We start from the raw sequence: 57,671 nt of genomic DNA on the forward strand, positions 1-57,671 counted from the left end.
CGGAACAGCATTTCTGAAGTTGAACTGGAATGTTTTAGGTAGGTTTTCGTTCCGTTCGCTTCTCGGACAATTTTGTAGAGCATCGAACCCACTTCCTAACCTAGCATATTTATATTTCTAAATATATTGTCTCATAGGAAATAGTGAAAGTATATGAATTAAATCGAATATACCATTAAAATTTTGTGACAATTTAGTATAATCTGCATTTTATTAACTGACATCTAAGGAAAATTAGGTAAAAAGTAGTTGCTTTAAGAACTCATTAAAATGAATGTCATTTTTATAACCTAACTTCAATTTGTGTATAAATTGTAAATTATTTACGTTTAACTTAGCGATGTACTCGATAAACGTTGTTCTGATAGAGATTAAGCCTTCCGAAACAATTTTCTATCTTTTACAACAATTAAACATATCTTCACAATACTTTAAACACTAGCTTCACAATCAGCTTGTACAGTTAACAATATAGGCACAAATGAAAGGAGTAATGCTGTGAAAGATATTTATTTTTCGTTAATGCTTTCCTGGAATGAACCTTTTAAAAAGGTTGTGCATGATACAGCTGACAGTTATTTGGTTGGCTATGGGGAAGTAAAGGAGGGAGTCACATGAAAATAATGGTTACCAATGACGATGGTATTTTCTCTCCTGGTGTAGAGGCAATGGTTGAGACACTGCAGCATTTTGGTGAGGTGTATGTTGTTTGTCCGGATCAGGAGTTCAACACTGTCAGTCAATCTATTACCTTGCGTCAGCCTGTTCGAGTCAAAGAGATGTACCATTTTCCAGGAGTTGCTGGCGCCTGGAGCCTGAACGGGACACCAGCTGATTGTGTGAAGCTTGGTGTGGAAGTGCTGCTGCCTGAAAAACCGGATTTCCTTTTTTCGGGGATTAATATCGGTCCTAATTTAGGGCGCGACATCTATTATTCAGGCACGATGGCAGCAGCGATTGAAGCTTCCCTCTATGATATACCGTCCGCTTCTGTCAGCTTGAACAGTAGTTCGCCTCGTCTTGTAAACTATTCTAAGGTCAAGACACTGTTTTATCAGGTTGCCGAAGTACTGCTTCAGCATAGATCGAAATCCGTCGGTTTACTGAATGTCAATCTGCCAAATATTGATAAGCGGGAATTCAAAGGGATACAAGTTATCCCTATGGACATGAGTGTATCGAGGTATCGCTTTGTTGGCCTGCATGATCCACATGGAGAAGTATATTATTGGCTGAAGGATCAGCTGCTAGAGCTTACGGATTTCCATCCGGCAAGCGATTATCTTTTGCTGAAAGAAGGATACATAACCGTCTCACCAATTGAATTGCGTACGCACTATAAACGAAAACAAGAGCAAGTAGAACGCTGGTTCAAATCTATGGAGACAAATACATCAGAGTAAAGGGAGAGATTGGGATGAAAAGAAAATGGATGGCAGGTATCGTAGGTACTGCATTGTTTGCACTTACAGCATGCGGACAAGAGGACACTGAAACCAGTGCAAGTGCTTCAGACGGAGAAATCGCCGGTACGCTCAGCTTCTATACATCCCAGCCGGATGCTGATGCTCAGAAATTGGTAGAGGACTTTGAAAAGCGCTACCCGGAAGTGGAAGTGGAAACCTACCGTTCCGGTACTGAAGAAGTAATATCCAAGCTGAATGCGGAGAAAATGGCGGGTGATGTGCAAGCAGACGTCCTGCTCGTGGCGGACAGTGTTACATTTGAGGATCTGAAAGAACAGGATATGCTGCAGGCCTATGAGTCGGGGGAATTGGATGCCGTCCCGGATGAATTTCAAGATACGGATCATTATTATACAGGTACGAAAATCATGGCGACAGGAATCGTTGCCAATAGCGATTCAGGTGATGTACCAACTAGTTGGAGTGCATTGACAGAAGCTGATGCAAAGGCTCAGACAGTCATGCCTAGTCCGCTGTACTCTGGTGCTGCAGCATATAATCTTGGGGTATTGACCAGACAAGATGATTTTGGGTGGGAATTCTATGAAAAGCTCAAGAATCAGGAAACTGCAGTCGTAAAAGGAAATGGTGATGTACTGAAATCTGTTGCTTCAGGTGACAAGCAGTATGGTGTAATTGTCGACTATCTTGCTGCCAGGGCAAAAGCGGATGGGTCTCCAGTTGAACTCGTTTATCCAGAGGAAGGTGTACCAGTCATCACTGAGCCGATAGGCATCACGAAGGATACCGATAATACGGCAGCTGCAGAAGCATTCGTAGATTATGTTTTATCTGACGAGGGACAAAAGCTTGCAGCAGAGCTGGGATATACTCCAATCCGAGATGGAATAGATGCGCCAGAAGGGCTTAAGACATACGATGAGATGAAGGTATTACAGGCCGATACAGAAGCATTGTATACATCTCGTAATAAAGACAAACAGCAGTTCGAGGACTTGTTCGGTAAATAAACAAAAGGAGGGCAACCCATGCAACTAACCATGAAATCAAGGCAGCTGAATAAAGGCAGACATACCGCCCTCCGTAAGCTTCCTATTTTAATCGGGATGCTGATCCTTTTCTTCTTTTTCTTATTGCCGATTGTCAGACTGATAGTAATGAGTTTCACCTCTGGAGAGAACATCTCTTTTGGCGCTTATTCAGAGGTGCTCAAGGAGTCGGTTACGTGGAAAACACTTTGGAATACAATTTATATTGTCCTCGGCAGTACTGTCTTGTCCATGATTCTTGGCATAACGATGGCTGCCATTATGGCTTATACGGATGTTCGCGGTAAGGCTGTAATGCAGCTGTTCATTTATTTGCCTTTTATCATCCCATCGTATATTACGACACTCGCTTGGGTGCAGTTCTTCAGCAGTTCAGGGCCGCTGGGAGGGTTGCCTGATTGGCTCATTCCTAATTTATATAGTGTTGGCGGTATTATATTCGTACTCGGTATCTCGCATTACCCGCTTGTTTATTTGATGTCAGTACAAGTATTCCGCAGGATTCCTCGTGATGCAGAACTTGCTGCTTTCGTTTCGGGAGCATCACGGTTCACCTGCTGGAGAAAAGTTACTCTGCCGATGGCTTTGCCGGGTATATGCAGCGGTGGTCTGCTTGCGTTCTTATCTAATCTGGATAATTTCGGTGTTCCAGCTTTTCTAGGGATACCGGCAAATATCCGTGTACTGAGTACATACATCTACGAACAAGTTATTGGATATGGGCCGAGTGCTTTCAGTCGGGCAGCAGTTCTTTCTGTATTGCTTGGTATCGTTGCTGTAGCCGCTACGCTGGTACAAGTATGGCTTTTAAGAAGAAGCAAGGTTACAGAAACGACTGTCCCAGATAATGAGCCACGCATCCAACTGCCATCAAGCAAGCGGAGAATTCTGCAGACAGTTCTTTGGATTTTTCTGCTTGGTACAAGTCTTGTGCCTTTCTTGGCAATGGGTACAGTCAGTCTCGTTCAGGCATATGGCATCGATTTAACATGGGAGAATTTTTCCCTTGGAAATTATCGCTATCTATTATTTGAGGATGAAAAAGTGATTAGATCCTTAGGCAACAGCCTGTTATTAGGGCTTATCACTGCGATTGTATGTCTTATATTCGGCACTTTATTTGCTTATTACCGTTCTCATAAGCAAGGAAAATTGCCGAAGGTATTGGAAGCGATAATTACAATGCCTTACGCACTTCCGGGAACAGTACTGGCTCTTTGCATCATTTTGATGTGGATGCAGCCATTACCGGGCTGGTATCCAGGTGTATACGGCACACCAGCTATTCTTTTAATTGCTTATATCACGCGGTTCTTTGTTCTGCAATTTCGGGGCAGTTATACTGCCTTCTCGCAGCTGGACGTTCGAATGGAGGAGGCTGCACGGACAAATGGTGCTAATTTGTTTACAAGATGGAGACAAATTCTCCTGCCGCTTATTCTGCCGGGAGTTCTAAGTGGTGCGTTACTTGTTTTTCTAACTTCGCTGACAGAGCTGACTGTCTCCAGTATGCTTTGGTCCAGCGGTGCTGAGACAGTCGGTGTAATCATTTTCAGTTTCGAACAAGCTGGTTACAGCACGTACTCGACAGCTTTCTCATCACTAATTGTCCTGGCAATTCTTTTCGGAGGTATTGCATATCTCATTGTGCAGCGTAAATGGAGACGAAGGGGGAGAAAAGCATGATCACGCTGCAGGGATTGAAAAAACATTATGGGAAAACTGCTGCATTGAGTCAGGTAGATTTAACGATCCAAGAAGGGGAATTCCTTGCTATTCTTGGTCCGTCTGGCTGTGGAAAAACAACATTGCTGCGTTTGATGGCTGGTTTCATGAAGCCTACGGCTGGAACAATACGATTTGGTGATACGGAAGTAGCCAATTCTAAACATAGCAACAAGCCGGAAAATCGAAATATAGGCATGGTTTTTCAATCTTTCGCCCTTTGGCCTCACATGACGGTAGAGGAACATATCCGCTTTGCATTGAAAAATCATCGTTTTTCACAAAAACGAACGGCTGAAGAACAAGCAGCAAGAGTAACGGAGGTGCTACAGCTTGTCGGAATGGAACCTTTCCGGAAGAGGTATCCCGCAGCACTATCAGGCGGGCAGCAGCAGCGTGTTGCATTAGCTAGGGCAATAGCTCCTGAACCCGATATTCTACTCATGGATGAACCTCTAAGTGCTTTAGATGCAGAATTACGTATCAGTATGCGAAAGGAAATCAAGCAGATCCACAAGAAGCTTGGTGCTACTATCATTTATGTCACACATGATCAAGGAGAGGCGCTGGCAATGGCTGATCGAGTGCTGGTCATGCAGCATGGTCAGATTGAACAAGTAGATACTCCAGAAACAATCTATCAGAGTCCGGAAACCCCTTTTGTGGCGACATTTGTCGGGAAGGCAAATTTAGTAGAAGGCACGTGGAATGGCAGTCATTTTACTCCTGCAGGCACTCAGTTAAGCTGGCTGGATAATGGTGTATCAGAACAGCTGAAACAAAAGCAGCTCTTCCCTGTAAGACCGGAGGAATGGCAGCTGTTACCGGCAGAGGCTGATGGGTTGAAAGGAGAAGTCATCATAAGCCAGTTCCAGGGGACAGAAAGGCATTATGTGATTCGGACGGACGGTCAAGATTATCAAGTGTCTCTTCCAATTGCTGATCCGGCATGGCATGAAGGGGAGTTAGTAAGATTGCAGGTAAGGAGAAGAAAGACACAATATGCAACTGAAGAAGTACTTTTAGAGCTAAGGTAATAGTGAAACTGGACTCCCGCGTAAAGGGAGTCTTTTTTTCTTGAAGGAAAATGGACTTAAAGACAGAAATAATGGTTAGAGGTGATGCGGTTGAAACGGGATATGTCTCTTATAAGAAGTCTCTTATTGGATATTGAAGCTGAATTCACAGAAGGAGGTTTCGCGCTGGAAGTAACGGAGGAAGATGAGTATTCCGAGGAAGAAATGAATTATCACCTGCAGCTGATGAAAGAAGCAAAGTTAATCAAACTGGACATTGTTCTGGATGAGGAAGAGGAAGAAGAGGAACTGCTCATTTATGGCCTGACATGGGAAGGACATGAACTGCTGGACAGTATCAGGGAAGAAGAAGTATGGCAGCAGTTACTCGTAAAACTGAAGAGGGAGAAAGGCAGTATGCCGTTTTCTGTATTACGTAAACAGGCAGCGAAAGCAGCAGAAGCATTTTATGCCTCTGAATAATTTACTCAAACAAGTGGGAGCCAAAGATAAAGTGAAAGCTAGCAGCTCTTCTGGCACAACGTTGAATTTGTAATAGCTATCATTGCAACAAGGCTGGCAAATAAAAAAACAGTCTTTATAAGAAATTTTTGTAAAAAAGAAGTTTTAAAGTGCAGCCAACTTGGCAAAACAGAAGTATCAAGAATATGGGAGGGTTGGGTATGCTCTGCATCTTTTCCGCTGCAAGGGACAAGTTCCGGGAAGACTACCAAAAACAGCAGCAGACGGCTAAGCAAGGCGCTAAGACTGATACTGTCGCTAAGAAATAAGAAAGAACTGCGCACTTATAAAAAGCGGATGCTAAGTAAAGACTATTGGTAAAAAGCAAAAGAGGTGCAGGCAGGTGCGCAGTCGGTCTACATTTATCAAAGGGTTCATGCTAGGGATTGTCATTGCTCTGGCAGTATGGTTCGTCGTGACTTATATAGCTTCCAAATTTATCTGATATAGAAAAACACAGCTTTTAAAGCTGTGTTTTCTTTTGCTTGTGGGCGTTGTTTTCATATTCTGTTTCCGGATGACCGTAATCACCATTCATTACTTGCTCATCTTGATCCAAACCAATCGCTTCTGCTGATTCATCACGCTGATTCGATTTATTCTGTTTCTGCTGCATCTATCCCACCTCCTGCCGATAGTGTGGCACTCCTGGCGGTTATTATGTAAGGACAGTCAAGCTGTCCCTCTATTTCAACGCTGTTGAGTGGAATAGTAATAGTTGTTGTAAGGATAAGGTGTCGGATATGGATAAGGAACAGGATAAGGCACCGGGTAAGGAGCGTTATATCCATATTTATAACCATAACCTGGTCCGCTTATTAAAGCACTGCCAAGAAGGCCTCCGGCAAGCCCGCCGATGAATGGTATAAAAGCGAAACCGAAGCGCTGATCCTCTTGGTTCGTTCTATAGTCTGTCGTATACGTTGTTTGTCCATATGGATGTGAATAGTGTGTGTAGCTCATAAACATTCCTCCTGTCCCTTTACTGTATGCACAGCAGTCTAGGGTAGGGTGGGCAAGTATCTTGGCGAAAGAGAAAAGATTTCCAAGCTAGAAACTCATTGGCAGGACTAGTTTGCAGACAGGAACATACACTAGTAGAGACATCTTCATGTTTGTTAAACAAGATGACTGGGTAATAAGCGTTATGGACTGATTATGCACATACATAACGAAGAAAAGGACTTGATTATGCAGAAACTTCTTACGCTTTTTTTATTGACTTTCTTTTTTGTCAGTAACCTATGTCTGGTTTTATACCTGCCATTAAAGGATCTGAAACAGAATGTCTATCCTGCAAGAGTTTATGCGGATGAAAGAACCCAGCCTATGTTATCAGATAAGGATACGCATTCCGTAAACGGACCAGCCGCCATAGTTTTAACCGATAGAGATGACCAAACAATAGAGTTGGCAGAAACAACGATCGAACAAAAACAATATACAACAAAAGAAATAGAGCTGCTCCAAAGATTGGTACAAGCTGAGACGAGCGGAGAAGACTATCTAGGCAAGGTGGCAGTGGCTACTGTTGTACTTAACCGTATCGAAAGTGATGAGTTCCCTGATTCTATCCATGATGTAATCATGCAGAAGGGCCAGTTTCAGCCAGTAGGCTCAGGTGTCATCTGGAAAAGTGAACCAACAGATGAAACGGTACAAGCAGTGGCGGATGCATTGGTTCAAAAAGACAATATGCAGAATATCGTATGGTTTATGAATCCGGAAACAGCTACTACAAACTGGATAGCGGAAACACAAGAGCAAGTGGAGCAGATTGGCAATCATGTATTTTACCGTTAATAGGGACAAATAGATTAATTAATACTGATAAATTTAATCGTGATTTTAACTGTGCGTGACCCGTGACCTAGCGTCTTTAAGCAATAAGCACTAATAGAAAATTTGAACCTGAAGATTATCAAAACCTACAATGGTGGCACTAAAAGTATGTTTTATCTCTCCTATGACCGGTAAAACAGTAGGGAAGCATACTTGAAGGAGTTGTTAGCATTGGGGAAATTAGATAATCGTATTGCAGTCGTAACTGGAGGCGCTACTGGTATTGGACGAGCGACTGCTTCTTTATTTGCAGAAGAAGGAGCTACAGTACTAGTAGCAGATATCAAAAAAAATGAGATGACAGATTTGATAGAATCCATTCAATCAGCTGGAGGAAAAGCAGAAGCTTATGAGATAGATGTTTCTGATGAAAATAGTGTGAAGCTATTTGCTGATCAGGTGAAGGATTCATATGGAAAATTAGATGTACTCTTTAATAACGCCGGAATCGATCAGGAAGGCGGTAAAGTACATGAGTATCCAATTGAATTGTTCGATAGCATTCAAAAGACGGATCTGCGGGGAACCTTCTTGATGAGCAAATTCCTCATTCCGCTTATGCTGGAAAATGGGAAAGGCTCTATCGTGAATAATGCTTCTATGAGCGGCAGTTTCGCAGATCTTGATAGATCCGGTTATAATGCAGCTAAAGGCGGTATCATTAACTTTACAAAAGCAACTGCCATTGATTATGGCAGACAAGGAATCCGGGCAAACTCTGTTTCGCCAGGTACAATAGAAACTCCCCTAATTGATGAGTTGTCAGGTTCGAAAGAGGAAGAACAGGGGAAAGCATTCCGTGAATCAAATAAATGGCTTGCTCCGCTGGGCAGACTTGGAGAGCCAGATGAAATTGCCAAGGCTGTTTTATTCCTCGTGTCAGATGATAGCTCCTATATCACTGGCCAGGACTTGATTGTTGATGGAGGACTAACAGCTTATACATGGCCGGGTAAAATGGTAATGGACGACAGCTGGAAACAAACGACGCAATAAGAGTGGGGCAAGCACCCGCTCTTTTTTTATTTGAGCAATAGGATTGACATAGATATTAGTTAGCGATATGATTGACCTATCAACTATTGATGTATCAACTATTTGGAAAGAGGTTATGCCGATGACTGCTTGTTCCGTCCGCCTGCAGATTTTCTTGCAGCTGCAAGCTGTAAATAAGGAGCTATGCTCAAAGTATGAGGCTTGCTTAGGAGCCAGCCCTTCACGTGTGGAAATTCTTCATTATTTGCTGCAGCACGAGGAAGTAACCCAATCAGCATTGCAAAGAGAAGTCAATATCGATGCCGCCGCTGTTACCAGGCATTTGAAGCAGCTTGAGGCTGCCGGCACTATCGTACGCTTCAAGAAAGCCGATGACCAGCGTGCTACATGGGTGAAGCTGGAGGAGGAAGCGAAGCGTCATATCGAGCAATCCTATCAGGAAAAGAGCCAGTTCGTGAATGAGACTCTGGCTGGCTTTTCCGAAGCAGAGCTAGAACAATTCCTGCAAATGCTGAGTAAAGTCAGTGAAAATGTTTCCCGTGTCACGAAGGATCAGCTAGGAGGAGAAAATAAATGAACGAAACACCAATATACAATAAAGAAGCTTTCCTGCAAATCGTGCAGGAGCGCCGTTCCATCCGTACGTACGATGAAAAAGTGAAAATCAGCAAGGAAGAAATGTCCGAAATCCTTACTGTTGCAACGAAGGCACCATCTTCCGTTAACCTGCAGCCTTGGCGTTTTGTAGTCATTGAGAGTCCGGAAGCAAAAGCGAAGCTTGCACCGCTTGCTAGATTCAATCAGCAGCAAGTGAAAACTTCATCTGCAGTAATCGCCGTTTTTGCTGATATGAATAATCTTGACTACTTGGAAGAAATCTATGGAAAAGCAGTAGAGAATGGTCTGATGCCCCTAGAAGTTAAAGATCAGCAAGTTGTTTCGATCCGTAATCTGCTTTCTGGTATTACGGAACAGCAAAATAGGGAAACAATCCTTATCGATAGCGGTTTAGTATCTATGCAGCTAATGTTGACTGCAAAGGCATATGGATACGATACAAATCCAATTGGCGGGTTTGAGAAAGATCAAATCGCTGAAGCATTCGATTTGGATAAGGATCGTTATGTTCCTGTCATGCTGCTTTCTATCGGGAAAGCAGCAGATGCAGGCTACAAATCCTACCGCATGCCGGTAGAACAAATTACAGAATGGAAATAAGGAGAGAGAAACTATGATAATCATCCACGCTAGAATGTCAGTTAAACCAGAGAAAAAAGAAGAATTCCTTCAAGAAATCGAAGCAGTTATGGAAGAAAGCCGTGCCGAAGCTGGCAATAACAGCTACGACCTATTCCAAGATCCAAAAGATGCTAACAGCTTTGTTATGGTGGAAAATTGGAAGGACATGGAGGCTGTTCAAGCACATAATACGAGCAGCCACTTCCAGAAATTCAGCGCAGCTGCCAAAGAAATGCTTAGTGCGCCATTGGCAGCAGATGTTTATCAAGGTGAGAAATTGAATTAATCGAAAGGGATGACCACGATGGTCATCCCTTTTCTTTTGTGTGCAGTTGTAGTGGAAGTACTCGTTCATAGAATTCAATTGGTCCTGCCTCGGAGATAAGAAGTTCACGGAAACCGTTTTCGGTTGCATCATGGAGGGCAGACAATAAGAGTGAGCGGCCATAACTGGAATCCCTGCTGTCCTTTCTCACTCCCATCGGACCGAATACTGCTCTTTTTGCATTTTGTTTCTGATAGCAGCAGAAACCTGCTAATCGACTTTCCTCTCGGACGATCAAGACAATTCCATTATCTTCAATAAGCAACCGCTGTACTTGCTCTGTCCAGCGCAAGCTAAAATGCTCTTTTACAAAATCAAGGATTTCTTTTTTATCTATTAAAGAAGCAGCTTTTATATCTGTGACGGGAGTCATTGGCACCCTTGATATAGGTAACGTGACGAGCAAGTCGTGCGTAGAACTAGTCAGCTGCAGTATATCCAGCCATTTATCTGTATCCGGCAGGAAAGAAAGGATACCTTCTAACACATGTGCGTCTGTCATAATCACCTGATTGAACTTTTCGGCACGTGCTGCTCCGAATTCAATCGCCTTATATAAGTTGTCAGATAGAAGATAGCTATTATATAGTGTGACATTTGATCTTTCATCTAATCTATTCAATGAATCCATTAGCGCAACCTCTGTATTTGTTTGAACCAAATAGTCATGTACTGCTTTTTGAATAATACCGCTGTCCTTCAAGTAGAAACCCAAAAAAGCAGAGCATGTAATAGGTGAAGCGGATTGATGGGCCTCATCAAGAATTCGAACCAAACGTTTGGAATCTTTCATAGACAGCCTCCTCTGCAAATTCAAACAGATACTGCAACAGTTTTAATTATGATCTTTGAATACGGAACATACCCTGGAGCAGTTCTACATATTCTTTCTCATCCAATGTACGTTTAACGGGTTCACCAGCAGAGAAGACAGTTAATGAAGCAGGTGTTAAAACGACATGCCCATCTGTAGTCCTTCTTGTAAGGAACGGTGACTTATTGAAAGGAGAAGCAGGATGTGTCTCGATAATCTGCTGCATTTGTTCCAGTTCGGTCATGTCAGTGATTCGGTTATCTTCTGAGAAATAATATCCTACACGCCAATCGTCGTCTCGACCTTCTAATTTTAAATCCAGTGTATAACCATCGCCAGTGGGCTTAATACGGAAGTGCCCATTAGCAGTTGTCATGACTTCTCCTGTTAAAGGTAGTGGGGTAAGTGGTATATTAGCTCCAAATCCGGCATCAACAATATATTGTTCCTCATTTTGCTTCAAAAGGATAGTAACATGGGTATTGCCAGTAGTACTCCAGTCATTCGATTTCTGGTCGTAAATACAGGCAGATACTAAGGTGACATCGAATCCAATTTCCTCTAAATAATAATAAAGGAGCGTATTTAATTCATAACAGACGCCGCCTTCTTTGCGGATTAGGATTTTTTTCTGCAGACCTTCTTTTGATAGAAGGCTTTTATTATTATTGATAATTCGCAAGTTCTCAAATGGAATGGCTTGAGCGAAATGTTGTAACAGCATTGGCAATGTCTCAAATGTCACTTCGCCATCCATGTTGATTCGCTGCTGAAATAGGGTTTTAAATGTTTGCATCGTGATTCCTCCTGACTTATTTAGTATAAATACTTCGTAACATAATTGCTTGCATCGTGCTTTTGTATCCCTTATAATGACCAGATGAATATGGCAGATAGTTTTCTAGGGTTCCGCAGCGAAAGCCTGGCCTGGTCCGAGAGAAAACGCACAGCTATGCTGTGACACGGAAGGATAAAAGCCTGGGAGATTTCTATCTCCCAGGCTTTTTTTGATTGGAGGAAATGAGTATGACAAAACAGTGGTTTAGCGTCATTCTGGCAGGAATAATCGAAGTTTTATGGGTTATCGGGCTAAAGCACGCAAATAATACACTTGAATGGGCAGGTACAATTATATGTATCTTACTTAGTTTTTATTTGATGCTGCAGGCGAGCAAGCATATGCCTGTCGGAACCGTCTATGCAGTCTTCGTCGGTATCGGATCAACGGGTACCGTTATTGTGGATATGTTATTTTTCGGTGAACCTTTCAAACTAGTGAAGGTTGCATTGATCGCCGTTCTTTTATTGGGGGTTATTGGTCTTAAGCTCGTAACTGGAGACAAACAGACGACAGAGGAGAATGCCTGATGGCTTGGATTGTGCTTATTATAGCAGGTATGTTTGAAGTGCTTGGTGTGACAATGATCAACAAACTCAATGAAAAGCCTAGCTTCAAGAACATTAGCATATTCATTCTTGGGTTCGCGGGAAGCTTTGGCTGCTTATCCTATAGCATGTCGTACCTGCCAATGGGGACTGCTTATGCTATTTGGACTGGCATAGGAACTGCCGGAGGAGCGATAGTCGGGATGCTTTTCTTCCAGGAATCGAAGGATTGGAAAAGACTTGTCTGTATTTCGATGATATTGGCTTCGGCTGTAGGATTGAAATTGATCGCTTAAAAGGAGGAGCATGTGGAGACATATGCTCTTTTTGCTATTTAATTTTAACAATTTGCACATGCAGAATCTGTGTTAAATAATTGTAAAAACTCTTTTTCAATACAATTCGTCCCAATTTTGCAAAAAACCTCAAATTACCAGTTTATAAGACTTTTATAATGGTACTAAATTATTTCTTTTCATAAACCGGGATATATGCCTAGTCGATTTCGGGACTTACCTCTTAATTTCTGGAAATCGTTTCATACTTCGTTGACTTTAATTTTTCCTTTCTTTAGGATTTATTTTAGAAGGTATTGGGTATACATTTATTGGAATCACTACAACCTTCTGTAAAATCAATTAAATGAGGAGCTGAGCAAATGTCGGGACAAATTCGCATGACCCCGGAGCAGTTACAAAGCCACGCAAAGAGATATCGTAATAGTTCTGAACAGATCGACTCAATTCTAAGCGATCTTAATGCTTTACAAGTACAACTTCGTTCAGAGTGGGAAGGTAGAGCTTTCGATCGCTTTGATGAACAATTCATACAGCTGCAACCTAAAGTTCAGGAATTCTCTCAGCTTATGCTTGATATCCAACTACAGCTCGAGAAAACAGCTCAAGCTGTACAAGATCAGGACCAAGCACTATCACAAAACTTCGGTTTCAGATAAGCATCCATCCGGCTGCTGTTTGACCGTCGCATGAAACGACAGGGTGGGCTGCATGACGCATGCGTTATGTAGCCCAATTACTGTAAAAATCTAAGTTTTTCTGTTCATGTACTTTTGTTTTAAACCCTACTTTATAAAATATACTTTGGAAACTGGAGACACCAGGAGTTGATAATACATTGAAGATGTTTGATAAAAGATGGATTTTATTTTTAGTACTTATCGTACTGTTAGCATCAGGTTTATCTTACTTAACCTTGCACCAGGAAACGACGAAGACAGCAGAACAGCCGCAAACACAAAATATGTCGGTTGCTCTTGTCAATGAAGACCAAGGTTCTACGTTTAATGGAACCGATCTAGCCTTCGGTGATGCCTTTGTAAGTTCGGTTAGTGAAAATGAGAACCACGAGTGGTTCGTCGTAAGTCGGGGAGTTGCGGAAAGCGGCTTGAAGAATAATACATACGATATGATGATCGTAATTCCTAACGACTTTTCAGAGAAATCACTCAACATAACTGCTGAAGCACCTGAACAAGTAGTGCTGCAGTATAAAATCAATGCATCAGAAAATCCGCGTTTGAAAGAAGAGGCGGAGAAAACAGCAAGTGATATCTTGAATGATTTTAACAGAAGAGTTATTGATGTGTATTTTGCCAGCATCATCGGAAATTTGCAGAATGCGCAGGATAGCATCGGTCAGATGGTCAACCGCCAAGCGGCATATACGAATTCTTATAACTCAAATGTATTCCAGCCATTATCTGGTTACACTGACCAATTCGGTATGGTAAGAGATAATACCGAAGTTTCAAAAGAAAGCTTTACAAGTTTCGGTGAGCTGTTGGCTTCTTATGAAGATCAGCTTGTTGAGGAATCTCAGCTTGGAGAGGACTTCGTTAGCAATCTGGACGAAGTAATGAACTTAAAAGAAACGAATAATACAGATCTAGTAAACTTCCAAGATCAAATGAATCAATTCAGTCAAGGATTGACTGCTGGGGAAGTGGACCAGCGACTGGATCAGCTAGTTGCTACGAATGAAGCAATCAACCGTCAATTCACAGCAAGTCAGCAAAGTGTTGTAGATACAGTTATGGTCCGTCCGGCAACATCTTTGAATACAACGAATATCTATAGCGGTTCTGTATCTTTACAGCAGCAGCTGCAGGATTCCTCTGAAAGAGTTGCAGCCCTTCAGCAGGATATTGACGCGTATCTTACGGAGAGCAATGAGCAATTCCGGAGTAAAATCGAAGGAAGAATCCGGAGTACGATTGAAAAAGAGCTTGATGAAGATCAGATGTTGAATATCAATATGCTGTTTGAAGACCCTAATCAAGTCGCTTTAAATAGAATCAACCGAGCTATTGGTAAGCTGCCTTCTTTGAACACTGAAGATTTTCAAGGTGTGGGCTTGCCGGATAGTACAGTAAATGAGATTACTAATGTCATTCGAATGACAGAAAAATATCGGGAAAATAAGAGTGTGAGTATTGATCGGAACCCTTCTACAATTTTGAAAGATGAGTTTGACAGATTGAATGAGAAGCTTCAAGAAGGTATTCAGGTAACAGATACTGTCAACATTCCTGAAAATAAAAAAGAAGGCCAGTTATTCCGACTGCAAGTTCCAGAAGGTTTCACTATTAAACATCTAGGGATTCAGCTACCAGGTGAAGCGGAACAAGGATTTACTGATGCAATAAAGAACGGGGAAGTAAAATTACCAGCTAACCGTGAGGGCGAATTTAAAGTGAACCTTACCCTGCGGAAAGACGAGGGAAGCTTCGATGTTTACAAGCCGATTAATTGGAGCTGGACTCTCGAGCAGAAGGACCTGGGAGATGTAGATAAACCAGATGATTTGGCTTATAAGGCTACAACTGGCAACCTTCTTGCAACGATACAAGTCAAAAATAACGGGAATCAGTCAGCTGAAGAAGGTGCTGTCACTGAAGAAGATACACCAGCAGTAGACATACCATCTGAAAATGGAGAGAATGATCAAACCTCTCCTGATGAAGGAAACGAGTCTAATGAAGATGAGACGGAAACTCCAGTAACCCCGCCAGAAAATGATCAGGAAGAAAACCCAGGTGATGGAGGAACAGACCAGCCAAGTGAACCTGGTGAAGACGAAGAACCAGGTGATTCCGATGAACAGCCAGGCACTGACAAACCAGATGAAGATGACGAAGAAAAAGATGAACCAGAGAAGTTGTATATCAAAGACAACATCATTCAGCATCGAATCAGTACGCCTATAGAGGATTTGGATAACACGACTGAGACTTTAATTCGTACAGTGACAAACTCAATCTCTGCTTATCAAGAACTTGGTTCACTATACGAGAGCTATTATGGTTTCGGATTGCATGGACTACCAGACAATTTCGGTTCTGCAAGCTTAAATGATTTGGCTACTAATAACTCACTATTTTACTTATTTAAGAAAAAGGACATCAAGGATCTTCTAGCAGATTACATGACAGGCCAAATCACCGGCAGCGTCACAGAACAGCTTCAAACACCGGCAGAAGCTTTCCGCCAGCAAGTCAGCAACTACCAGTCGCAGGTGCAGCAAGCTATTGCAGATGCGGATACATTAACAGGCCAAGTTGCTGCAACGACAGAGCAAGCAGCTGTCTTGAATGACAATGTGAATCAGACATTGGAGGATGTGACTGCATGGCGTGATCAAGTGCTGGCACTTCTCGAGGGTCAGACAGAAATCCAAACAAATGCACAGGGTGAACAGGAAGCTGTCCTGACATTGGGCAGTGAATTCCAGCCACTTCTAATGTCGAGTCAGTCATTAGCTGAGCAAGCACAAAGCAATACGAATACAGCTGACCAAGTATATGAAACATTTGACAACATTGATACGCAAGCGAGAGAGATTGAACAAAGCGGTACTGGACTCGTGAGCGATGCGGAGACGCTTGCTTCCAATCTGACAGACAAGCTGTCTGATGATCAGAACTTCACGGAGAACTTCACGGAAGTGCTGGCAAATAGCCGAGTCGGGGACAGACAGAACGAGAATCTTTATGATTTCCTTTCCAATCCTGTCCAAACAAGCAATGAAGGTACGATTGCAGCTCAAAGCGAGACAATCTTCACGCCATATTATCTTGTGTTGATTAGTTTCATTGTCGTTCTCTTTACGGCTTATGTCATCTCAACTTTGCATATGAGACGAAAACAGGATGACCAATTCGCATCTGATACATCACTGATGGTGCAGCATGCACCAATTACAATCATTACAGCTGGTATTGGGCTGCTGGAAGGTATCGTTATTGGTATCGTATCCAGTTACTATTTGCCAATTGACGATCTGAATAAGCTTCAATTGACAGCTGTCATGGCTCTGCTTATTACGGCAATGCTGTTGATAGCGACATATTTGTTAAGACAAATGAAAATGATTGGGATGTTCATCTTGCTGGCGATATTCAGTCTGTATCTATTCTTTACAGATGCCATCGGTACAGCAAGCACAGCATTCCCGACAATTGAGAAGTTTTCTCCTCTGCAGTACATGGAAACATTCATGCTTCGTATTGTAGAAGGCTCGGTTAACTACGTTGTTGCGATCTTTGCACTGGTCATTGCAGCAGCTATTGGTGCCCTTGCCAACCTATTGGTCATTAACCAATCGGATAAAGGAGTAGATAATGCCGATGACAACCAAACGGAAGCTGGTTGATTTGGCGTTCATATTCACCATTTTTCTGCTGATACTTCTACCTATAGAGGTATCAGCAGAAAGTCATTCTGAGGAAAATGAACGCGGAAGTCTCCAGATGCAAATCGACCGTATACAAAAGGATAAAGATGTTGGGGCAGATACCCGGGAAACAGAGAAGGAAAAAGTATTCCCCGGACTGTTCAATGACGAAACAACAGACGATATTCAGCAAAAAGCTGACGTTAAGAGGGAAGATGTAGAAGCATTGCGAGATAGTGTTTTTACACTCGATATCAACAAGCAAGCACCATTAGAGGAAGTGCAGGATACCTTGTTTACCGCAGATTATACCTCGGAAGCAGCCAGTGGTCAAAAGGCAGAAGATCAAACGGAGACGGATTCCGGAAACGGAGTACTTTACTTCCTGATCGGGATAGCGCTCGCGTTATGCATCGGCTTGTATATGATGATGCGAAAATTATTAGACTAGGAGAAAGACGATGGCAAACACGAAACATATTAACGTCACGATGGATCTACAATCTGTCAGCGGAGAAGGATCTGTATATGACTTACGTATTCCCACTCAATTGACGGTGAAGCAGCTGCTTCATCATGTGATGGATACATTGCATATCGAATCAAATAACATCCATTCCACGATCAAGATCGTGACCAAGCATCTTGTCCTGGCGGATGATGACTATCTAAGAGACTATCCAGTCACAGACGGCGATGTACTAGTAGTCTTGTAATATAAAGAGCCATCTGTGCTAATTGTGAAGGAGCCAGCAAAACATGAATGAGAGAAAAATAGAATTGGATAACGCTACATATACCCTGCAGCAGGATAAACAAGCAATCCGGATAACAATGCCCAAATCTCAAACCTCGGTAAATGATATTCGGCAGCTGCATTTGATGCACCAACCTTCCGATCAGTTTGTACCAATGGAGGTACAAGAAGAGGAAGATACTTTAGTTTTCATCTACAACACCAATCCCAATCATAAAAAGTGGTCTGACGTCCAAAAGCTGCGTCAGGATGATAAACTGCGCATTCTGAGTAATATTGGCAAACTTGAACGTTTCCTTACCAGTCGGATCACGATTTTCCTTCATCCTGACAATCTCGTCTTCGATGAGAATTTAATGCCGCAAGTGATCCACCGCGGTGTCCGTGATATCGTACCCCCATTCGATATGCAGTCAGAGACATTCCTTAAACAGTACAAATGCATGAGCATCGCAATGTTCTCTAAGAAATATTCATTCGATCAGCTTTATCATGGTTCCCTTGAGAATGCAAATGAATCAGATTTTGAGAAGAAGATCCAAAAGCTTGAAACAATCGAAGACATAAAACAATTCTTGCAAGAGAGCTATGCAAAAGAACAGAAAAAAACAGATAAGACGATGAGCTTCTTACCAACGAAACGTTTTAGATTATATAAACGTTTATCCATCATCATGATTATCCTTAGTGTTTTGCTGGCAGCGCCGCTTGTTTACTTTGCACTGATCAAGGACCCTTTCCAAGATAAGCAATTGGAAGCGCACGGTGAGTTCCTAGCGGACAATTACAATGACGTGATTTCAACTCTGGCAGATGAAGATCCGGAAAAGATGCCGAGCCAGACAAAATATACACTGGCGTATTCCTATATTCAGGTAGAAGCTTTATCTGACGAAGAAAAAGAATCGATTTTAAAGAATGTAACCTTGAACAGTGACCAAGATTATCTGCTTTATTGGATTTACAATGGCCGTGGTGAGTTGGATACTTCCTTGGAAAAGGCTAAATATATCGATGATCCGCAGCTGATCATCTACGGATTGATCAAGAAGATCGAACAAGTGAAAAACAACCCAGATCTATCTGGAACAGAACGAGATAGACAAGTTGAAGATCTCCAAAATCAGCTTGATAAATTGCTGGAAGAATATAATTTAGATCCTCTTGGTGAGGATTCTGGTAATGAAGCTGCATCAGAGGAACAGCAGAACGCACAAGAAGAAAATAATGATGAGAATAAGCAAGAAGAAGAGAAATGATGTCTATCAGCGATGGATGGAGTGCATAGAGAGGGAGAAGAATAGATGGCACATAAAACACTGCTCGTAGCATATAAAGATAAACTGCATAAATGCCATTTGCCGGAACAATCCGGTCAGACCGTAATCATCGGGAATAGACGCAAGAATCAGGTGACGATAGCCGGACTGGCAACTGAACTAGAACTGGAATGGGACGGACAGAAACTATTCTTTCAGCAGGAAGAGATTCGCGCTGCTAAACAAATAGGGGAACTGCAGCTCAATTTAATTGATGCAAAAAAGTACAACGTGTTTGATATTGCTGGTCAACAATCTGTCACATTTGGTGCAGCGGATTACAATGATATTAATAAACAGCATTGGCAAGCCGATTTTGTACTTTTGCGTGAAACAGGTGTGTCTGGCTTTCGTTTAGATTTGCGAAGCGGAAATGTCTACCATAATTACCGCTTGCTCAAAGATGATGCGCAGGTGAAAGATGGAGATATATTATTCGCAGATGGCGTCTTGCTGACAGTGTATGGCGACACTATTGAAATTCAGACAAATGGAGATCTCGAAGCCTCCTTGATAGAACTGATTGGTCAAGAAAAACCCTACGGCGGGGAGTACCCAGACTACCATCGTTCTCCGCGTATCATTTACCGGGAACCAGAAGAGAAAAGAACGATTGCCAAACCAGCCAGTAAGCCAAGTAAGCCGAGTGAGCAGCTAGCGAGGAATATTGTACCTCCGCTTGTTATGATAGCTGCTTTGATTGTTATATCACTGATTCAACCACGTGGTATATTCATAATCGTAATGGTAGTCGCTACTCTAGTTACGGTCATCTTCTCCATCATGTCTTATGTAAAAAATGTACGCAAATACAAAGCGGATATGAAACACAGGGAAGAAACATATAAGCGCTATCTGAAGCGAAAAACGAAGGAACTTTATCATGCAAGTGAAGAACAGAGACATGCACTGCATTACCACTATCCTGATGTGGAGAAGATATCTGAAATGGCAGCTGCAACCGAGGCTCGTATTTATGAGAAAACAGCTTACCATCATGATTTTTTGAACTTCCGTACAGGATTAGGAAGAGTGGATACAAGCTTCGAAATTTCTTACAACGAGGAAGAATTCACGCAGGAACAAGATGATTTGGTAGATGAAGCAAGACATTTACTCGACCAGTTCAAAGAATTGCATGATGTCCCAGTAATTACATCACTGACGAAAGGGCCGGTTGGTTATATCGGGCAGAGAAAGCTTGTACTGGAACAGCTTCAGCTGTTAGTGATGCAACTTTCCTTATTCCACAGCTATCATGATCTTCAATTCGTTACAATCTTTCCAGAAGAAGAAAAGAAAGAATGGGATTGGATGCGGTGGCTGCCGCATGCAAGTGTGCGAGACATTAACGTTCGCGGCTTTATCTACCATGATCGTTCCCGTGATCAGGTCCTGCACAGCTTGTATCAAGTACTGAAAGAGCGCAAGCTGCAAGTTGATGAAAAAAGCAATTCAAATGAGAAACTCTATTTCTCACCACATTATGTTGTGCTAATTACTGATGAGAAGCTGATACTGGATCATACGATTATGGAATTCTTTAATGAAGATCCAAGTCAATACGGTGTATCACTTGTCTTCGTTCAAGATGTGATGCGAGCATTGCCAGAGCATGTGAAAACAGTCATCGATATCCGTGATAGCAATGATGGCAAAATCATTCTGGAAGAAGCTGAGCTCGTCAACAAGACGTTCAAACCAGATCATTTTCCAAAGAATTTCAATAAAGAAGCTGTCTCACGAGCATTAGCTCCGTTAAACCATCTGCAAAACTTGAAGAATTCTATTCCAGAACAAGTAACCTTCTTGGAGATGTATGGTGTAGAAAAGGTAGAAGAATTAGCGATTCAAGCGCGCTGGCGTACGAATGAGACATACAAAACACTCGCTGTACCGCTTGGACTGCGAGGAAAAGAAGATATTGTCCAGTTGAACCTTCATGAGAAAGCACACGGTCCGCACGGATTGGTGGCGGGTACGACAGGATCTGGTAAATCAGAGATCATCCAGTCTTATATCCTTTCGCTAGCTGTAAACTTCCACCCTTATGAAGTCGCATTCCTTCTGATTGATTACAAAGGAGGAGGAATGGCGAATCTGTTCCGTAAACTGCCACATTTGATGGGAACGATCACCAACCTGGATCGTGCACAATCGATGCGTGCTTTGGCTTCGATTAAAGCAGAATTGCAGAAAAGACAGCGCCTCTTCGGAGAGTATAATGTGAATCATATTAACCAATATCAAAAGCTGTTTAAACAAGGAAAAGCAGCTGAACCGATGCCGCATTTATTCCTTATTTCGGATGAGTTCGCCGAATTGAAATCCGAACAGCCTGATTTCATGAAGGAACTCGTTTCTACAGCACGTATTGGACGTTCCTTAGGGATCCACTTGATTCTTGCAACACAGAAACCAAGTGGTGTAGTTGATGATCAAATTTGGTCCAACTCCAAGTTCAAGTTGGCATTGAAGGTACAGAATGCAAGCGATTCGAATGAAATTATCAAAACACCTGATGCAGCGGAAATTACACTGCCGGGTCGCTCTTATTTGCAGGTCGGTAACAATGAAATTTATGAACTGTTCCAAAGTGCATGGAGCGGTGCAGACTATATTCCAGATAAAAATGATGAAGACCATGTAGATCTTACAATTTATAGCATCAATGACCTTGGTCAATACGATATTCTGACGGAAGATTTAAGCGGACTGGAGCAGAAAGAGTCTATCGAAAAAATTCCATCAGAGCTCGATGCTGTCATTGATCATATTGCTGATTACACGGAGCAGCAGCAGATAGAGCCGTTAGCACGCCCATGGCTACCGCCTCTTCCAGAGAAAATTTTCGGACCGGAACTTCACCCGGTGGTATTCCGCGACGCATGGAAAGAACCAAAAAAACCTTTGGAGTTGGTGATTGGTTTACTCGATCAGCCGGAAATGCAGCAGCAGGTTCCTCTTACACTGAACTTATCGAAAGATGGGCATATCGCTGTATTTGCAAGTCCTGGATACGGGAAGTCAACATTCCTGCAGACAGTTGTCATGGATTTGGTTAGACAGCATAATCCGGAACATCTGCATGTGTACTTGCTTGACTTTGGTACGAATGGATTGCTGCCACTGAAGAATCTGCCGCATGTTGCGGATACGTTCCTCGTCGATCAAGTCGAGAAAGTAGGCAAATTAATCCGGATGCTTACTGGAGTAATGAAGCTGCGTAAACAAAAGCTGAGCCAGTACAGCGTGGCGAACATAGGCTTGTTTGAAAAGGCAAGCGGAGAGACTGTGCCGAATATCTGTATTGTGATCGATAACTATGAGTCTGTCAGAGACAGTGATTTTGGTGACGATTTCGAGAAAGTCATCACACAGATTGCCCGAGAAGGTGCCAGCATCGGTATTCATCTGATTATCAGTGCCGGCCGCCAAAGTGCTATGCGCATGCCTTTACTGTCGAATATCAAGACACAAATCGCTTTATACCTGATCGAGTCCAACGAAGCAAGATCAATCGTAGGTCGCACTGACATTGAAATTGAAGAAATCGCAGGTCGAGGACTTGTGAAAATGGAAGAACCAGCATTATTCCAGACCATGCTGCCTGAACACGGGGAAGAAGCATTGGAAATCCTTGATCGAATTCAAGATTTAGCCAAAGACATGAACGAAGTATGGGATGGAGATTATCCTGATGCTATTCCGATGATGCCAGAAGGTGTCGTCGACTTCCAGGAATTCAAAGAGCAGCGCCGTACCAAACGGATTGTGGATGAGAGGAAAGTGCCGCTTGGGCTTGATTTTGAAGAAGTATTGCCTGTTGCCTATAATCCAGCGCAATATGATCACATGACAGTTGTCAGCGACCGGAAAGATGGATTGGATCGTATGATCAGATCTGTCGCTAAGAACGTCACCTTACTGAAAGATGTTTATCAAACGATTCTAATAGATACAGCTGATAAGGATCTGGAAAACATCGGGAAAGATATGCAGGCTTATGTTTCCGAAAGTATTGGAATAGCCGCAATCAAAAATGAAATTATCAATGAAATCAAACAGCGAAATGCAGAAGGAATAGTGGAATCTAAATGGATTGTCGTAATTACAGACCTGCAGGACTTCACCGAACGCGCTGGATTAACGCTTGAAGAAGCGACCCTCATGATGGAACGAGGCGGCAAAACTGGCATTCACTTTATTATCTGCAGTGACTACAACTATCTTGGCATGAGCTATGAACAAGTACCAAAGTATCTTCGCAGCCAAGCTATCTTCGGTCTCGTTGGTATGCGCTTAGGCGATCAGGATATCTTCAAACAGCCTTTTATCCGCCAGGAGAAATACCCTGAACCGTACGAATGCTATGTAGCCATGGATCATCAGCATGTGAAAGTGAAAATCACGGAATGAGACTTAACTTCAACGTCCTTATGCTAAGAAAGGAGTAGAGACATGTCGTTTTTATGGTTTAAAACAGATACGGAAGCGAAAAGGGATGAGTACTTAAAGCTGTACCATAAGCTCGAGGATGCAAAGACGGAACATGACAAATTGGTCAGTGAAGCGGAGTCCTATTTTTCATCTTATAAAGGAAGCACACCATGTATGACGGAAGATGCTATTCCAAGTAGTGACTTCATTCCAGCACAAGAACGACTTAACAAAAAGCTGACAGATTACTTGGATGACGAAAAAGAACACCGCAGTAAGCTTGTTACGGCTAGTGACAGGGCATACGAACGGTATCTTCATTACAAACGAAAAGCAATGGACGAGGCGAAGGAGGACTAAAGCGTGGCGAAGGATGTGATTATTGATCAAGCTGAATTGGACACAGCCAAATCATCAGCAGCAAAGCTGAAAGAATCTCTGGATAATACCTATTCTCAAGGGGAAGCTCTGCTTTCCCTTGTACAGGGTTCAAAGTGGGAAGGGAAGTCGCGTGACAGCTTCCTTGCCTACTTGGAGCTGCTTCTTCAGTATCATGCTGATCTTAAGGATGCAGCTTCCCTGCAAAAGAAGGCACTAGACAATATCGCTGATTATCAGGCAGACTTCCAAAACGACAAATTGGTGAAGGAAGTGAAAAGTCTATGACCCAGACGGATAAGGATACTTTTGATGTTACCGAACTGTATTTGCTAGCTGCAGCGTTTGATGCAGAAGCTCTATTTGGCTTGCCCGATAAAAAACTTTATCAGCTTCAGGGAGAAGAACCGTGGAGTCAGGCATATGCAAAGCTTAAAAATAAAGGCGTTTTTGATAAGGAAGGTTCTCTTACAAAATCTGGCGGTGTCATTATTAAGACCTTGTATACATACTTTTTTAGCCAGAAATATGTCCGGATCAACAACCTGATGTTTGCTTTCAAGGAAAAAGAAGCGGAAGAAGTCATCATCCTTGCTGAAACAGCTGATAAGACCTACAAACTTTACGTCATGGACAAACCACTTGTCCTGAAACTGCTTGGAGAGAAAATACCACTGCTGAATCGTGAACCAGTTGAAGCGGAAAAGAATTTCCTGCAACGAGAGCTGTCGGCTGAGGATAGGGAAGCTATTAAAGAACTGGATGTGACGAACGATATCGTCAATATAGAGCTATTCCATCCTCGTGTGAAACCGCAAATCAGCACGAACCCAAATCATTATCAGCAATGGCTTGTGCTTTCAAAAGAGGACAGACTGATCATGATTGATACGACGCAGAAGCAGTATTACCAAGCGAGCCAATACTGGTTCTTGAAAGTCTTGTTCGATGCGCTGGACTTCCCGTATCGGCAGAAAGTGGGGTTAAGGTAAATGGCAGGCAGTGGAGCAATCACGGTCGATCCGATAGAGATCACTGATATTTATAAGCAGCTCATCGCTATTATGGAAGATTTACAGTCTAATGCTGTACCAGCGATTGAGAACATAAAAAATACAAAATTCTATCAAGAAGGAAAGGCAATGGAGGCTATCGAGGCTTATCCGGAAGCGAATGATAAGTTCTTGGAGCTACAGGATCATTATGCACGTATTTCCTCCTTGGTAATTGATACTCTGAACACGATGATCGAAACAGACGAAGCGATCGCTTTGAAAATCATTGATGCATTGGAGGTGTAAAGCTTGGACGTTAAATATCGGAGCAGTCAATGGGAAAAAACAAGGGACAGCCTGCGCAACCTGATCGGACTTGGTGCTTGGGGCAAGGGCATGATCGATACGATGAAGGATATTACGGACAACTTGGACGAAGCAAGCGAGAAGGTAGCGAAGTATGATTCTGACGGTGTTGTCTCGTTCTCTTATACAAGCGATAAAGATAAGTATCAGCGCTTGTTTGAGGACTTCAAAGTATTAGAAGATTATAGTGGAAGTGTTGGAGATATCGTGGAGGACAAAATAGATCAGCCTTTTTATGAAGACATAGATGAATTTGTCCAGAAAGTTCGTGATTCTTCCATATCCAACTATACGACCAAGAACCATATCGGTGCAACCGAAACAATTCCAATCTCTTATTACGGATCCTATCAGGAATACACGACAGAGAAAACAGAAATCACCATGGATGATATACTAAGCGGGGATAACTATTACGCTGAGCAGATCAAAGCATCATTTGAGGAATGGAAGGTACAGAATCCGGATGAAGATATAAGCTATGAGGATTACCGCACTGCTGCCGTTAATACGCGAGCCTTTGAATATGAATCAATCGAGGATGGACAGTTTACAAAAGAGTTTTGGGTAAACATAGCAGCCCTCGTCGTCATCGTTGGCGTAACAGTTGTATGTCCGCCTGCTGGTGCAGTATTAGGAGCAGCTTATGCGACGGTGGAAATGGGTAGTGCGATCTCAGGAAAAGACTGGGCTTCCGGCCGAGAGCTGGATACCACGGAACGCTGGACGCGAGGTATACTCGCACCTATTGACATACTGCCAGTTGGAAAAGCTGTCACAACCTTTACCGGGACTGCTCGTACGACCAGTAAGGTAATTGATGTGGGGCAATCTGCAAGCAAAATAAATAAAACGAACTCAGCGGTGAAACAAGTCGATAACGTAATCGAGTTGAAAATTCCAGCAGAAAGACTGCATGCGAAAACACCTAGTACGGGAAGTGCAGCAGGACAAGCAGATAATGTTGTCAGTCTGACAGAACATGCAAATAAGCAGACGGCTAATAGACTTCGTAATAGTCAATGGGCTGTGAAGGAACAGGATAAAGTGCAAGAGTTGCAGATGGTGGCTGGTGCTGAGCAATTAACAGCAGGGAATACAGAACCTATCTTAATGGGGAAAGGCACTTCAAATCCTGGGCTTAATAATTCAAGCTCAGGTGAAGTTATATCGAGCACAAGTGATTTTATATCATATCAAGGGAAAATCAATTCTAAAGTTAATAATGATATTAGTAATATTCCAGTTAGTTATAAAAGATATTTAGAAGAAAATATCGGTGATTACAGTTTAACATATAATGATTTCCAACAACTTAAGCTCAAACCTGTAGCAGAATTAACAGACGAAGAGTTGAAAACTATTAAGGCTATACGTGATGCGATTCCTCATCCAACATCTGATACTTATTTACAAAAGACAATCCCAATCTCTGACGTTGATAAATATTTGGATGGTAGTTACAAAGAAATCGGGGGCTATGTTGCCAAATTAGATGATGTAGATCATATCAAAGACTATGAGGATGTGGTTGAATCATTCAGGTTAGATTACACTACATGGGATGGATCAAGGCCATATCCTGAAGGCGGAAACGCTTATGGTAAAATTAAATTCAAATCAGATGATGTGGATGATATAGGAATACCATATGGAGAGAGATTAGGAGGTACTAATAATGACGGCCCTCCTTGTACACTAAATGGTTTCACAGGTTCGAGAAATAACGAGGTGATTCCTGAGTGGGTATTTAATCAACGGCGCTTACCCAAAGTTGGCGCAGAGTTATACGTAGTTGAAGATGGTGTCGAACGATTAGTGGGTATTTTTAATGGTAAATCTTTTGTATCCACCAAATGATGGAGGTATTACTATGGTGAAAAAAGGGTACTTTGGTAAATACAAAGGCATAGAGTATGAGGTAACTAGAGATATGCAAAATAGATTTCTGATAATGACAGATGATTTATCTAAAACTACAAGTGATTTTGTAGATCTTTATAACAGTGGTGTCTACACAAAAGAAATAAACCAGAATGAACTGAGTGAATACTATAAGATAGAGTCTTATGTAAATTATAAAGGACACAAATTTGGAGTAAGTACGTCAGAGTTAAATGGAAAAGTACTTATTGGTACAACAGACAGTATATTGGCTGAACAGCTCAATTTTGAAAGAACTGACAAATATTATTATGAAAAGTGGATTTCTAAGGATGATGTAACAATTATCGAGGAAAGAAAGGATATTACAACTTAACAATTAAAGAATAATAGAGTATGCCTAAGAAGGTATGCTCTTTTTGCTTAATAGGTTGAACAATGCTGCGGTTTTCCTTCTATTTAAGACAAAGGAAGACGAAAGAATGGAAATACCTCACTCAACTTCATTAAGTAATTCATCTTATGCTAGAGAAAATATTAGCTATCCACAAACGAGAAACGGGTTTACAACTGCAAGAGATGGTAGTTTAATACCAGAATACGAGGCAAGCGGCTTTATGAAACCGCAGAATGGAGCAGAATTATATTCCGTTATAGATGGAAAGGAAACTCTCGTAGGGGTTTACGGTGACAGATTAGAAAGATTCACAAAGGTGCAGAATTAGGAGGAATTATCATGATTAGAAGAGGTGTGTATTGCGAATACAATGGTTATGAATTTCGTTTAAACCATAGATCAGATGGAACCCATGAGATTGTTACAAAAGATAGAATGAAAATAGATGCTTCATTTATACTTTTATAAGAAAGTAAATTTGAAGGAGTTAGAAAGTGTATATACTATTGATACTTATGCAGTGTACAAAGGTGGTATTCTCTTAGTTACTCGTGTTATTGAAGACCACCAAATAGAATTGTATACGAATGATTCAGATTTAGCTAATTCTTACAGTATGAATCAAATCAATAAGAATGAATTTATAAAAGCCGTACCTAAGTCAGAAGTAGAAATCTATGAAGAAAAGAAAAAATTAAATTGACTAAACGTAGATTCACTTAACTTCTTAATTAGAAGGTGACTTTAGTATACTTTGACGCAACAATTAGTATAAGTAGTCAGTTTAGGATTTCTTTTCTTCTGCACTGATGGAAAATAAAGATATTTTCTCTGCTAAACAATAAAAACTGAATTGGTAAAAGGAGTATGTCAATTGCATGCTTCTATTGCAATTAGTTAGGAAGCAATTTGATTGAGATCAGTAAGGTGAAGGATAGCAATTTAAATTATTAATCTAGACCTTACTCCAGAACATAGTAGCCACTACATAAAGGAGTATAAAATATGGACTTAAGTGGTGTATATAATTTAATTAATAGTGAATTCAAAGTAATTCAAAGAGATAAAGATATTATTTGTGTTGCATCATTGAATGGAGAGAATTATCCTGAAACTACTATTAAGTTAACCTTAAATAAAGTAAGTAATTTTTATGAAATATTTGAAGTTGTTAGAGGAAATGAATACAAAGTAGATGAATTTACAGATGAATATAAATCAATATTGGCATTATATATCTTTTCAAAGAATAAGTTGGAAGTAAGAAAATATGATGTAAATGTTCATAATGAGATTGAGAATGCATCATCATTAAATTATATTCAAAAGATATTCAAAAACAATTTAGATGAGCAATATTATTCTTTTTTAGTACTAAAGCCAAATAGAATAATTTTAGAAAAAAGCTCAAATGATAGGTATAATGTATTGTTTCTTGGAAAGAGTGACTCAAAAGTTTATATAGATAAATCAAGAAAATTAAATAGTGCTGCGGGCGTTCAATTTAATTTTTCTTTAAAATTAAAGCTATTTTATGATCTTATAGATGTAATTGAGGTAAAAACGGATTCTGATTTTATAGAAACTCTAAAGACATTATATCTTTTAGGTTGAAGATTTCTTTGAAAAGAATTTAGGGACTTTAGAATTGAGTATGGGGTGAACATGAGAAATAATATCTTTGCATTATATAACGGAACAGAATATGCTGCAGGTATTAAAGCAGATGGACGGATTATTTTACGTTCAGAAAGATTCACGGATGAATTATTTGAATTTGATAAGAAAACGATTGCCGATAATACTATATATATAAGTATGTCCATCAAAATGAAATCGAACAAATTTATAAGAAACGGATAGAAGCTACTTATAAGGGTAATAAATTTGAAGTAGTTGAAACAAAAGGTGATATGATATCCATTGTTACTATGACTGGTGATTATAAGATTTGGGAAAAATTAAGCATGAATCTTATAGATAACGGTATCTATCAGAAGTGGATAAATAAAGATGATGCGATTATCAATGAAATAAAAAACATTATTTTAATGTAATTCTAAATGAGAAATAAACCTTGATTGTTCTTTAACTTTCAAGGTTTATTTTTATATTAACCAAGTACGATAATTTGTCGATGGACTTGGGTGATATTTTTCTTTGTTCCTTTATAGAAGGAAATCAAATAATGCTTTATACAAGGGATGTACCTCTTGGCCAAAAGTATATGATGAATTTGAGGGATAAGGATGAATTTTATCTTCGTGTATATCTGGAAGAGTAGATGAGATAATTCAAACTTGGAAGTCATTTTCTAATATCAGTTATAGTAATTTGTGAGGTTCACTTTCATTAGTTCATGTAAAACAAAAACTTTTAAGGTATCTGAATATCTTACATTCTTTATTTGGGATATCGGTGTAGATAATAGTTCTTGATTATTGTATGTAACTTTTTTAAAGACTTAAAACAAACTTATGAGGTGATTTATGATTAAGGCTGATTTTAAAAGGAAAATTCAAGATAACGATCTAAATTTAGGTGAGTATCAGATTGAGTTGGACTTTATTACAGATGCACCTTATGTGATGGGGTGTTGTTTTGATGGAGGAGTATGGAAAGTGTATAAAACTCGTGAACGGCTAGGACACTATATTATTAAGGAATATAAGAATGAGTCGGACGCTTTTCATTGTTTATATGAACTTGTGTTAGAACAGCATAGAAGAACAATTAGTATCGAAACATAAATGTAGGATGCATAAAATAATAGAATGAAAACGAAAAGGTGTTGTTATTGAAAAGGGGTTACTACGGGAAATTAAACTATACAGAGTACAAATTAACTAAAGATATGGATGGCAACTTAAAGATACTAACTCAGGATAAAAGTAAGATTGATGATACTTTTGTAGATAAGTATCAGAGTGGCGTTTACACAAAAGTAGTAGAACCAAATGAATTAAAAGATTGTGTAAAGATACAAGTCTACGGAGATATTCAAGGTAAAAAAGTTGAAGTTTTAAAGGAAAGAAATGATAAATACCAGGTTAGCACTGGTTCATTACTAATAGGAGAGGAATTGAAGCTGCCTAGAATAGATAGAGATACATGGCTTGGATGGGTACCTAAATCTGAAGTTAAACTAATTTTAGAGGAAACTCCATTTGATCCAAAAAGATTCTAGGCCAATATATTGAGTATGCAATTTACTGTAAAAAAAAGCATGCCCCCGGCATGCTCCTTTCACAATGGATTGATCAATTCCTCACTATTATTCCTCGGCGAATTCACCAGCGTCGAGACAGGGTAAGCAGTCAATTCCTCGGAATAAGGTTTCAGCAATGGCAGCAGTTTGTCAGGGTCTTGCAGTTCCCGATCAAGCCAGATGTCCTGAGAAGCAGCGGAGAGAATAACCGGCATACGGTTATGGATCTGCTGCATGAAGCTGTTTGCTTCGGTTGTGATGATGGTGCAGGTGAAGATGTTGCTGCCATCTTCATCCTGCCATTTCTCCCATAGCCCAGCGAATGTGAGAGGGGTTTTATCTTTGCGCTGGATGCGCATGGGCTGCTTTTTACCGTCTTTTGTTTTCCATTCGTAGAAGCTGTCGGCGGGAATAAGGCAGCGCTGTTTCTGAAATCCTTTCTTGAAGCTGCGTTTTTCCAGAAGAGTTTCGGCTCTGGCGTTGATCATTTTGCTGCCTATTTTTTTATCTGGTGCCCATGGCGGGATGAGACCCCAGCGCAGTGTTCCGAGCCGTCGTTTGTTACCGTCATGAATGACGGCTGCAATTTGCTGCGTTGGTGCGATATTGTAGCTTGGTTCTAATGCTTCCATCTCTGAGACAGCATCATAGGTTCGCAGGAGCTCTTCCCAGGGAGTGAGTAATGTAAATCTGCCGCACATCTTCATCTCTCCTTTTTTCTCCATTATAACCCTTCTGCCTGCTACTGAAACGATTTGGAAACAATGATACATAGCGCAATGGCGCCAAGCATGACGGCTGCAAATATCCAATCTGTCCAACTTGTATTATACGTACGGTAAAATGTGCGGTCTCTTTCTCCTGTGAAGCCTTTGGATTCCATGGCTATGGCAGTTCGTTCAGCTTTGCGGATCGCACTTGCCAGCAGGGGAATCGTGTATTGTTTATATCTGCTGAATCTGCTTGTTTTCGTTTTGGCTCCCCGAATAAGATGTGCAGAGCGGATCGTTGTTAACTCATCTTTTAATAAAGGCAAAAAGCGATAGCCAGCTAAAATACCGTACGCCAGCTTTGGTGAAACACGGCACTGTTGAATCAGACTTAAAATAAACGCCACTTTATCTGTCGTCAGGACAAATAGCAAGGACAGCGTGCTATAGCTGAATACACGGATAGCCAAGGCTAGTGCATCTTGCACGGTTTCTCTCGGTAGCTCCCAAAGGAGGAACTGCTGCGTGATGGAGGGATTCTCCGGTGTCTTTGCAAACAGCAGTGTTGACACAAGCATGCCGACTGCGAAAAGGGTGAAAGGGAGCAGATATAGAAGATACTTCTTGATTTGCACCTTTCCAAACAGCAATGTAACGGCAATCGTCCAGCCAATGTATAAAAGCAGTGCCAATGGATCAAAGAGGAAAGCAATGACGATCGCAGCTATCGTCACTGTCCCTGCTTTGATGCTAGGATTAATATGATGCATAGAGACTGTCCTCCTGTGTCCGCTTATTATAAGCTTCTTTTGCGGGAAGGGAGAGTCCATAGTCTGACAGATCTTTTCTCTTCCAAATTCCTGCAGGCTGGTCATCTGCTACTATACGCCCTTGATCCACAATCAACACGCGCGAAGCAAAACGATCGACCAGTTCCATATCATGTGTAATCATGACAATGGTGCACCCGCGTTGATGATGTCTCCAGATTAAATCCATCAGTACTTCAGTAGTATGGCTGTCTTGACCGAATGTTGGTTCATCAAGCACGAGCAGTTGAGGCTTTTGAACAAGCATGGTCGATACACTGAGCCGTCGTTTTTGACCTTGGCTCAAGGTGAATGGATGCTTATCGGCTTGTGCAGCTAACTGGATATCCTCCAAGACCCTCTGAATTTCATCCGCGTTTACTGCCTGTCCGAAGGCGATTTCATTCCAAACAGAGTCTGTAAGAAACTGATGCTCAGGATTTTGAAATACATAACCGATTTGCTGGTAGAGTTCATTTGTTTTCCAACGACGTAACTTCTTTCCGAGAACTTCGATATCTCCGGCTGTGGGCTTCAGCAATCCAGTAATTTGCCGGGAAAGAAGCGTCTTTCCGCTGCCGTTTTTCCCTGTAATAGCCAGGAATTCTCCGTGCTTAATAGTAAGAGCAGGGATATCCAGCAAGACCTTTTCTTTATTGCGAAAAACAGCATTCTCCACTTGAATGATTTGCTCTTTCTTCTGCAAAACCTCTGAAGTTTTCGTCTGAAACTGCAAATCAGGAGGGAGAAGGTCAATTGTAAGCGGCCAGGGCTTTGGAAGCTGTGCTTGCTTGGCAAGAAGAGCTGCTTCTGGCAGCCAAATGCCGCGCTGCTGTAGCTCCTCGTCATACATGTTTACTGCCTCACTCAAGTCTCCGTCAAAGAATAATGATCCATCTTGGTCCAGCAGCATCGTCCGGTTAATAATAGGCAGCCAGTAGTCAATGTTGTGCTCAATAATCAGAAGTGTGATCTCCTGCTCTTCTTTTAGGTGACGGATTGTTTCAACAAGGTCCTTGCTCGCAGCCGGATCCAGATTAGCTGTCGGTTCATCTAAAATGAGCAACCGAGGCTCCAGTGCCAGAACTGCTGCAAGTGCCAGCTTCTGTTTCTGCCCGCCGGAAAGGGTGTGGATTTGATCTTTTTTCCGATGCTGCAAACCGACAAGGGAGAGGACTCGATCGATTTCTGACTCCATCAAATCCGGAGATATTTTCTTATTTTCTAAGCCGAAGGCAATTTCATCCTCTACTGTCAGCATGCAGAATTGCGTTTCTGGATCCTGAAATACAGTTCCAACCTCTAAATTGATTTTTCCGCTTTTGAAGTCCTCGATCTTGGATCCTGCGAAGTAGATACTACCGCTCATCTTCCCATCCAGTTCTTTTGGATACAACCCGTTTAAACAGTATGTGAGTGTGCTCTTTCCAGACCCGCTTGGTCCCAGCAGGAGTATGCTTTCTCCTTCTTGGACCGTAAAACTCAAATCATCTAAGGTAGGCGTGCTCTCTTCCTCAAATGTGACGGTCAGTTGGTCAACTTCCAGTAGAGCCTGTGTCATCCTGCTTTTCGCTGGCGATATGTTTTACCGAGCGGGAAGCTCGTCAATGTGCCAGTTTTCGCCAGCGCCTCACTGATTGCTTTGCCGATCAAACCACTTATAACAGCTCCACTGATGATTCGTACAACAAGCATAAGCACAACGTAAGAAGGGTCAAGAGCTACAAAACCACCTCGGAAATAACCCCAGATGAAACTTGTAATGGCAGCCCCAATACCAGCACCCATTAATACAAGAACATGATAAGAACGATAGCGTGTCAGGGCAAATGCTGCTTCAGCTCCAAGACCTTGTACGACAGCAGAGAGAATAACGATAGGTCCGACACTGCTGCCAATCAGCACTTCGACAACTCCGGCAATCGTTTCCGAGACAAGAGCAACACCGGGTTTTTGGATGATATAAGCAGCTACGATCGAGACAAGGAACCATACCCCGAAGATTATATCAGTTCCGATCGGTCCGATTAGTCCCATCATGACGACGTTGACTGGCAGGAATAGGAGATAAACAATGCCGAACACGACAGCGAGCGCTGCCATGACGACTATATCTTTCATTCTCCAGTTTTTCATTTGATTCCACCCTTTGCAGATGGACTGTTGGCTGACATTGTCACTGTCATAACTGTATGGGATGAACCTGAGTTTTCAGTTTCAGTAAAGACATGCTCCAAACCTTCAAAAACATCAATACTATTACCATCAAGGCGAGTGGAATAATGAGACTTGGAAACAGTTATTCCGTGGGAACGCATGTTTCCAATTTGACTGTAGATGGTATCCATATAATTTCCGCCGCCCAAAGGATATAGCGAGAATTTGGAAGCTGTCTCAAGCTTTATATCTTTTACATTCGGAAGGTTTAGCTTTGTTTCGTCCTCGGCCATATAGACATCCCCAGTAGAATCACCGGGACATCCAATTGAATATGTACCATTGAACACAACATGATGACCATCTTTAGCTGCTGCTAAGAAAATAGCAGAGGTGACATCGAATACGTGCGGAATTCTCCCACGCACTAATGTTGTGACATCGTCGGTCTCAATCCAAACTTTTGACGTATCTACGGTTCTCAGCGCCTCTAGAATGATTTCTTTGAATCTGTCTGCCATCGGATAAACCGAAAAACTGCAGCCGGCAATCCGGCTAGTTCCGCAATAATTTTGTATTTCCATAATGATTCCTCCTATTTTTTTGCATATAAAAAGCGACGGCACCATAGGGCGCAGTCGCAGAATATACAAAAAGAATAGGACAATTCTGGCTGCACTTCCCCACGCTGGTATTATCCAGATCGAGTTCAAAGGGTCAGAATCACATGATTCCTCTCAGCCGTTACCAGCTCCCCCAGTGCGTCGCTTATGCAATTGATAGCTCTATAGTAAAAAAGATAGCTGGATTTGTAAAGGGTTTCTTACTGAAAGATTCTGATTTCTCCCTGAAGTAAGGTCTAAGATTCTCTAGAAAATAGAAAGAAGTGAGAGGGTTATCCCACCAACTGTAAGGGAAATAGAAAAGAAAAATGGAGGGGAGAATTATGGAGAAGCACGCTTTTTCGGATGCTGTTTGGGAGTGGGTGCAACTCGATTGGAAGAAGGATATGGAGAGAGAGAACGAGTTAAAACCGTACACTCAGAATATACAATGGTTAGAACATGTACAGGCTTCAGACACAAATAGTCTGCAAATGGAAACGACCGATGAAAATTCATTGGCTCTTTGGGGCTCTCTTATCTATGTGCAAGAAGCAGACAAGGAGGAGGAAAGCCATCTTTTTCACTTCTTCGTAAAAGAGAACACGCTCTTGACAACAGCACTTGATTTCAGTCTTTTATCAACGACAACCAAAGATGAGATCCTCGCGAAAATGCATATTGCGGACAATGCGGTTGAGGGATTCATGATACTCCTTGGTGAAATCATTTCAGCTTTCTTACATAAAATGGATCAATATGAAGTCAGATTGAACGATCTCCTTTGGCAGGTCAAGAAGAACAACGACACAAAACTACTTAATAAGATAGCAGAAAACAGACATGAAATATTAGTATGGAAAAACTTTTTGATTCCATTTGTAGAGGTTAAGACTGGCGTAGTGGAAGCATTTGGGGAGAAGTATACAGACAATATACATTATAAGCGGACAAATTACCGATTCGACCGCTGTCAGAACCTTGTGCGAGCTTATGAAGAAGAAATCAGAGGTTTGATTGACTTTGAAGATGTTGTCTCTTCCTTTAGAGGCAATGAAATAATGAAGACACTTACTGTCATAACAGTACTGTTTACGCCAGTTATGGCATTGGGTGCATTATGGGGTATGAATTTTGACAATATGCCAGAATTGAAATGGAAATTTGGTTATGCTGGAGCGCTGTTCCTGATCGTCTTTTCGACTATTCTCGTATATTGGTTCTTAAAAGCAAAGGGATGGACTGGCGATATGCTAAAGTCCAGAAAGAAACAGAAATATGTAGATTAACGAATGTCTATAAAAAAAGAGTGAGGAGAAGCGAGTGTTCTCTTCACTCCACAAATAATTCAGGATCTTATTTTGCTTTATTTTTTTCGTTGTTTGCAGCTTTTTCTATGCGTCTAAAGCGCCTCAAATCAGCCTTCCGCACAGGAAGTGGTTCATCCTTCAGCAATTTAACCATACTGATAATCAGCAGGAGCATAAGTATCGTAAACGGGAGTGCAGAAATGAGTGATGCGGTCTGCAATGCATCCAGCCCGCCAGCATAAAGAAGGACACCTGCAATGGCTGCCATTAAGAGCCCCCAAATCACTTTCATATACAATGGAGGATTCAGGTTTCCATAGCTTGTCATACTTGCCAAAATATAAGTGGCTGAATCTGCTGAAGTAACTAAAAAAGTAAATATGAGAAGGATTGCTAGTACAGAAATAATTTGGGTCAGTGGCAAGTATTCAAACACCTGAAACAAGGAGGAATTCAAATCATTATTAACAGCTTCTGCGATCGCAGTTCCATTATTCAAGTCGCTGTAAAGTGCTGTACCTCCAAATACGGCAATCCATAAGCATGCGATTGCTGGTGGTATGACCATTACACCGATAATGTATTCACGAATTGTCCTGCCTCGCGAAACACGTGCTACAAAAGCCCCTACAAATGGAGACCATGCAATTGCCCAAGCCCAGTAAAAGATGGTCCAGTCAAGTACCCATTCACCACCCTGATAGGGCTGTAAACGTAGGCTGTACGGAATAAACTGCGTAAAATAATCTCCAAGTGCCACCACAAATGTATCCAATATAAAAACAGTTGGTCCAGTGAAAAATACAAACACCAGTAATAACAAAGCAATTCCCAGGTTCAGATTACTTAAATAGGCTATTCCTTTGCTAATGCCGGTTGCAGATGAAATTAAATATGCAATGAGCATGGCAGCGATGATCAGGAATTGAATTCCAATAGAGTTGCTCGTTCCGAATACAGCATTCAATCCGCCGTTCATCTGCAAGACGCCTAATCCGACAGAGGTAGCAATCCCCATTACTGTTGCAATGACTGCCAGGGAATCAATGGTTTCTTTAACTGCTGTTTTTTTTCCGGTTACGGGTTCCAGTGCTGTAGATACTAGGCCGTCCTTCTTTTTTCTGAACTGCAAAAAACCGATGACAAGACCGACAATTGCAAAAACTGACCACTGACTGATTCCCCAGTGAAAGAAGGAATACCCCATTGCAACTCTGGCTGCTTCTTCAGTCTGTGCTTCTTGCCCGCGAAAAGGGGATGTGAAAAAGTGGCTCATTGGTTCTGCTACTCCCCAAAAAACCAAGCCTGCGCCAAAGCCAGCTGAAAATAGCATACCGATCCAAGTAAAGAATCGAAACTCAGGCCTTTCCTTTTCTCCGCCAAGACGAATTGTGCCGTATTTACTAATTGCCAGACCGACTAAGAATACAATTACGATGAATACAGCCAATAAATAAAGCCAACCGAAATTTACAGTAGTGAAACGAAATAGACGACCGGCTGCGGCCCCAAACGCTTTAGGTATAATAGCGCCTATTAAAACCAGAGCAAGAATGACGAGAGAAGAAACAATGAATACGGGATTTTTCCAAACTTGTTTATTCATGACTACCTCCTAATATGTATCTAGTAACGAATACCCAATGAAAAGATACGTAAACCGAAAATTTATTCACCTAAAAATAATGGTGAAAATGTAGTGATACTGAAATCTCTGCTATTCGTGTACTTTAAAAGAATCTACAAAGGATTATTTGAAAAAAGAAGTAACAATCAAAGAATTTTTTTGAAGCGTTTATCACAAAGTAAGACATACTTTAAAGTGAAAGATGGGTTTATATGGAGCAAAAAGTCATACAATCGATCAAAAAATATGCCGTTCCATTAACAGGTGAAGCAGATTTGAATATCATAAGGGGAAAAACCGATAAAGCAAGGTTTGTTTTGCTGGGAGAAGCATCCCATGGGACTTCTGAGTTTTATACGGTACGTGCTGAAATAACTAAAAAGCTGATCACCGAGAAAGGATTTACATTTGTAGCAGTAGAAGGAGACTGGCCGGCTTGTCAGGCAGTAAACCGCTATATTAAGGGCTATGATACTGTAAGCGAATCTGCTCGGGAAGTTCTCAGCAGTTTTAATCGTTGGCCGACATGGATGTGGGCGAATGAAGAAATTCTCGATTTAATTGAGTGGATGAAGGATTTTAACGAGAATCCTGATGTCCAGCCAAAGGTTGGCTTTTATGGAATAGATATGTACAGTCTCTGGGAATCGATGGAAGAAGTTATTTCCTACTTAACGAAGATTGACTCACCCGATGTAGAAATCGCAAAGAAAGCATTTACTTGTTTTGAACCATTTAACAGGGACAACCAGGAATATGCTGTATCTGCCGGTCTGTATTCCGAAGGCTGTATTGACGAAGTCGCCAAGCTTTTGGCAACGATACAAAAAAAGAAAGACCAATATCCATGTGAAGAAGAGCTAAGTCTTAATTTAGAAGTAAATGCACTCGTAGCTTATAATGCAGAGCATTATTATCGCGCAATGGTTGTTCGAGATGAAGAATCATGGAATATAAGAGATAAACATATGGTACATGCTCTGGACGAGGTAATGAAGTTTTATGGATCAAAAGGTAAGGCGATTGTATGGGAGCATAACACACATGTTGGAGACGCCCGGGCTACAGATATGGCGCATAACGGTATGGTCAATGTAGGAGAGCTAATACGGGAGCAAAATGCTCCTGAGGATGTATATGTAATAGGATTCGGTACGCACAAAGGAACTGTAATAGCAGCAGATGAATGGGGAGTCAATCATGATGTTAAGATTGTTCCAAAAGCGGTTAGAGGATCCTGGGAAGATCTTATGCATCGAGCTGGAGCATTCGATAAGATGCTCTTTTTCGATAAAGAAAATGAACATTTATTCCAACAGAAAATCGGACATCGAGCTATCGGAGTAGTGTATCGGCCAGAGTTTGAACAGTTTGGTAATTATGTGCCCTCTCATATGGCCCAGCGGTATGATGGGTTTATCTATATTGATGAAACGAATGCCTTAAGGCCTTTGGCAGTCGAGATGGTTTTGCTTTAAGGTAGTATATTTCAGAGGAGTCGATATAATTTCGACTCCTCTTTGAATATAATCAAGTTTCCTGCCTGAACTGCTTTATTAGTATAAGAGGAAAAACTCCAAATCAATGTACTCCAAGGTAATCTAAAGCATCCTTTACGGTAGACATTGTTGGTGAAGATAACAAGCTAAGATCCATTTCAACTGCTTCTATCGCAAGCTCTGGTCTTATACCAGTAAAGATAGACTTTATACCGAGCAAAGAGAGAACGTGATTAATCTTGAAGAGATAATCTGTTACAACTTTGTCCAATCGTAATATACCTGAGAAATCAATAATTAAACATTGCACATCCTGCTGCTTTGCCTTAAGAGGAACCAGTTGTAATAACTGTCTTGCTCGCTCTTCGTTAATTGAACCAACTAATGGTAAAATGGCTATCCCGTTTAAAAGGGGCACGAGGGTAGCTGAAAGTTCATTGATTTGGTTCATCATTTCCCTGTTTTTTCTCTCAGCTTCTTTTTTATCAGAGATATCTCTGACATATGTTTGAATTGCCTTCGTATCCTCAATGAAAACAGGATGACAGTATAATTCAACATCTGCTGTTGTACCGTCCAGTTTGAAGATAGATTCCTCAATCACTTCAGCGGGCTTGGCATATGCTGATTGAATTCTTTTATGTATCGTTGATTTTGAACTTTCATGAAAAATATCTAATGGACTTGCTCCGATGATATCTTCACGATTTCCTTTAAAAAAGACCTCAGCAGCATGGTTAATATAAATTATCTTTAGATCTGTATGTACAATTAAGGGATCCAATGAATATTCAATAACTTCGCGGTAATTAATTTTCGATATGTCTTCACTCATTTTTATCCCCTCCTAGTGAAAGTATAGTGAACTTTGGATACGTTAACAAGTCAAGTATCATATGCATCGAGTTTACAAAGGAAAAATATAGCTGCTAATCATTTCTACTTATAGAAAAAAATTGCAGAGAATCAAGAAGCTTCTCTGCAATCTTCTTTTATTTCTTTTTAATTGTAATAGTCCAGGCAGCTTCACCTAATTGCTCATATGCGGTCACTTCATGACCTGCTTCCGCTGCCCAGCGGGGGATGGATTCAGTTCCTTGCGTACAATCAAATTGTACTTCCAGCTCATCGCCTGTTTGGATTTCTTTAATCGCTTCTTTTGCTTCTACTAGCGGGAAGGGACAAACCATTCCCATTACTTCCAATGTTTTTTTCATTCTATACACTCCTTTTAAGCAGTTGCTGCTTGTGCCGTTTGGCTGGTTTTTTTTCGTGGCCGTACAAATACAAAGTATGACGCAGTCCATGTGCCTAACATCATGAACCCTAAAGAGATCCATCCTTGCCATGTCATCATGGCGGTCATAACTAGACCGTTTCCGATAGAGCAGCCACCAGCTAAACCAGCTCCGAATCCCATCATTAATCCACCACTAAAACTATTGATAGTCGTTTTGAGGTCAGGAAGTCGGAATCTGAATTCACCACTCATTTTTGCTGCAAATAGAGAACCTAAGAAAATTCCGAGTACGAGGAATACACCCCAATTGATGAAACTTAGTTCTCCTGTAACTAAGTATTGCAGAATATTAGCGGATGGTGTTGTGATGCCTAATCCAGCAATCCGACCGGTAGCGACACTTAAAGGCCACGCAAGGATGGCAATGAGTCCGATAAGAATTGCAGTTACAAATGGATGCCAGCGTTTTTCGAAAAGAATATGTGCAAGGCCGGTTTTTTTCGGTTTTAACCCGGGGATTTTAACCGTCGGTTTTCTTAAAGTGCGGAATACAATGAATCCGACAACGGCAACAAGAACAGCAATTAAAATCCAGTTATTCAATCCTAATGTTACAGCAATAGAGTTTGATTCAACTTGTATCTCTTTTACAGCTGTGTCAAATGGAAGCAATACACCTGACTTCATCATTGCAGCTACAAGCATATAGCCAGCCAATGCAATCCAGCTGCCGATCAATCCTTCTCCTGCGCGGTACCAAGTGCCTGTTGCGCAACCGCCAGCAAATATAATGCCGATACCGAATATAAAGGATCCAATGATTACAGCAACAATCGGCAACGAACCGGCACTAAATTCGAATACCCCTAAACTGATTAATGTATACACTCCAACACTTTGGATGGCTATTGCAATCAACAATGCATAAAACATGCGATTATCTTTCGCTAAATACATATCGCGAAAGCCCCCTGTTAAACAAAAACGTCCGCGCTGCATCACAAATCCAAGCAGCCCTCCGCATAGTAAACCTGTTAAAATCATTTGAAGCATGTAAGCACCTCTCTTATTCCGAGTATTCTTATAGGTTTTATAATAATGTTTAGCTACTTCGGAATCAACCCCTAATTTTTTATTCTGAATTTATTAGTAAGAGAAATGATACCAACAAGGATACAAGTAGAGCCGATCAGCTTTACAGCACCTGCCGACTGTTTGATAGGATGAGCTACTATCGTATCCAGGATTGGTTAGTTTAAATTGGGTATTTTTGTAAGGTTATAATTATGATAAAGTTTGTTTATAAAGGGGGAGTAAGTTGAAGAAAATCATTTTTCTATTGTTATTGGTCTTTATAGCAGGTTGTGAGACAGAGCTTGAGCCAAGTAAGTATGCAGATGAATTGAAGTCTGCAAAGGACATACTGCTCGAAATAGAAGATGACAGCTTAAAAACGGAAGATGGTTTTAAATTTCATATAAAAAACAATAGCGAATATCCCATTGCTATAGGTCGTGAATATGTACTTGAAATATATGATAAGAAGAAAGAAGAATGGTTACAGATACCGTTTAAAGACAATATGGGTTTTCAAGAGGATGGCATATTCATTGATTCTGGTACTGAAATAAGCTTTTTTGCATCGTTCGATATTTTCAATTACAACTTTCCAAAGGGTGATTACCGCATTATAAAGGTTCTGTCTTCAGAAGGAGATGGAATTTTATTGTATGATGATTTCAAAATTGATAAGTAAGAGAGGAGTCAGTATATGAAAAAAGTGGTTATAGCTGGAGGTACAGGTTTTATCGGGGAATTCTTTCAAAAGAGATTTCAGGAATTAGGATACGATGTCAGCATTATCTCAAGGCAAAAACAACATATCCATTGGAAAGATGGATTGTCCATTCAAAGAGCATTGGAAGGCGCCGAACTTCTCATCAACCTGGCAGGGAAATCTGTGAATTGCCGATACAATGAAACAAATAAGCAAGAAATTATGAATTCTCGGGTAGCAACAACGAAAATATTAGGGGAAGCTTTACAGTCCTGCAGCAATCCTCCTGAATTATGGGTTAATAGCAGTACAGCAACCATTTATCGTCACGCTGAAGATCGTCCGATGACAGAAGCAGATGGGGAAATAGGTGCGGGCTTTTCTGTCGATGTTGCTACGAAATGGGAGGATACATTCTTTTCATATAAACTGCCTCAAACAAGACAAATAGCTTTGCGCATAGCTATTGTGTTGGGTAAAGGCGGCGGAGTCATGACTCCGTACCGTAATTTAGTGCGTTTCGGTTTGGGTGGCATTCAGGGTTCAGGAAAGCAGATGTTTAGCTGGATACATATTGAAGACTTATTCCAAATTCTACTCTTCTTGAGAGATAAGAAAGAGCTGAGCGGTGTTTTCAATTGTTCTGCACCACAACCTGTTACAAACCGAGAATTGATGCATAAACTGAGAAATGAAATGAATGCTCCACTTGGTTTACCTGCACCGAAATGGATACTGGAGATAGGGTCTATATTCATTCGGACTGAAACAGAGTTGGTACTGAAAAGCCGTTGGGTCATTCCTGATCGATTAGAACGTGAAGGTTACAACTTCAGATTTAAAACACTTGAACATACGTTACAAGACATTTTGCATGCATGAACTGTCTGCAAGAATAAAACTTCGGGTTACGATGTATCTTCTTATGAAAAGATATTGTACTTGAACAGAATTCGCTAGAAATGAAATTCAGAGAAATGTAACCAATGTTTACTAACATCCTAAAAGAACTTCTACAGAGGTTCTTTTATCTTTTAAATGCTAAATAACTTAGTAAACAATTCAGGAGCTTGGTACCTACAAAATGTAAGCGCTTTATTTTATGATGAATAGTATAGTGAATGGCTTACCAATTGAAGGGAAGGATGTAGCCAATGCGTTTACTTAAGCGAATTTCGAAACCTTTTTTCATTGTTCTTATTGCTTTTCTTATTATGTCGATGAATCCTGGCTTAAAGCAGGCCAAAACTAAGCAAGAAGAAGTGAAGGTATGGTTTAGCTCAGAAAATGCTCCGGCTGACAGAAGCTGGTACGATGGACCAAAAGAAATAACATATAAGTTGGATCAGCAGCAATCTATCAACATAACGAAAGAAGAGGAAATCAACGGGACAACAATCTTTGTAGACCCAGACAATCAGTATCAGGAGATGCTTGGGGTTGGTACTTCTTTAGAGGAGTCATCTATTTATAACTTGTCTAAAATGGCTCCAGGTAAGCGAAAACAAGTGCTGAAAGAGCTGTTTGATCCCAAAAAAGGAATTGGAATGGATGTTATTCGGATCACGATTGGAACCTCGGATTTTACCGCACAAGATGCATTTTATACCTATAATGATATTCCTATCACAGAGACAGATTATGATTTAAGCGAGTTTTCGATTCAGCGTGATATTGACTTAAATATCGTTTCTACCCTAAAGGAAGCATTAAAGATAAATCCAGACATCAAAATATTTGCCTCACCTTGGAGTCCCCCAGCTTGGATGAAAACGAATAACAGCTTAATTGGCGGGCGGTTAGAAGAAAAGAATACAGAAGTACTTGCAGCTTATTATCGGAAATTCGTCCAATCATACGAAGCACAGGGAATTCCAATCTATGCGATGACAATGCAAAATGAACCGCTGCTGGAGATCGATTATCCGAGTATGTATATGCCACCGGAACAGCAAAGAGAACTGGCGACTTTACTTCGAAATGAACTCGATACCCATCATTTAGATACAAAACTATGGACATTTGATCATAACTTTACTGAAGCTTGGGATTACGTTACAACCGTTTTCGAAGACGAAGCAGCAGATGCATCGATAGATGGAATCGCATTTCACGATTATGCCGGTGACCCTAAATTAATGAGAGAAATTAGTCGTGCTTATTCGGATAAATCCATTCATCTTACTGAAAGGTCTGTCTGGGGGACTGCTGGAGCAGATCGGATTGCGCAATATTTTAGAAATGGTGCAGCAAGCTACAATGCATGGGTAACGATGCTTGATAGTAATATCAACACCCATCATTGGATCGGTACTCCTGATCCAACAATGTTGATTCAGAATGCAGAAAACGTAAATAAGTATTGGAAGATACCAATCTATTATATGACTGGTAATTACTCAAAGTTTGTTGATCGTGGTGCGAAGCGGATTGACAGTAACTACGGATCTCGTGATTCCGTTACAAATGTTTCTTTTTTAAATCCCGACAATTCCATCGTAACAGTGGTTATCAATCAGACAGGCAAAGCTCAAAAGTTCAGGGTTGTATCAGAAGGAAAGCAATTTGCTGCTACACTGCCAGCAGGAACAGTAGGGACCTATGAATGGCCGCGTCCTTCACAACAGGAAAACGATAATCTGATCGAAAACGGCAGCTTTGAAACAGGAACGTTAGATCAGTGGACGGAAAGAAATAATGGTGTTTCAGCACATAAAGCAGATGCAGATGAACCTTTTACTGGCATTTACAAACTTACACACTGGCACTCGGATGCTTATCAGCAGCAAAGCGCACAAAGGATTACAAACGTACCGGATGGCACCTATGAGGCAAGCGTTGGGTTCGCTCAGGCGGGGGTCAGAATAAACTGCACTTCTATGCAAATGATTACAGTGGAGGTAAAAAAATAACTGAAATAGGCTCAAGCCCAGTGACAAGTTATACAAAGTACAAAATCGATGATATTCAGATTACCAACGGACAGGTTGAAGTTGGAGTATGTTCTGACGCTAAAGCTGGTAATTGGGCTGCATTTGACAGATTTGAACTAAAACAACTGAAATAAACAAGTAATCCATTAAAGGACTGCTTTTAGAGTGGTCCTTTTTATCTTCAATAGATATGAGATGGCAGTTTAATTGCTTATTTGTATCCTGTTGTATTACTTTACCCTCTCATAGGGCAAATAAATTAAACAAGGAATTCAGCTAAGACATGCAGAAAAAGTAGTTAGGTAATGTTTGGTATTGCTCTAGTATTTTGTCACCGTTTAATTATCTCCAAACTGGGAGGGGCTTCTTTGCAATTATTTTTTAAATATAACTGGATGGTTAGAGATGAATGGTATCAATGGTGTGAAGACTTGAATGAAGAAGAACTGCTACTAGACCGTACGGGTGGAAAGGGAAGTATATTACATACACTTTTCCATATAGTTGATGTCGAATGGAGCTGGATTCGTCTCATACAAGACAAAACCGACTTCCAGGACAGCTTCGATGCTTATAAGAGCTTGAAAAAGGTTCGAGAATTGAACGCTAATTTTCATTTAGAAGTAGAAAGCTTTGTTAACAAATGGGATGCTAATATGGAGGGACGTATATTTTACGATACCTTATCCGATGGAAGCGTTGTGACGGATACTTGGGGTGAAGTCATGCGACATATTATTGCTCATGAAATTCATCATATCGGACAACTATCAATATGGGCAAGGGAAATCGGAAAAAGCCCAGTTTCTGCAAACTTCATAGGGCGGGGTCTTTCTTCGTACTCCAATAAATAACACTGCATGTAATGCCTTTTGGAACGTCATACGTAGACTTTAAATATTTTTAAAATGGACCTGCTGGTGAACTATTCTATTCACCAGCAGGTCCATTTTTTTGCCTAAACATTTATGTCCAGTTTCCTTTTTAGCTGCATCAAGAAATGGAATTATATGTTAAAGTTATTTGAGGGGGGAGTTATCTTAATGTATGAATTTAATCGTGCAGGATTTGGAATCAGGTTTTTCGCTAGTATCATCGACATGTTTATCCTTATATTCCTATCAGTATCCTGCTCTACTTTATACAGGGGGAATTTTCTACTGAATGGTCAGATGGCTACTTATGGGATATTGGATATGTTATATATTTGACAGTACTTCCTGTTCTATGGAAAGGATATGTCATTGGAAAGCGACTTATGGGAATTAAAATAAAACGAACAGACGGTGGAGATGTTACTTTTGCCAACATGATTCTTAGAGAGGTTATTGGCAATGGACTGCTGGTGTTTGTTACTTTAGGTATATCCTTACTGATTAGTGCTGTTATGGTGCTTGTGATGGAGGATAGGCGGGGTCTTCATGATTTGATAGGCGGTACTTATGTAGTTTACAGCCGATAATTAAGGAATGATTGATTTCTCAATTGCATAAGGGATAAAGTTAAGCTTATAACTGTCTGAGTATCTGTATTTGATTACAGATGAATAGGACCATGCGGTGAACTGTTATGTTCATCCGCTGGTCCTATTTTTGTTAGGAAACATCAGTCAAAGCAATATTGTATCTTTTGGTACGGTTTTCGGAATTCAATGACCTCTTTACGAATGTTTTCAGGTGATTTTTTATCCTCTAGTACAGCTAATATGAAGTCTGCTATTGTTTCCATGTCTTTTTCTTTCATTCCTAATCTCGTCACTTCTGTAGTCCCGATACGTAATCCGCTCGGATAATCCCAATCCTCTGGCTGGTCACTTGGAATGAGGTTTTTGTTCGTTATGATATTTGCTTGTCCAAGTTTTTTGGCGATGTCTAGTCCGTTACCATAAGCACGAACATCTGCAATGACCTGATGTGTACGTGTAAAGCCTTTATGTGCTCCGAGCATCGTTACCCCTCGCTCCTGCAAAGCATTTCCTAATGCTTGAGCATTTTTAACAATTTGAGCCATATAGTCTTCACCAAAAGCGAGGAATTCGGCAGCTGCTGCGGCTAAAGCGGCTACACGATTCACTTGGTGTGTTGCAGCAAGAGCAGGGAAGATCGCATCTGTTATAGGTTTGTTGATTTCTGGATCATTCCAAACGATGATCCCGCTTTGCGGTCCGCTGAATGTTTTACCGGCTGATCCAGTCATGATTACTGCGCCTTCGCGAAGCGGATCCTGGAATTGCCCGCCGCCGATTAGGCCAAGCTGGTGTGCACCATCAAAGAATATTTTTCCGCCCCATTCCGCTACAACGGCAGACATTTCTTTCAGAGGGAATGGAAATAAAGTCATCGATGCTCCGAGTGATACAAGTTTTGGTTTGATTTCACGCGCTCTTGCAGCGAAAGCATCTAAATCAACGGTTAGCTCGTTCGGATCCATTGGAACATCATAAACATTCAATCCGCGTATACCAGCAGGACCATCTTGACGGTTACTCGAATGACCTCCAGTTGGCTGCGGTATGGTCATGATATTATCGCCTGGCTTTGTTAATGCTGCATATACGGTAAGATTACCAAGCATACTTGCGACAAGACGGTGATCAGCGTAATTTGATTTGAATACCTTTTTTAGCAATTCTACGCAGAGGGATTCAATTTCATCGATATGTTTCGTCCCGGAAAACCAGCGCTGTGTAGAACCAATGTGACCTTCAGCTGCTCGGGTACCTACTTCTGACGATAAAAGGTTTCTGACTGTGGGACTAGTCGGTGCTTCAGGAGCGAGTAGGTTAAGACATTCCTCTCCGCGCCAAATGGCATTGCGCTCCACGGCATTGATTACTTCTTGCTGCATCAAGCGAGGGGATGAACATTTGTCGAGAATATCTCGCGCTTGTTGTAAAACGAATGGATCATGTACCTCAGACTGCAGAACTTGTTTATCACGAATAGTAACCATAAAAACTACCCCTTTCCCAAAACCAAAAACCAATATATCGGTTTGGTGATTTTGTGTAATCGTAGCATGGAACAGGAGACAGCACTATTATCTTGTAAGAAGAAATGCCAATAAAAATTAAAGCCGCTTAAAGAAAGCAGCTTTAATTTGAAATGTCACTTGTGAGCTGACTAGATAAGCTCAGCCAGTTTTGTTTCATTAATTCTGGTAGATCGGTTTTGTTATTTTTGATGGACTGGATAATGTCGTGATGCTGTTTCACTGAATTCATCCCATCAAGTTCATTGAACTTTAGGAGTTCCAACCGTCTGATTTTAGACATTAGCCGTTCGAGCGCAACCAAAATCTCTGGATTATTGGATGCAATGAGAATGACTTCATGAAATTGATCATCTAGCTGGATTGCCTCTAATCGCTTCGCATTTTTAATGGCCAACTCAAAATCGCCATTTATCTTTTCCATAATCACTGCATGTTCTTCGGTTAGATAAGGAATTGCCAGACGGGCAGCTAGCTCATGGAGTGAAGCTACAACAGTGAAGGCATCTCTTGATTGGCTATTGTCAACTAAGCTGACTTTCGTTTCAGAACCAGGAGAAGATACAATTAACCCCTCATCCTCTAATCGTTTTAATGCTTCTCTAACTGGAGTTCTGCTGACTCCGAATTCTTCTGCTAATACTTTGTCATTTACTCTTTCGCCAGGCTCAAGTTCTAAATTAATAATAGCGTTTCTTAATTGCTGATACACTTGATCACGTAATGATGTGCGATGGATTTGATTTATACTTTTCATAAAATCAATATATCACATTTGAAAAACTTCCATAATAATCAAATGGGACGAATCGGTAATTCTTGCTCAGCATCTCTTTTGCAGCTCTTATCATTAGCAGTCCTAAATACATGAAACATTTCTTTGCTTTATACCGTATAGTTAGTACGACAACAAAAGGAGGAACAGCATGATTTTTCTAATCGCTTTAGCCAGTTTGGCTGGCTTTTTCCTTATTGCTCTAGCTGATTTAGCAGCTGGAGGAGGAAAGGCAAAGCTTAAGCAGTACGTGGCAGCAGGTATTGCCGCTTATATCATACTAATCATTATCATCTACTTCGTATTACCAGCATTCATTATCCAAAATATCTTGTGGCTGAACACAATCGGTATCTTCTTTGCAGCTTTTCCGCTCTTTGGATCCAGAAAAATGGAGAAGAAAACGAAGAATACTGGTATTGCTTTGGCAGGGATTCTTTTAACAGTTGTTTTAGTCGGAGCAGTCGTTTGTGTAATTGCTAATTTTGCTGTCTACAAGTCTACTTATGATAATGTCGTCAAATCGACAGAGGAAGAAGCAAAACCACTCGATGAAGATAAGACACCAATTGCAATTGCACCTAGCTCGGTCCGGAACAAGATGAACAAAAAAATGAGCGTCGTACCGGATACACAGCTCTATCACCTCGGCAGTCTACAGACGCAGACAGTTGGCGGTACGAATGAATACATCGCACCTGTAGAATTTGACGGCTTCTTCAAATGGCTTAAAGGCGGGGAGACATCTGGGTACTTTGTTATTAATGCGACAGATCTAGGGGCGCAGCCTGAATTTGTAGAAAATAAATTGTCTTATGTACCATCTGCCTACTTCCACAAAGATTTACAGCGGATTATTTATTCCCGTTATCCTTCCTACATCCAAGAGGGTGAGGCACGCTTGGAAATTGATGAAGAAGGAAAAGCATGGTACGTTCAGACAGTCTACCAGCCAAAGCTTTTCACTAAAAAAGCGAATGGCGACGATATTAAGGTTGTCGTTGTGAACCCGTACAATGGAGAGTCGAAGATTTACGATGCTGATCAAGCACCTGATTTTATTGAGAATACGATTTCTCCAGAAATGGCTAGTAAGCTCAATACGTATTACGGGGAGTACAGCGGAGGATTTTGGAACCGTCACTTCGGCAAAGCTGGCGTGAAGATTCCGAACGATAATGGAACGGAACATGGTGTGACAGCAGTATTCGCCGAAGATGGCAGCATCCAGTACTTCACCGATTTCAAATCACCCAAAGAGAATATCGACTCTGCTCTTGGCTACTCGATGGTAGATGGCCGAACAGGGGAAGTGACATTTTTCGGTGGTGAGAAGAACAATGGTATCATGGATTCCTCTGGTGCAGTGCAAGTAGTCGAGAAGGAATATCCCGAGAAAAAGTGGGAAGGGAAAATGCCGGTACTATACAATATTGACGGCAATCCGACCTGGGTAGTCAGCGTGCTCGATTCCAATGGTATTTTCAAGCAGTATGCATACGTCCGAGCGGCTGATTCTGACTACGTCGTTTTTGGTGATAATGCGAAAAGTACATTGGAAGCGTATCGACTGCAGCTTAGCACAGATACGAGTACAGCAGAATCGACAGGTGATGCTCCTGTGCAGCAAGTGAGCGGAGAAGTGAATCGTCTCTTTATTTCCAGCGACAATGCCGGGGCGAAAACGATTCAATTCTTGCTGAAGGATCAGGATGTTATCTACAGCATTAACTCCACTGATGCGCCATATGCAATCTTTCTGAAAGAGGGAGACCAAGTCAGCTTCGAGGCTGCTATGCAGGATGGGGCAGCATCAGCAACGATAGAGCAGATTTCAATTGAAGGATTGAATTAAATTTAGCCAGCTTTCAAAGTGAAAGCTGGCTTTTTTAAAAGCAGATTGAAAGAGGGGTGCTGTTATGAGTAAAGAAAAAGAAACAGCTGAACTGCGAAGAGAAAGATTGAGACAAGAAGAAATAAAACGAAATACAACTGGAAATGTGAGCGATGCATTCAACAGAAGTGATAATGGAAACCTTGTAGATTTAGTAGGCGGTTTAAGCTGGAAGGTAACAGGGGGCATTTTGCTCGTTCTGATCGGCGTTATTACTGCATTTATATTCTTAAGATAAAAAGACCTCTTTTGGAGGTCTTTTCTAATGCAATTAACTTTCTACATAAGAAATGTGTCTGCATTACATATTCCTAAATCTTGCGAAAACTATTTTTCTGCAAGATTAATATACTGCTGAAAATAACAATACTTAAACTGGACACCAGCAGTATAGATACAATTGAAATATCCGCTATCAGCAGTAAGGATACGAGTCCGTAAGACAATGGAACCGAGCCGATGCTAACGAGCGTACTCACACTTAAAACCCTTCCAGTCAGGTGCTTCGGTACAACTCTCTGGATAAGACTGATGACGGGAACATTGATGGAAGAGACACAGATTCCGAGCAAGCATAGCAGGATACTAGAAAGAATGAAGCTTTTAGACTGGCTATACAAACCTAGGAGTATACCTTCTCCCAATAAAACTGCTGTTATCCAGCGCCCTTGCTTCTTTATTGTAAGCAGACCTAGCAGAATGCCGCCAATAATAATACCACCGGAAAAACTAATTTGAAGAAAACTTAATGTAAAAGCATCGCCGGTCAGTATGCTTTCGGCAAAGAGCGGAATACTCAGCATCAGCGGACCTATGTACAGTAAATTATCAATGACGAATGTCAGCATAAGCAAACGAAGGATGGGACTAGTCTTTATATATTGTAGTGCCTCCTGTATCTGTACAGAGATAGATACATCAGTTTGAATCACTTTACGAGGTTCCTTAATAGTCAATTGACAGAGACAGCTGAATAGTAGAAGGGTACAAATGATAGCGAATACTGTGGAGTAGGAAAAGTAAGATAATAACAAGGCTGCAGCTGGCGGACCAAGAACTACGCCGAGCTGGTTGATTGTCTGCATATATGCATTCGCTTTTGTTAAATACGCTTCTGGTATAAGCTGTGTGATGATAGCATCACGAGCGGGCCAGAAAAAAGCATCTGATATCCCAAATGTAACAGCAAAAAAGAGTAGTGGCAGAAGATGAAGCAAATTCTCCTCGGAAAGAAGCGCAGCGAGCAGCATCAAGATGCTCCGGCTCAAAAGGGAAAAGAAAATGATGCGGCTATTTCGTAGTCGATCAGCAAGCATCCCTCCGACAAACATAAAAATAACACGTGGCAGAGTCGTTGCCAGTAAAACTGCACCAACCAATTTTGGAACACCTAGTTCATTTACAACATACCACTGCTCGATTAGCAGATACATAGAAATAGAAAAGCTCGAAAAGATACTGGAAACTAGTAACATACGATAATTGTGATTCTGTAATAGCAGCATTTGTACCTCCTGATTTGATGAATATCTAATTAGTTTTGAAAAAGGAGGCTGCTCCTAAAAAGAAGCAGGCCACATTTCTTCCGGATTAAGCTGATATGTATTCCCATCACGGTAAATGAAATGATGCATGATCCATTCGCGACGAATGGTTGCATAATCCTCACAATATTTCTGGATGTAGGAATTCAGTTCTTGTTCTTCATATATATGATGTCGCTTTAGATGCTGGATCATATAAGCTAGAATTATCACGCGTTTTTTCTCCTGAGCTGGCAATTGCGTGAGCTTTCCATCTAAGGAAAAGAAGTTTTTAACTATCTTAAGTTTTTCTTCCGCTTCTAAATCTGCGCTCGGATGTTCACTTTCTTGACCAAGCTGCAGAATGCTGTTTGCAAGCTTTGTCAGTCGTGGTTCGTCCAAGTAAAAGTAGATTGTGTTGCCATCCCTGCGCTGATAGACAATCCCAACTTCTCTTAGCTTCGTCATATGATGTGTGATAGTAGGAGGCTTCAATCCTAGTTTATGCGCAATTGCCTGCCCATGAAGAGGACCCTTTTTCAAAACTGCAATAATGCGCATTCTTGTTGCATCCCCAACGGCTTTATGAAATCGGACTAACTTATCAAGCTGCATATTTTCATCTCCTTTAGATTAGGTTAACATCTAATTTGATAATTATCAAATTAATTTATTGTTTCATTATCTTCCTGTTAAGGGTATAAATTAGAAAAAAGAGAAAGAGGCGGAAGCTGTGCGGGCTATGCTGATTATCAATCCTTCATCAGGTAAGGAAAAAGCGATGCGATATGAGGAACAAGCGGTAGCGCTACTTGGCAAACGGCACGAACAAGTGGTGGTAAAGTACACTGAAAAAGAGGGGGATGCAACCGGATTTGCTGCGTCTGCTTGTGATGGTACATATAAAACGCTGCTGGCGATGGGCGGAGATGGGACGATCAATGAATGTATCAATGGGTTAGCCGAAAAGGAACAGCAGCCTAATTTTGCTTTTGTTCCGCTCGGCACAGTGAATGACTTCGCCCGTGCATTGCAAATACCGCGAAAACCAGAGCAAGCATTAGCTTTACTTGAGGACTATCATACAAAAGCAGTCGACATTGGTAAATTAGGTGATCGATATTTTATGAACGTGCTTGCTGTCGGTGTGATTGCAGAAGCAGTGTATGATGTAACACCAGAGGAGAAAAGCAAATATGGCCATTTTGCATATCTAATGGAGGGAGCGAAAGCATTCCGAGACAAGACACCTTTCCACATTAGTGTCCATACAGGTGAAAAGGAAGCGTATGATAACAAAGCATATATGATGCTAGTCGCATTGACAAACTCGGTAGCTGGATTCGAGAAGTTTGCCAAACAAGCTGAAGTAGATGATCATCTGTTTCATGTCTTTATTTTAAATGAATTGTCCATTCCAAAAGCAGCTAAGCTGATACCTGATATCTTCAAAGGTAACTTGGCATCCAATGAGCAAGTCACTTATTTCCAAGCTAAAGAACTCAGTGTTGCTTCTGATACGGAGCTTGTCGTCAATATAGATGGAGATGAAGGGGAGCCGCTGCCTTTTGAAGCCAAAGTTTTACCAGAAGAAATTCGTGTTGTCGTTCCAAAAGAAGTATAAAAAAACCTCGCCTTTTTAAGGCGAGGTTGTAGATGTAGTAGTTGTGTTATCAACAGCTGGCAATTCTAGCTGATCACGCATCGTCTGAGTAGCATTAGCCAATGATGTTGCATCAGGAAGGAAAGCGTATGCGTTATAGCCAGGGACAATTCCATTTCCGCCTTGGCCTTCGAGCTTCAGGCTTTCCACTGTTAGTTTGTTGTTCACACCGTAAGAGATAAAGCTCTTCATCTCGTCAAATGTCATGTTCGTCGTCATATTATCGCCAACAGCATCCAGTAGACTTGAATACTTAAGCACCGAACTCATGTCTGTCGCTTTATCCATCATCGCTTCGATGATCTGCTGCTGACGTTCACTGCGGGCAAAGTCACTATCTTGCTTACGTGTACGAGCAAGGGCTAGTGCTTCTTCTCCGTTCAAAGTTTGAACACCTGGCTGTAGGTGGATGGCACCTTTTTCATCCTTGGAGTTCATTTCATTCAGTTCATATGGTACGTCAACTGTAACACCATCTAATGCTTCGACAACGCTGATGAATGCCTCAAAGTTTACATCGATATAATAATCGACTGGAACCTGAGTCAGTTCTTCGACTGCTTCCACTGTTGCTGTAGGACCGCCGTTATACGAACCGTTTATTTTTGTGTTGCGTTCAAGATAAGGTACGTAGGTATACGTATCACGTGGAATGCTCAGCATTTTAATACTTTTATCATCTTTATTAAATGTAGCAAGAATCATCGTATCAGAACGTTTACCGATATTGTCTTGTTCACGTTTTTGGCTTGAATCAGATCCAATAAACAAGACGCTGACGCTATCTTCGGCAGGATCTACTGCACTGTCGCGAAGAGATGATTTGTCACGGCCATCATCTACGAAAGAATCATTGGCCAAATTACCTGCTTTTACATAAAGATAACCAGCATATGCTGCCGGGATGAGAATCAAAAGTAATACAATAATAAATATATTGCGGATAACGCGCTTCTTGCGGGATTTCTTCCGCTTTTTCTGTGAGCGGCGCAACTCCTGTTTATCGTCTTTTGCCATATATGTGTTTCTCCTTTAATCTGCTAATCTAGAATTTTGTCAAAATATGTTTGAATATCCCCAGAGTCTACTATATCATATCATTCGCCATCGAGGGGTATGATTCTATATGATGGAGGAAACAACCAATAAAGCAGGTGGATAGAATGAAATTGCATAGCATCGACAACGTGGAAAGTTTTATCAGTACGAATAGACTTGCTGTCTTATTCATCTCCTCACCAGGGTGCAGTGTCTGTCAGGCCTTGCTACCGCGAATAGAGGATATGCTGCAGACACATCCACAAGTCGAACTGGGATATGCAGATGCCAGTGAGGTGCCGGAAGTTACAGGGAAATTTCTTGCATTTGGAGCACCGACTATCCTGGTATTTGCAGAAGGGAAAGAACAGATCAGAGAAGGCCGGTTTATTCGATTGGAGGAGTTTGAGAATAGATTGGAAAAACTCATTGCGATGACAAATTATTAAGAATTTGTAAAGAAACGTACTTCTTGAAACTAACATGGTATCATTTGCGTAAATAGACAAGTTGCTTTTAGGGAGGGAAATCTATGTTCAAGAAATTCATCCGTAAAATAAAAGAATCCGCAGGTGGCAGCAGCCATCGCCGCGGCAGAAGATATGATTCCAGCGGCCATCGCGGTCGCCGCTACGACTCCAGTGGTTATCGAGGACGTCGAGGCTCTAGCGGCAGCAGCGGCTATGGCCGTAATCGTTATGGCGGGAGCAGCCGGTACAAGCGACGTGGGTATGGAAGCAGCAGTTAATCTGCTGCTTCTTTTGTTTTTCTTAAGGCATCAATTGTCTCGGATACAGAAGGGAAGGGTTCCTGGATGCCTAATAATCTCTCAAGCACATGCTTACATGCGGGTGATAAAGTGAGCTCTTCCGTCCAAGGGAGAGCTTTTTTAGTTGTTTTTTCAAAAGTGGTGTACAAAAGATAAAGCAGGATATCACCTAAATCGAACAGATCTTGTTCCAGACGACTTTGCTCCTCCAAACTCTTTGGACCGCTGAACTGCTTCGCAAGACCAAAGTCGATAAGGGAAGCATGTCCAGCTGCTAACATGACATTCGGAATGCGGATATCACCGTGGTAGATACGACGTGTATGCAGATAGTCTACAACTTGAGCAACATCGATAGTCAAAGCAAGTGCTTCTTTTTCGTAATATTGCTTTTTTGTATCAAAAATATGCTGCTCCAGATTTTCACCGGAAACAAAATCCATGACGAAGAAATAGCCGTCATCCGTGTGGAAGAAGGAGCTGGCAGACGGAATGGAAGGATGCTTGAGTTCACTGAGCAACTTATACTCCTGCTGAAACATTCGAAAATATTTCTTCCGCCCTTGCCGGCTGCGGCGGAGCTGTTTCACTGTACATGTTTTCTGCTGGATACTATCAACGCACAGATAAGTAGTACCATAGCTGCCGGAGCCGAGTTTACGGATGACGCGGTACCTCTCGGCAATATACGCCCCTTGAGGATATTTTTTATCTACAAGGAAGCGGTGCAATAATCGAAACGGTCTGAAGACCTGATATAACATGTGAATTCCCCGATCTTTTTTCTTTAAGTATATATGCTTGTCTGCGGGTTGCAAAGTGTGTTGTCAGAATATATAATAATATTAAAGTGATATCACTTTAATATTAAAATGTAGGAGTGACGTGTATGAAAGAAAAGCAAGCTGCTTCCTTAAATGGTTTCCTCGGGGTGCTGATCATCCTAGCTTGTGCAGGCGCTGGTATTTTCAGTTTGACACAGGAGGCTATCGTTTTGGCCGTCGTTCTCTTCCTTGTTGCTGTATTGCTGGTAACTGGAATCGTGATTGTACCTCCTAATCAAGCCTACGTCGTGACTTTCTTCGGTAAATATATCGGTACAATTCGTGCCAATGGTTTGTTCCTGACTATTCCTCTAACAACGAGACAGCGGATTACTCTGCGTATCCGTAACTTCAACTCTAAGACTCTAAAAGTAAATGACATAGAAGGGAACCCGATTGAAATAGCTGCAGTGATTGTGTATCGTGTAGTAGATACAGCAAAAGCGGCGTTCAATGTAGATGATTACGAGGAATTTGTCGCAATCCAAAGTGAAGCTGCAGTCCGTCATATCGCTTCAAATTATCCATATGATAATTTCAACGAATCTGGGTTTTCTCTGCGTGAGAATGGGGATGAAATTACTGGTAAACTGCAGGCTGAACTGGAAGCGCGGCTAAATGAAGCTGGAGTGGAAGTGATGGAGGCACGTTTTACGCATCTTGCTTACTCAACAGAAATAGCCCAAGCAATGCTACAGCGCCAGCAAGCAGCAGCAATCATTGCTGCCCGCAAGATGATTGTAGAAGGAGCAG

General features: G+C 41.2%; 62 protein-coding genes, 1 pseudogene and 2 riboswitches (1 of these 65 running past the window's edge). Of the genes and pseudogenes, 44 read left to right on the forward strand and 19 right to left on the reverse strand.

Going from position 1 to position 57,671, the window contains the following annotated elements; all coding sequences use genetic code 11:
- Positions 1-614: 614 nt before the first annotated feature.
- The 5 genes from surE to CHH48_RS00360 all read left to right on the forward strand — a co-directional run bounded on the left by surE (position 615) and on the right by CHH48_RS00360 (position 5,700).
- Positions 615-1,403 (forward strand): 5'/3'-nucleotidase SurE, encoded by a 789-nt coding sequence (gene surE / locus CHH48_RS00340; RefSeq protein WP_095217382.1) that lies wholly within the window; start codon positions 615-617, stop codon positions 1,401-1,403.
- Between the two features lie 14 nt (positions 1,404-1,417).
- Positions 1,418-2,437, forward strand: a complete 1,020-nt coding sequence (locus tag CHH48_RS00345; protein ID WP_095217383.1) for an ABC transporter substrate-binding protein — start codon at positions 1,418-1,420, stop codon at positions 2,435-2,437.
- An 18-nt stretch (positions 2,438-2,455) separates the two neighbouring features.
- Complete coding sequence (locus tag CHH48_RS00350; protein ID WP_095217384.1) at positions 2,456-4,162, forward strand: ABC transporter permease; 1,707 nt, start codon at positions 2,456-2,458, stop codon at positions 4,160-4,162.
- Complete coding sequence (locus CHH48_RS00355) at positions 4,159-5,238, forward strand: ABC transporter ATP-binding protein (RefSeq protein ID WP_095217385.1); 1,080 nt, start codon at positions 4,159-4,161, stop codon at positions 5,236-5,238. Before CHH48_RS00350 ends, CHH48_RS00355 begins: the two co-directional genes overlap by 4 nt.
- A 90-nt stretch (positions 5,239-5,328) precedes the next feature.
- Complete coding sequence (locus CHH48_RS00360; RefSeq protein ID WP_176466491.1) at positions 5,329-5,700, forward strand: DUF2513 domain-containing protein; 372 nt, start codon at positions 5,329-5,331, stop codon at positions 5,698-5,700.
- Positions 5,701-6,202: 502 nt separating this feature from the next.
- Here CHH48_RS00360 and CHH48_RS19250 read toward each other — a convergent pair.
- Complete coding sequence (locus tag CHH48_RS19250; RefSeq protein WP_141230034.1) at positions 6,203-6,355, reverse strand: DUF4021 domain-containing protein; 153 nt, start codon at positions 6,353-6,355, stop codon at positions 6,203-6,205.
- A 74-nt stretch (positions 6,356-6,429) separates the two neighbouring features.
- Positions 6,430-6,702: a hypothetical protein gene (locus tag CHH48_RS19255; protein WP_141230035.1), complete on the reverse strand. Its 273-nt coding sequence runs from the start codon at positions 6,700-6,702 to the stop codon at positions 6,430-6,432.
- 228 nt (positions 6,703-6,930) lie between these two features.
- On the opposite strand from CHH48_RS19255, the gene CHH48_RS00370 reads away from it, so the two are divergent.
- The 5 genes from CHH48_RS00370 (at position 6,931) to CHH48_RS00390 (ending at position 10,102) form a co-directional block, all read left to right on the forward strand.
- Positions 6,931-7,542, forward strand: a complete 612-nt coding sequence (locus tag CHH48_RS00370) for a cell wall hydrolase (protein ID WP_095271593.1) — start codon at positions 6,931-6,933, stop codon at positions 7,540-7,542.
- 210 nt (positions 7,543-7,752) lie between these two features.
- Positions 7,753-8,577 carry an SDR family oxidoreductase gene (locus tag CHH48_RS00375; protein WP_095217388.1) on the forward strand — a complete coding sequence of 275 codons (825 nt, stop codon included), beginning with the start codon at positions 7,753-7,755 and terminating at the stop codon, positions 8,575-8,577.
- A gap of 121 nt (positions 8,578-8,698) precedes the next feature.
- A complete protein-coding gene (locus CHH48_RS00380) occupies positions 8,699-9,154 on the forward strand; it encodes a MarR family winged helix-turn-helix transcriptional regulator (RefSeq protein ID WP_176466492.1) in 456 nt (151 codons plus the stop codon).
- A complete protein-coding gene (locus tag CHH48_RS00385) occupies positions 9,151-9,795 on the forward strand; it encodes a nitroreductase family protein (protein ID WP_095217390.1) in 645 nt (214 codons plus the stop codon). The genes CHH48_RS00380 and CHH48_RS00385 overlap by 4 nt, the downstream gene beginning before the upstream one ends.
- A gap of 13 nt (positions 9,796-9,808) precedes the next feature.
- Positions 9,809-10,102, forward strand: a complete 294-nt coding sequence (locus CHH48_RS00390) for a putative quinol monooxygenase (protein ID WP_095217391.1) — start codon at positions 9,809-9,811, stop codon at positions 10,100-10,102.
- A 22-nt stretch (positions 10,103-10,124) separates the two neighbouring features.
- On the opposite strand, the gene CHH48_RS00395 is transcribed toward CHH48_RS00390, so the two are convergent.
- Both CHH48_RS00395 and CHH48_RS00400 read right to left on the reverse strand, forming a co-directional pair.
- Positions 10,125-10,934 carry a GNAT family N-acetyltransferase gene (locus CHH48_RS00395; RefSeq protein ID WP_095217392.1) on the reverse strand — a complete coding sequence of 270 codons (810 nt, stop codon included), beginning with the start codon at positions 10,932-10,934 and terminating at the stop codon, positions 10,125-10,127.
- Between the two features lie 46 nt (positions 10,935-10,980).
- A complete protein-coding gene (locus tag CHH48_RS00400; RefSeq protein WP_095217393.1) occupies positions 10,981-11,751 on the reverse strand; it encodes an arylamine N-acetyltransferase family protein in 771 nt (256 codons plus the stop codon).
- Positions 11,752-11,845: 94 nt separating this feature from the next.
- Positions 11,846-11,942: riboswitch (guanidine-I (ykkC/yxkD leader) on the forward strand.
- Between the two features lie 39 nt (positions 11,943-11,981).
- Here CHH48_RS00400 and CHH48_RS00405 point away from each other — a divergent pair.
- From CHH48_RS00405 to CHH48_RS00500, 21 genes are all read left to right on the forward strand, one after another.
- Complete coding sequence (locus CHH48_RS00405; protein WP_095217394.1) at positions 11,982-12,323, forward strand: DMT family transporter; 342 nt, start codon at positions 11,982-11,984, stop codon at positions 12,321-12,323.
- Positions 12,323-12,637: a DMT family transporter gene (locus CHH48_RS00410; protein WP_095217395.1), complete on the forward strand. Its 315-nt coding sequence runs from the start codon at positions 12,323-12,325 to the stop codon at positions 12,635-12,637. The genes CHH48_RS00405 and CHH48_RS00410 overlap by 1 nt, the downstream gene beginning before the upstream one ends.
- A gap of 362 nt (positions 12,638-12,999) precedes the next feature.
- On the forward strand, positions 13,000-13,296 hold the full coding sequence (locus CHH48_RS00415; RefSeq protein ID WP_038559619.1) for a WXG100 family type VII secretion target: 297 nt from the start codon (positions 13,000-13,002) through the stop codon (positions 13,294-13,296).
- Positions 13,297-13,481: 185 nt separating this feature from the next.
- Entirely contained in the window at positions 13,482-17,012 is a 3,531-nt protein-coding gene (esaA, locus tag CHH48_RS00420) for a type VII secretion protein EsaA (protein ID WP_245840421.1), read from the forward strand.
- Positions 16,987-17,484: a type VII secretion protein EssA gene (gene essA, locus CHH48_RS00425; protein WP_176466493.1), complete on the forward strand. Its 498-nt coding sequence runs from the start codon at positions 16,987-16,989 to the stop codon at positions 17,482-17,484. Before esaA ends, essA begins: the two co-directional genes overlap by 26 nt.
- 10 nt (positions 17,485-17,494) lie before the next feature.
- A complete protein-coding gene (locus CHH48_RS00430; RefSeq protein WP_095217398.1) occupies positions 17,495-17,749 on the forward strand; it encodes an EsaB/YukD family protein in 255 nt (84 codons plus the stop codon).
- A gap of 43 nt (positions 17,750-17,792) precedes the next feature.
- The gene (gene essB / locus CHH48_RS00435) at positions 17,793-19,049 is read left to right on the forward strand and encodes a type VII secretion protein EssB (protein WP_095217399.1); all 1,257 of its coding nucleotides are present in this window, start codon (positions 17,793-17,795) and stop codon (positions 19,047-19,049) included.
- Positions 19,050-19,094: 45 nt separating this feature from the next.
- Positions 19,095-23,528 carry a type VII secretion protein EssC gene (gene essC / locus CHH48_RS00440; RefSeq protein ID WP_095217400.1) on the forward strand — a complete coding sequence of 1,478 codons (4,434 nt, stop codon included), beginning with the start codon at positions 19,095-19,097 and terminating at the stop codon, positions 23,526-23,528.
- Positions 23,529-23,570: 42 nt separating this feature from the next.
- Complete coding sequence (locus tag CHH48_RS00445) at positions 23,571-23,909, forward strand: chorismate synthase (RefSeq protein ID WP_095217401.1); 339 nt, start codon at positions 23,571-23,573, stop codon at positions 23,907-23,909.
- A 3-nt stretch (positions 23,910-23,912) separates the two neighbouring features.
- Entirely contained in the window at positions 23,913-24,215 is a 303-nt protein-coding gene (locus CHH48_RS00450) for a WXG100 family type VII secretion target (RefSeq protein ID WP_095217402.1), read from the forward strand.
- Positions 24,212-24,919, forward strand: coding sequence for a DUF5081 family protein (locus tag CHH48_RS00455; protein WP_095217403.1), 708 nt, complete (start codon positions 24,212-24,214; stop codon positions 24,917-24,919). Before CHH48_RS00450 ends, CHH48_RS00455 begins: the two co-directional genes overlap by 4 nt.
- Positions 24,920-25,228 carry a hypothetical protein gene (locus CHH48_RS00460; RefSeq protein WP_095217404.1) on the forward strand — a complete coding sequence of 103 codons (309 nt, stop codon included), beginning with the start codon at positions 24,920-24,922 and terminating at the stop codon, positions 25,226-25,228.
- Between the two features lie 3 nt (positions 25,229-25,231).
- Entirely contained in the window at positions 25,232-27,148 is a 1,917-nt protein-coding gene (locus tag CHH48_RS00465; RefSeq protein WP_095217405.1) for a hypothetical protein, read from the forward strand.
- A 13-nt stretch (positions 27,149-27,161) separates the two neighbouring features.
- Positions 27,162-27,548: a hypothetical protein gene (locus tag CHH48_RS00470; protein ID WP_095217406.1), complete on the forward strand. Its 387-nt coding sequence runs from the start codon at positions 27,162-27,164 to the stop codon at positions 27,546-27,548.
- Between the two features lie 106 nt (positions 27,549-27,654).
- Positions 27,655-27,897: a hypothetical protein gene (locus CHH48_RS00475; RefSeq protein WP_141230036.1), complete on the forward strand. Its 243-nt coding sequence runs from the start codon at positions 27,655-27,657 to the stop codon at positions 27,895-27,897.
- 11 nt (positions 27,898-27,908) lie between these two features.
- A complete protein-coding gene (locus CHH48_RS19680; protein ID WP_255212153.1) occupies positions 27,909-28,037 on the forward strand; it encodes a hypothetical protein in 129 nt (42 codons plus the stop codon).
- A gap of 10 nt (positions 28,038-28,047) precedes the next feature.
- Positions 28,048-28,272 carry a hypothetical protein gene (locus CHH48_RS00480; RefSeq protein ID WP_141230037.1) on the forward strand — a complete coding sequence of 75 codons (225 nt, stop codon included), beginning with the start codon at positions 28,048-28,050 and terminating at the stop codon, positions 28,270-28,272.
- 302 nt (positions 28,273-28,574) lie between these two features.
- Positions 28,575-29,183 carry a hypothetical protein gene (locus tag CHH48_RS00485; RefSeq protein WP_095267084.1) on the forward strand — a complete coding sequence of 203 codons (609 nt, stop codon included), beginning with the start codon at positions 28,575-28,577 and terminating at the stop codon, positions 29,181-29,183.
- A gap of 51 nt (positions 29,184-29,234) precedes the next feature.
- The gene (locus CHH48_RS00490; protein ID WP_095217411.1) at positions 29,235-29,432 is read left to right on the forward strand and encodes a hypothetical protein; all 198 of its coding nucleotides are present in this window, start codon (positions 29,235-29,237) and stop codon (positions 29,430-29,432) included.
- Between the two features lie 626 nt (positions 29,433-30,058).
- Entirely contained in the window at positions 30,059-30,319 is a 261-nt protein-coding gene (locus CHH48_RS00495) for a hypothetical protein (RefSeq protein ID WP_095217412.1), read from the forward strand.
- A gap of 38 nt (positions 30,320-30,357) precedes the next feature.
- A complete protein-coding gene (locus CHH48_RS00500) occupies positions 30,358-30,756 on the forward strand; it encodes a hypothetical protein (protein ID WP_245840422.1) in 399 nt (132 codons plus the stop codon).
- A gap of 59 nt (positions 30,757-30,815) precedes the next feature.
- On the opposite strand, the gene CHH48_RS00505 is transcribed toward CHH48_RS00500, so the two are convergent.
- From CHH48_RS00505 to CHH48_RS00525, 5 genes are read right to left on the reverse strand one after another with little or no spacing between them, the layout of a single operon-like run.
- Complete coding sequence (locus CHH48_RS00505; protein ID WP_095217448.1) at positions 30,816-31,478, reverse strand: SOS response-associated peptidase; 663 nt, start codon at positions 31,476-31,478, stop codon at positions 30,816-30,818.
- A gap of 41 nt (positions 31,479-31,519) precedes the next feature.
- Positions 31,520-32,257: an energy-coupling factor transporter transmembrane component T family protein gene (locus CHH48_RS00510; protein ID WP_175074899.1), complete on the reverse strand. Its 738-nt coding sequence runs from the start codon at positions 32,255-32,257 to the stop codon at positions 31,520-31,522.
- Positions 32,244-33,857, reverse strand: coding sequence for an ABC transporter ATP-binding protein (locus CHH48_RS00515; RefSeq protein ID WP_095217414.1), 1,614 nt, complete (start codon positions 33,855-33,857; stop codon positions 32,244-32,246). The genes CHH48_RS00510 and CHH48_RS00515 overlap by 14 nt, the downstream gene beginning before the upstream one ends.
- Entirely contained in the window at positions 33,854-34,432 is a 579-nt protein-coding gene (locus tag CHH48_RS00520; protein WP_095217415.1) for an ECF transporter S component, read from the reverse strand. The genes CHH48_RS00515 and CHH48_RS00520 overlap by 4 nt, the downstream gene beginning before the upstream one ends.
- On the reverse strand, positions 34,429-35,037 hold the full coding sequence (locus CHH48_RS00525; RefSeq protein WP_095217416.1) for a YkoF family thiamine/hydroxymethylpyrimidine-binding protein: 609 nt from the start codon (positions 35,035-35,037) through the stop codon (positions 34,429-34,431). Before CHH48_RS00525 ends, CHH48_RS00520 begins: the two co-directional genes overlap by 4 nt.
- A 79-nt stretch (positions 35,038-35,116) precedes the next feature.
- A riboswitch (TPP riboswitch) is annotated at positions 35,117-35,221 on the reverse strand.
- A 178-nt stretch (positions 35,222-35,399) separates the two neighbouring features.
- Here CHH48_RS00525 and CHH48_RS00530 point away from each other — a divergent pair.
- Complete coding sequence (locus CHH48_RS00530) at positions 35,400-36,344, forward strand: magnesium transporter CorA family protein (protein ID WP_176466495.1); 945 nt, start codon at positions 35,400-35,402, stop codon at positions 36,342-36,344.
- A 67-nt stretch (positions 36,345-36,411) separates the two neighbouring features.
- On the opposite strand, the gene CHH48_RS00535 is transcribed toward CHH48_RS00530, so the two are convergent.
- Positions 36,412-37,971: a BCCT family transporter gene (locus CHH48_RS00535; RefSeq protein ID WP_095217418.1), complete on the reverse strand. Its 1,560-nt coding sequence runs from the start codon at positions 37,969-37,971 to the stop codon at positions 36,412-36,414.
- A 233-nt stretch (positions 37,972-38,204) separates the two neighbouring features.
- On the opposite strand from CHH48_RS00535, the gene CHH48_RS00540 reads away from it, so the two are divergent.
- On the forward strand, positions 38,205-39,470 hold the full coding sequence (locus CHH48_RS00540; RefSeq protein WP_095217419.1) for an erythromycin esterase family protein: 1,266 nt from the start codon (positions 38,205-38,207) through the stop codon (positions 39,468-39,470).
- A gap of 103 nt (positions 39,471-39,573) precedes the next feature.
- Here the strand turns inward: CHH48_RS00540 and CHH48_RS00545 are convergent, their stop codons facing one another.
- From CHH48_RS00545 to CHH48_RS00555, 3 genes are all read right to left on the reverse strand, one after another.
- Positions 39,574-40,326 (reverse strand): PAS domain S-box protein, encoded by a 753-nt coding sequence (locus CHH48_RS00545; RefSeq protein WP_095217420.1) that lies wholly within the window; start codon positions 40,324-40,326, stop codon positions 39,574-39,576.
- Between the two features lie 157 nt (positions 40,327-40,483).
- The gene (locus CHH48_RS00550; RefSeq protein ID WP_095217421.1) at positions 40,484-40,708 is read right to left on the reverse strand and encodes a sulfurtransferase TusA family protein; all 225 of its coding nucleotides are present in this window, start codon (positions 40,706-40,708) and stop codon (positions 40,484-40,486) included.
- Between the two features lie 14 nt (positions 40,709-40,722).
- Positions 40,723-41,784: a YeeE/YedE family protein gene (locus tag CHH48_RS00555; RefSeq protein WP_176466496.1), complete on the reverse strand. Its 1,062-nt coding sequence runs from the start codon at positions 41,782-41,784 to the stop codon at positions 40,723-40,725.
- Between the two features lie 265 nt (positions 41,785-42,049).
- Here CHH48_RS00555 and CHH48_RS00560 point away from each other — a divergent pair, with 265 nt between their 5' ends.
- From CHH48_RS00560 to CHH48_RS00580, 5 genes and pseudogenes are all read left to right on the forward strand, one after another.
- Complete coding sequence (locus tag CHH48_RS00560) at positions 42,050-42,487, forward strand: immunoglobulin-like domain-containing protein (RefSeq protein WP_095217422.1); 438 nt, start codon at positions 42,050-42,052, stop codon at positions 42,485-42,487.
- 15 nt (positions 42,488-42,502) lie between these two features.
- Entirely contained in the window at positions 42,503-43,390 is an 888-nt protein-coding gene (locus CHH48_RS00565; RefSeq protein WP_095217423.1) for a TIGR01777 family oxidoreductase, read from the forward strand.
- A gap of 272 nt (positions 43,391-43,662) precedes the next feature.
- Positions 43,663-45,117 (forward strand): annotated as a pseudogene (locus tag CHH48_RS00570) (glycoside hydrolase family 30 protein); the annotation flags it as partial.
- Between the two features lie 692 nt (positions 45,118-45,809).
- Positions 45,810-46,295 (forward strand): DinB family protein, encoded by a 486-nt coding sequence (locus tag CHH48_RS00575; RefSeq protein ID WP_095217424.1) that lies wholly within the window; start codon positions 45,810-45,812, stop codon positions 46,293-46,295.
- A 287-nt stretch (positions 46,296-46,582) separates the two neighbouring features.
- On the forward strand, positions 46,583-46,903 hold the full coding sequence (locus tag CHH48_RS00580; protein ID WP_255212154.1) for an RDD family protein: 321 nt from the start codon (positions 46,583-46,585) through the stop codon (positions 46,901-46,903).
- Between the two features lie 143 nt (positions 46,904-47,046).
- On the opposite strand, the gene glyA is transcribed toward CHH48_RS00580, so the two are convergent.
- Both glyA and CHH48_RS00590 read right to left on the reverse strand, forming a co-directional pair.
- On the reverse strand, positions 47,047-48,393 hold the full coding sequence (gene glyA, locus CHH48_RS00585; protein ID WP_095217426.1) for a serine hydroxymethyltransferase: 1,347 nt from the start codon (positions 48,391-48,393) through the stop codon (positions 47,047-47,049).
- Between the two features lie 142 nt (positions 48,394-48,535).
- The gene (locus CHH48_RS00590) at positions 48,536-49,189 is read right to left on the reverse strand and encodes a GntR family transcriptional regulator (protein ID WP_095217427.1); all 654 of its coding nucleotides are present in this window, start codon (positions 49,187-49,189) and stop codon (positions 48,536-48,538) included.
- 169 nt (positions 49,190-49,358) lie between these two features.
- On the opposite strand from CHH48_RS00590, the gene CHH48_RS00595 reads away from it, so the two are divergent.
- Positions 49,359-51,062: a DNA-binding protein gene (locus CHH48_RS00595; protein ID WP_095217428.1), complete on the forward strand. Its 1,704-nt coding sequence runs from the start codon at positions 49,359-49,361 to the stop codon at positions 51,060-51,062.
- A 64-nt stretch (positions 51,063-51,126) separates the two neighbouring features.
- A complete protein-coding gene (locus CHH48_RS00600; protein WP_095217429.1) occupies positions 51,127-51,339 on the forward strand; it encodes a DUF6366 family protein in 213 nt (70 codons plus the stop codon).
- 73 nt (positions 51,340-51,412) lie between these two features.
- On the opposite strand, the gene CHH48_RS00605 is transcribed toward CHH48_RS00600, so the two are convergent.
- Together CHH48_RS00605 and CHH48_RS00610 are read right to left on the reverse strand one after the other, a co-directional pair.
- Positions 51,413-52,606: an MFS transporter gene (locus CHH48_RS00605; RefSeq protein ID WP_095217430.1), complete on the reverse strand. Its 1,194-nt coding sequence runs from the start codon at positions 52,604-52,606 to the stop codon at positions 51,413-51,415.
- A gap of 54 nt (positions 52,607-52,660) precedes the next feature.
- Positions 52,661-53,239, reverse strand: coding sequence for a metalloregulator ArsR/SmtB family transcription factor (locus CHH48_RS00610; RefSeq protein ID WP_095217431.1), 579 nt, complete (start codon positions 53,237-53,239; stop codon positions 52,661-52,663).
- A 127-nt stretch (positions 53,240-53,366) separates the two neighbouring features.
- Here CHH48_RS00610 and CHH48_RS00615 point away from each other — a divergent pair, with 127 nt between their 5' ends.
- A complete protein-coding gene (locus tag CHH48_RS00615) occupies positions 53,367-54,248 on the forward strand; it encodes a diacylglycerol/lipid kinase family protein (protein WP_095217451.1) in 882 nt (293 codons plus the stop codon).
- A gap of 15 nt (positions 54,249-54,263) precedes the next feature.
- Here CHH48_RS00615 and CHH48_RS00620 read toward each other — a convergent pair whose 3' ends face one another.
- A complete protein-coding gene (locus CHH48_RS00620; RefSeq protein ID WP_095217432.1) occupies positions 54,264-55,304 on the reverse strand; it encodes an LCP family protein in 1,041 nt (346 codons plus the stop codon).
- A gap of 146 nt (positions 55,305-55,450) precedes the next feature.
- On the opposite strand from CHH48_RS00620, the gene CHH48_RS00625 reads away from it, so the two are divergent.
- Entirely contained in the window at positions 55,451-55,774 is a 324-nt protein-coding gene (locus tag CHH48_RS00625) for a thioredoxin family protein (protein ID WP_095217433.1), read from the forward strand.
- Positions 55,775-55,857: 83 nt separating this feature from the next.
- Positions 55,858-56,073 (forward strand): hypothetical protein, encoded by a 216-nt coding sequence (locus CHH48_RS00630; protein WP_095217434.1) that lies wholly within the window; start codon positions 55,858-55,860, stop codon positions 56,071-56,073.
- On the opposite strand, the gene CHH48_RS00635 is transcribed toward CHH48_RS00630, so the two are convergent.
- A complete protein-coding gene (locus CHH48_RS00635; protein ID WP_095217435.1) occupies positions 56,070-56,858 on the reverse strand; it encodes a serine/threonine protein kinase in 789 nt (262 codons plus the stop codon). The genes CHH48_RS00630 and CHH48_RS00635 overlap by 4 nt on opposite strands.
- A gap of 125 nt (positions 56,859-56,983) precedes the next feature.
- Here CHH48_RS00635 and CHH48_RS00640 point away from each other — a divergent pair, with 125 nt between their 5' ends.
- Positions 56,984-57,671 carry the 5' portion of an SPFH domain-containing protein gene (locus CHH48_RS00640; protein ID WP_095217436.1) on the forward strand. The gene runs 152 nt beyond the window's last position, so only the first 688 of its 840 coding nucleotides appear in the window; its start codon is at positions 56,984-56,986; its stop codon lies off the right edge, out of view.

Origin of the sequence: Terribacillus saccharophilus (assembly GCF_002272075.1) — a bacterium.
Taxonomy (GTDB): Bacteria; Bacillota; Bacilli; order Bacillales; family Amphibacillaceae; genus Terribacillus; species Terribacillus saccharophilus_A.

Coding starts and splice junctions, on each gene's coding strand:
- surE (WP_095217382.1), top strand. CDS start 615: ATGAAAATAATGGTTACCAATGACGATGGTATTTTCTCTCCTGGTGTA.
- CHH48_RS00345 (WP_095217383.1), top strand. CDS start 1,418: ATGAAAAGAAAATGGATGGCAGGTATCGTAGGTACTGCATTGTTTGCA.
- CHH48_RS00350 (WP_095217384.1), top strand. CDS start 2,456: ATGCAACTAACCATGAAATCAAGGCAGCTGAATAAAGGCAGACATACC.
- CHH48_RS00355 (WP_095217385.1), top strand. CDS start 4,159: ATGATCACGCTGCAGGGATTGAAAAAACATTATGGGAAAACTGCTGCA.
- CHH48_RS19250 (WP_141230034.1), bottom strand. CDS start 6,355: ATGCAGCAGAAACAGAATAAATCGAATCAGCGTGATGAATCAGCAGAA.
- CHH48_RS19255 (WP_141230035.1), bottom strand. CDS start 6,702: ATGAGCTACACACACTATTCACATCCATATGGACAAACAACGTATACG.
- CHH48_RS00370 (WP_095271593.1), top strand. CDS start 6,931: ATGCAGAAACTTCTTACGCTTTTTTTATTGACTTTCTTTTTTGTCAGT.
- CHH48_RS00380 (WP_176466492.1), top strand. CDS start 8,699: ATGACTGCTTGTTCCGTCCGCCTGCAGATTTTCTTGCAGCTGCAAGCT.
- CHH48_RS00385 (WP_095217390.1), top strand. CDS start 9,151: ATGAACGAAACACCAATATACAATAAAGAAGCTTTCCTGCAAATCGTG.
- CHH48_RS00390 (WP_095217391.1), top strand. CDS start 9,809: ATGATAATCATCCACGCTAGAATGTCAGTTAAACCAGAGAAAAAAGAA.
- CHH48_RS00395 (WP_095217392.1), bottom strand. CDS start 10,934: ATGAAAGATTCCAAACGTTTGGTTCGAATTCTTGATGAGGCCCATCAA.
- CHH48_RS00400 (WP_095217393.1), bottom strand. CDS start 11,751: ATGCAAACATTTAAAACCCTATTTCAGCAGCGAATCAACATGGATGGC.
- CHH48_RS00405 (WP_095217394.1), top strand. CDS start 11,982: ATGACAAAACAGTGGTTTAGCGTCATTCTGGCAGGAATAATCGAAGTT.
- CHH48_RS00410 (WP_095217395.1), top strand. CDS start 12,323: ATGGCTTGGATTGTGCTTATTATAGCAGGTATGTTTGAAGTGCTTGGT.
- CHH48_RS00415 (WP_038559619.1), top strand. CDS start 13,000: ATGTCGGGACAAATTCGCATGACCCCGGAGCAGTTACAAAGCCACGCA.
- esaA (WP_245840421.1), top strand. CDS start 13,482: ATGTTTGATAAAAGATGGATTTTATTTTTAGTACTTATCGTACTGTTA.
- essA (WP_176466493.1), top strand. CDS start 16,987: ATGACAACCAAACGGAAGCTGGTTGATTTGGCGTTCATATTCACCATT.
- CHH48_RS00430 (WP_095217398.1), top strand. CDS start 17,495: ATGGCAAACACGAAACATATTAACGTCACGATGGATCTACAATCTGTC.
- essB (WP_095217399.1), top strand. CDS start 17,793: ATGAATGAGAGAAAAATAGAATTGGATAACGCTACATATACCCTGCAG.
- essC (WP_095217400.1), top strand. CDS start 19,095: ATGGCACATAAAACACTGCTCGTAGCATATAAAGATAAACTGCATAAA.
- CHH48_RS00445 (WP_095217401.1), top strand. CDS start 23,571: ATGTCGTTTTTATGGTTTAAAACAGATACGGAAGCGAAAAGGGATGAG.
- CHH48_RS00455 (WP_095217403.1), top strand. CDS start 24,212: ATGACCCAGACGGATAAGGATACTTTTGATGTTACCGAACTGTATTTG.
- CHH48_RS00460 (WP_095217404.1), top strand. CDS start 24,920: ATGGCAGGCAGTGGAGCAATCACGGTCGATCCGATAGAGATCACTGAT.
- CHH48_RS00470 (WP_095217406.1), top strand. CDS start 27,162: ATGGTGAAAAAAGGGTACTTTGGTAAATACAAAGGCATAGAGTATGAG.
- CHH48_RS00475 (WP_141230036.1), top strand. CDS start 27,655: ATGGAAATACCTCACTCAACTTCATTAAGTAATTCATCTTATGCTAGA.
- CHH48_RS19680 (WP_255212153.1), top strand. CDS start 27,909: ATGATTAGAAGAGGTGTGTATTGCGAATACAATGGTTATGAATTTCGT.
- CHH48_RS00485 (WP_095267084.1), top strand. CDS start 28,575: ATGGACTTAAGTGGTGTATATAATTTAATTAATAGTGAATTCAAAGTA.
- CHH48_RS00490 (WP_095217411.1), top strand. CDS start 29,235: ATGAGAAATAATATCTTTGCATTATATAACGGAACAGAATATGCTGCA.
- CHH48_RS00495 (WP_095217412.1), top strand. CDS start 30,059: ATGATTAAGGCTGATTTTAAAAGGAAAATTCAAGATAACGATCTAAAT.
- CHH48_RS00505 (WP_095217448.1), bottom strand. CDS start 31,478: ATGTGCGGCAGATTTACATTACTCACTCCCTGGGAAGAGCTCCTGCGA.
- CHH48_RS00510 (WP_175074899.1), bottom strand. CDS start 32,257: ATGCATCATATTAATCCTAGCATCAAAGCAGGGACAGTGACGATAGCT.
- CHH48_RS00515 (WP_095217414.1), bottom strand. CDS start 33,857: ATGACACAGGCTCTACTGGAAGTTGACCAACTGACCGTCACATTTGAG.
- CHH48_RS00520 (WP_095217415.1), bottom strand. CDS start 34,432: ATGAAAAACTGGAGAATGAAAGATATAGTCGTCATGGCAGCGCTCGCT.
- CHH48_RS00525 (WP_095217416.1), bottom strand. CDS start 35,037: ATGGAAATACAAAATTATTGCGGAACTAGCCGGATTGCCGGCTGCAGT.
- CHH48_RS00530 (WP_176466495.1), top strand. CDS start 35,400: ATGGAGAAGCACGCTTTTTCGGATGCTGTTTGGGAGTGGGTGCAACTC.
- CHH48_RS00535 (WP_095217418.1), bottom strand. CDS start 37,971: ATGAATAAACAAGTTTGGAAAAATCCCGTATTCATTGTTTCTTCTCTC.
- CHH48_RS00540 (WP_095217419.1), top strand. CDS start 38,205: ATGGAGCAAAAAGTCATACAATCGATCAAAAAATATGCCGTTCCATTA.
- CHH48_RS00545 (WP_095217420.1), bottom strand. CDS start 40,326: ATGAGTGAAGACATATCGAAAATTAATTACCGCGAAGTTATTGAATAT.
- CHH48_RS00550 (WP_095217421.1), bottom strand. CDS start 40,708: ATGAAAAAAACATTGGAAGTAATGGGAATGGTTTGTCCCTTCCCGCTA.
- CHH48_RS00555 (WP_176466496.1), bottom strand. CDS start 41,784: ATGCTTCAAATGATTTTAACAGGTTTACTATGCGGAGGGCTGCTTGGA.
- CHH48_RS00565 (WP_095217423.1), top strand. CDS start 42,503: ATGAAAAAAGTGGTTATAGCTGGAGGTACAGGTTTTATCGGGGAATTC.
- glyA (WP_095217426.1), bottom strand. CDS start 48,393: ATGGTTACTATTCGTGATAAACAAGTTCTGCAGTCTGAGGTACATGAT.
- CHH48_RS00590 (WP_095217427.1), bottom strand. CDS start 49,189: ATGAAAAGTATAAATCAAATCCATCGCACATCATTACGTGATCAAGTG.
- CHH48_RS00595 (WP_095217428.1), top strand. CDS start 49,359: ATGATTTTTCTAATCGCTTTAGCCAGTTTGGCTGGCTTTTTCCTTATT.
- CHH48_RS00600 (WP_095217429.1), top strand. CDS start 51,127: ATGAGTAAAGAAAAAGAAACAGCTGAACTGCGAAGAGAAAGATTGAGA.
- CHH48_RS00605 (WP_095217430.1), bottom strand. CDS start 52,606: ATGCTGCTATTACAGAATCACAATTATCGTATGTTACTAGTTTCCAGT.
- CHH48_RS00610 (WP_095217431.1), bottom strand. CDS start 53,239: ATGCAGCTTGATAAGTTAGTCCGATTTCATAAAGCCGTTGGGGATGCA.
- CHH48_RS00615 (WP_095217451.1), top strand. CDS start 53,367: ATGCTGATTATCAATCCTTCATCAGGTAAGGAAAAAGCGATGCGATAT.
- CHH48_RS00620 (WP_095217432.1), bottom strand. CDS start 55,304: ATGGCAAAAGACGATAAACAGGAGTTGCGCCGCTCACAGAAAAAGCGG.
- CHH48_RS00625 (WP_095217433.1), top strand. CDS start 55,451: ATGAAATTGCATAGCATCGACAACGTGGAAAGTTTTATCAGTACGAAT.
- CHH48_RS00630 (WP_095217434.1), top strand. CDS start 55,858: ATGTTCAAGAAATTCATCCGTAAAATAAAAGAATCCGCAGGTGGCAGC.
- CHH48_RS00635 (WP_095217435.1), bottom strand. CDS start 56,858: ATGTTATATCAGGTCTTCAGACCGTTTCGATTATTGCACCGCTTCCTT.